The organism is Roseomonas sp. 18066, from assembly GCF_902706185.1.
In the GTDB taxonomy this organism is placed as follows: domain Bacteria; phylum Pseudomonadota; class Alphaproteobacteria; order Acetobacterales; family Acetobacteraceae; genus Pseudoroseomonas.
Genome location: NZ_CACSJM010000011.1, coordinates 1 through 54,832 on the forward strand (window position 1 = coordinate 1; position 54,832 = coordinate 54,832).

The following is a 54,832-nucleotide window of genomic DNA, read 5'->3' on the forward strand; positions in this document are numbered from 1 at the left end:
CGCCCGCCCCGCGCCAGGCTGGCCAGCGCCGCCGCCAGCGCCGCCCGGTCCTCCGCCTGGAACAGCCCGGCCACCGGCCGGTCGCGCAGCGCCGATGGCGCCAGGCCGAGCTCAGCCTGCCAGGCCGGGTTGGCGGCCTGCACCAGGCCGGCGGCATCGAAGACCAGGTAGAAATCGGGCGTCTGCTGCCAGATGCGGTCGCGCTCGCGGGTGCGGGCATCGACCCGCGTCTCCAGCGCCTGGTTCAGCCGGCGCAGCTCATCCTCGATGCGCTTGGCCTCGGTGATGTCGTAGAGCACGCCGCTGAAGCGCAGCGCGCTGGTCTCGGCATCGCGCAGATACTCGCCGCGCCGCGCCAGCCAGCGCACCGCCCCGTCATCGGCGCGGGTCACCCGCAGCTCGGCGAAGCCGCTGGCCCCGGCGGTGCCGGCGGCCAGGTCGATGATCGGCGGGTCGCCGGGCAGCACCAGGGCGTTGATGCCGCGCACCGCCAGGTCGCGCGCCGGATGCAGCCCGAGCAGCCGGCAGAACTGCGCCGAGACGCTGGCCGTGCCGAAATCCAGCCAATGCTCGAAGGTGCCGACGCCGCCCGCGGTCTGGGCGATGCGCAGCTGCTCCTCGACCCGCTTCTGCTCGGTGATGTCGACCAGCACGCCGGTGAAGCGCAGCGGCCGCTCGGCGTCATCCAGGTGGCAGCGGCCGCGCGCATGCACCCAGCGCAGCGCCTCCGTCCCCGCCGCGGCGCCGCCGGGCGGCAGGATGCGGAATTCCTTGGAGAAGACCTCGGCGCCCAGCAGCACGGCGCCGATGCTCAGGCGGATGCGGGCGCGGTCGGCCGGGTGGATGATGCGGAAGAAGCGGCCGCTGGGGATGCCGGCCGCCGCCTCGGCGGCGCCGATGCCGTGCAGCGCGGCGAAGCGGGCATCGCCGCGCAGCAGGCCGCCCTGGATGGCGCCATCGCCGATCTCCCAGTCCCAGGCGGCGGCGCCGGAGGTGGCCAGCACCTCGGCCAGCCGCGCCTCGACCGCGGCCGCCGCGGCGCCGGGCATGTCCTGCTCAGCCGGCATCGGCGGCCTCGCCATCGGGGCCCATCACCCGGGCGATGAACTCGCCGACCAGCAGCTTCAGCGCCGCCAGCGACGGCAGGTCCATCAGCATGGCGATATAGCCGTGGATGTCGCGGTCCAGCACGGCGAAGTTGATGTAGAGGAACAGCACCAGCCCGTCGCCATCCTCGTCGCGCACCAGCTCGAACAGCATGCCGCCATCGCCGCGCACCACCTCGGGCAGCGACATGGTCAGCGATTCGCGCAGCATGTTGGCCATGGTCGCCAGGCAGCCATTGAGGATGACATTGCCGGTCTCGGCCAGCGCCTCGTCCTCCAGCCCGCGCATCTCCGCCTCGCCCAGCGCCTCGCCGACCACGGCGCGCACCAGCTCCAGGCCGCGGCCCTCGGGGAAGATCAGCAGCGCGCGGCCGGAGAAGGCGCCGGCGAAATCCTGCCGCACGGCCACCAGCGGCTCGGATTCGCGCTGGCCGATCAGCCGCGCGGCGGTGCGGCGGCTGATCACCTCGGCCGAGGGGACCGAGAGCAGCACCTGGCGGCCGACCATCTTGCGCAGCGCCGCGGCGGCGCGGCTGACGCCGATATTGACCAGCTCGGTCAGCGCGTCGCGCTCGAGCTCGTCGAGGTCGAGGCCGGCGGGGGGCGATGCGGCAGGCAGGGTCGCGGCCATCAGCCGCGCCTGCGCAGCCGCAGGGCGGCCCCCGACAGGAAGCCGCGCAGCGCCTCCTCGGTCACCGGCTTCGGCACGAAGCTGGCATTGATGGCCCGCGCCCGGGCGATGATCTCGTCCTGCACATTGGCGGTGATGATGGCGATCGGCAGCTCCGGCTGCAGCGCGCGGATCTCGCCGGCCAGCTGCAGCCCGTCGCGGCCGGGCATGTTGAAGTCGAGCAGCGCCAGGTCGATGCCGCCCTCGGCCAGCCGGGCCAGCGCCTCGTCGGCATTGCCGGCCTCGACCCGCGTCCAGTCCGGCTGCAGCGCGGCCACCGCCTTGCCGGCGACGATGCGGGCCAGCTTGCTGTCGTCGACGATCAGGATGGTGGTCGCCATGGTCGGGATGCTCCGGCGGGATGTCAGGCGTGGGCGGAATGCCAGGCGAGGGAATAACCAGGCGCGGGCGCTGGGCGGGCTTGCGCATCACCGCGGGGAATACGCAAGCCCCGCCAGGGTTGCAGCGCAAGGGGCGGCGGCGGGCGCATCGTCAGCGGCCGAGCAGCGGCAGCAGCAGCCGCGCCAGGGCCGCGTCGCGCGGGGCCGCGGCCAGCGGCGGGCGGAAGGCCAGCAGCACCTGCAGCAACGCGGTGTGCAGCGTCCCCACCGCCGCGAGGTCGACCGCGATACCGGGATGCTGCTGCAGCGCCGACAGGAAGGTCTCGGCCTCCTCGACGCCGCAATCGCCGGCCAGAAACAGCCGGCCGTCCTCGACCCCGACCGTCATGCCGGCGCGCCCTGGGGCAGGGCGGCATCGGCCGTGCCGGCGCCGGCGAGCTCGTCGAGGTCGAGCACCACCAGCACCGCACCATCGCCCAGCAGCGCCGTGCCCAGCGCGCCGGGCAGCCCGGCCAGCAGCCCGCCCATCGGCCGCAGCATGACGTCGACCCGCTCGGCGAAGCCATCGACCTCGATGCCGCAGGCGGCGGCGCCGCTGGCGCTGGCGGTGACCAGCACCCGCCGCTCGGCGCCGCGCGGCGCGGCGGGCAGGCCGAGCAGATCCGACAGCCGCAGCAGCGGCAGGGCGCGGCCGCGCAGCACGAAGGCCTCGCCCTCGGCGAGCGGGGTGATCGCGGCCTCGGGCAGGCGCAGCGTCTCGGCCACCGCCTCGATCGGCACGCCGAAGCGCGCCTCGCCCAGCCGCAGCAGGATGACGCGGGTGATCACCGTGGCGCGCGGCAGGGTCAGGCGGAAGCTGCTGCCCTGGCCCGGGCGGCTGGCCACGGCGACGCGGCCGCCCAGCGCCTCGATGGCAGCGCGCACCGCATCCATGCCGACGCCGCGGCCGGAAATGCCGGTGACCGCGGCGGCAGTGGAAAAGCCCGGGCGGAAGATCAGCGCCATGGCCGCCGCCTCGTCCAGCGCCGCCAGCTCGGCCGCCGGCAGTAGGCCGCGCTCGCCCGCGATGCGGCGCAGCTTCGCCGGGTCCAGCCCGGCGCCGTCATCGGCCAGCGTCACCTGGATCTGGTCGCCCAGCCGCCGCGCCGCCAGGGTGATGCGGCCGGTCGCCGGCTTGCCCGCCGCCTGGCGCGCCGCCGGCGGCTCGATGCCATGGTCGATGGCGTTGCGCAGCAGGTGCAGCAGCGGCTCGGCCAGGGCGTCGACCACGGATTTGTCGGCCTCGATCTCCTCGCCGGCCATCTCCAGCGCGACCGGCTTGCCGAGCTGCGCCGCCAGCTCCCGCGCCAGCCGCGGCAGCCGGCGGAAGCCCTGGGCCAGCGGCACCAGGCGCAGCCCCAGCACGGCGCGGTGCAGCCCGGCGACCAGCCGGTCGAGCTCCGCCTGCCGCGCCGCCAGCGCCCGGCCGAGCGGGGTCGCGGCACCGCCGGCCTCGCGCGCCAGCCCGGCCAGGCCGGTCTTCGCCACCACCAGCTCGGCCACCATGTCCATCATGCCGTCGATCCGCCCCGCCTCGACCCGCAGCAGCCGCTGGCCGGGGTCGCGGGTGGCGGCGACGGTGGGGGTGGCGCCGGCCTCGGCGGCGGCGGCGGAGACGACCGGGGCCCATTCCACCTGGTCGGCGACGAAGCGCAGGTGCTGGCGCAGCGCCTCCGGCGAGGCGGTGCTCAGCGCCGCGAAATCCAGGTTGCAGGCGAAGGGGTCGAAGTTGCCGAGGTTCCAGGCGGCGCGCGGCGTGACCCGCAGCGCGACCAGCCCGGGCAGCCGGCGCAGCAGGCCGAAGGGATCGTCGCCCAGGAAGAAGCAATCGGCGGCCGGCCGATACTGCAGCGCGGTGACCGGCAGGCTGGCGGCGCGGGCCTCGGCCAGCGGGTCGGCGGCCTCGGCCAGCAAGGCGGGCAGCCAGGCGAGGCCGGCCGGCGGCTCGGCCGGCAGCGGCGCCGCGGGGCCGTCCAGCAGGGCGCGCAGCGCGGCCTCGTGGCGGGCGCCCTCGGTGGTGGCCCCGGCGGGCAGGCCGATGCCGGCGCCCTCGCCCGCCAGCCCCATGATCCAGCCCTCCACCGCCCCGGCCGCGGCCAGCAGCGCGTCGAGCGCGGCGCCATCGGGGGCGCGGTCGCCGGCGCGGAGCGACCCCAGCAGGTCCTCCGCCGCATGCAGCAGCCCGGCCAGCGGCGGCAGGTCGAACAGCTGCACCGAGCCCTTCAGCGTGTGCGCATGGCGGAAGGCGGCATCCAGCGCCGGGCCGGGGCCGGGGGCGCGCTCCAGCGCCAGCAGCGCCTCGGCCAGCTGCTGCGCCAGCTCCGGCGCCTCGATCAGGAACTGCGCCAGCAGCTCGTCCATCGCCGCCTCCGCCATCAGTCGAGCGGCCGCTGGTAGATCACGGCCTCGGCGAAGCGGCGCATGGCGAAGCGGTCGGAGATGCGCGCCATGCTCTCGCTGTGGCCCAGGCACAGGAAGCCGCCGGGGTTCAGCGCGTCCCACAGCCGCCCGGCGGCCTGGCGGCGCGAGGCCTCGTCGAAATAGATCAGCACGTTGCGGCAGAAGATCACGTCGAAGCGGCCCTGCATCGCCATGCTCTCGGCCTCGATGAGATTGGCCTGGGTGAAGCTGACGGATTCGCGCAGGTCGCGGATCAGCCGGCGGGTGCCGCCGCGGGCCGGCTCGAAATAATCGGTCAGCACCGAGGGCGGCAGCCGGGCCAGCGCGCGCTCGCCGTAATCGGCGCGCAGCGCATCGGCCAGCGCCCGGCTGTCGATGTCGGAGCCGATGATCTCGACGTGGTAGGCATCGACCAGCGGCCAGTTCTCCAGCAGCCAGAGCGCGATCGAATAGGCCTCCTCGCCGGTCGAGCAGGGCATCGACCAGATCCGCACCAGGTCGCCCGCGCCGCGGCGGCGGACGATCTCCGGCAGCAGGTCATGCACCAGGCAGCCCAGCTGGTGCTCCTCGCGGTAGAAATAGGTCTCGTTGACCGTCAGGCTGTTGATCAGCTGCTCGACCTCGGCGGCGCTGGTGCGCAGCAGCGCCATGTAGCCGGCGAAGCCGCCCTGGCCGGTGGCCGTCATGCGCTCGGCCAGGCGGCGCTCGACATAGGCGCGCTTCGGCTCGCCATAGGCGATGCCGGTGCGGCGATAGATCAGGTCGCAGAGCCGCTGCAGCTCCTCGGCCGAGAGCAGGCCGGACGAGGCCGCCTCCCCGGCGCTCATGCCAGCCATTCCAGCAGGCGCGGCGCGATGCGCGGCAGCGCGACGACGGCCGAGGCGCCGCCCGACTGCGCCAGCGCGCCGGGCATGCCCCAGACCACGGCGCTGCTCTCCGCCTCGGCGATGGTGCGACCGCCCGCGGCATGCAGCCGGCCCATGGCGGCGGCGCCGTCATAGCCCATGCCGGTCATCAGCACGCCGATCAGCGCCGGCGGCGGCAGCACGCCCAGCGCGCTGTCGACCAGCCGGTCGACGCTGGGATGCCAGCGATGCGCCGGATCGCTCGGCGCCGCCAGCGCCACCAGCCCGCCGGCGCGGCGGCCCACCAGCAGGTCGGCATCGCCGCGGCCGATATAGGCATGGCCGGGGCGCAGCGGCTGCGGCCCGGTCACCTCGGTCACCCGCAGCGCGCATTGCCGGTCCAGCCGCCGCGCCAGCGGGCCGGTGAAGCTGGCCGGCATGTGCTGGGCGATCACCACCGGCCAGGGGAAATCCGCCGGCAGCCCGGCCAGCAGCACGTCGAGCGCCGCGGGCCCCCCGGTCGAGGTGCCGACCAGCACCAGCCCCTCGGCCGGCAGGGCGGCCGCGGCCAGCGCCGCCCCGGCGGTCACATCTGCGGCCAAAGCGGCCGCGTGCAGCACCGGCAGCGGCATCGGCGGCGCCGCGTCGGGCGGCAGCAGGGCGGCGCGGCTGCGCAGCCGCTCGGCCAGGCGGGCGCTGGCGCGCAGCCGGGCGGTCGCGGCGCGCCGCACCGTCTCCACCACCAGCGGACCGAACTCGGCCAGCGCCAGGGACAGCGCCCCGGCCGGCTTGGCGACGAAGTCGACGGCGCCCAGCGCCATGGCTTCCAAGGTTTCCTCCGCCCCCGCGGCGGTCAGGGAGGAGAGCATCACCACCCGGCTCGGCCGCTCGACCATGATGCGGTCCAGGCAGGCGAGCCCGTCCATCCGCGGCATGGTCAGGTCGAGGGTGACCACATCCGGCTTGAAGGCATGCAGCTGCTCCAGCGCCTCGATCCCATCACGGGCGAAGGCCAGCTCGAAATCCGCCTCCACCGCGAAGACCTGGCGCATCAGCCGGCGCAGCAGCGCCGAATCATCGACCACCAGCAGGCGGATCATGTGGCGCCCCCCGTGGCGGCCCCAGTGGCAGCCCCTGCGGCGGCCCCCGTGGCAGCCCCCGTGGCGGCCGCCTGGCGCGGCAGGGCGGCCAGCAGGTCGCGCTCGGCCTCGGCCAGCAGGGTGGCGGGGTCGAGCAGCAGCAGCGGCGCGTCGCCGGCCAGCCCATCCAGGGCCAGCGCGATACCGTCGAAGAGCGCGGGCAGGCCGGGCGGCGCCGGGCGCAGCGCGGCGGCGGGCCAGGCGCCGATCCGCTCCACCGCCTCCACGGCGAGGGCGAAGGTGACGCCGTTCACCGCCAGCACCAGCAGCCGCTGGCCCTCGGGCCCGGGCGGCAGGCCGAAGCGGCGGCGCTGGTCGACCACCGCCAGGGCGGCGCCGCGCCAGCTCAGCAGGCCGGCGATGAAATCCGGCGCGCGCGGCAGCGGCGCCAGCTGCGCGGGACGGCGCAGCACGCCGCGCACCACCGCGGCCGGCAGGGCATAGCGCTCGGCGCCGAGGCGGAAGGGCAGCAGCACCGCGCCGCCGGCCAAGGCGGCGCAGCCCGCCGCGGCGGGCTGCGCCGGCAGCGCGGCCAGCGTCGCCGCATCCAGCAGCCGCGCCGGGTCGAGCAGCGAGGCCAGCCGCCCGTCGGGCAGCCGCAGCAGCCCGGCGACCCGCGCCTCGGCCACCGCGCGCGCCAGCACCGGCGGCACCGCGTCCAGCGCCGCCGCCGGCAGCCGCAGCACGCCGCGCAGCGCATCGACCGGCATGGCGAGCTCGGCCCCGGCCACCGCCAGCAGGATCACCCGCTCGCCCGCCGCCGGGTCGCCGGCCAGCCCCAGCAGCCGCCGCAGCGACACCAGCGGCCGCAGCCGGCTGCCCGCCGCCGCATCCTCGAGCGCGATGATGCCCAGCATCGCCGCATCGGCGCCGGGCAGCGGCACCAGCCCGGCCGGGCGCCGGGCGACGCCGCGCACCGCCTGCAGCGGCAGGCAGAATTCCTGGCCGGCCAGCGCGAAGCGCAGCAGCTGCAGCATCGGCGCGGCGGGCGCCGCCGGCACGGGATCGGGGGCGGCCGCCTCCGCCGCCTCGCGCCGGTGCATCGCGAGGAAGTCGCGGGCGAGCAGCGCTGGCAGGTCGAGCGGCGGCGCCGCATCGGCCGCGGCCAGCCCCTCCACCGCCTCGACCAGCAGCGCGCAGGGCGTGTCGCCCTGCAGCACCAGCAGCCGCGCCGCGGCGCCCGAGGGCGGCGGCGCGCCCGGGCGCAGCAGCGCCGGCAGCGAGACCACCGGCAGCACCGCGCCGCGCCGGTGCATCAGCCCCAGCAGGCTGTCCGGCGCGCGCGGCACCCGGGTCAGCGCGCCGGGCCGGGCGAGCTCCGCCACCAGCCCGGCCGGCAGCCCGTGCCGCGCGCCGCCCGCCCGGAACACCAGCGTCCTGTCTTCCGGCGCCCTGGCTTCCGGGGCCCGCTCCTCCACCTGCAGGCCGCTGCCCGCCATCGGCTCAGCCTTCCGCGATCTGCAATTCGTCGGCGAGGCTGGCGATATCCTCGATGGCGGCGGCCAGGTCCTCGGCGCCGCGCGCCTGCTGCCGGGCGGCCGCGGCCGATTCCACCGCGGCGCTGCTGGCCTGCCCGGCGGCGGTGGCGATCTGCTGCGTGCCGGTCACCACCTCGCGCACCGCGCCCAGCGCCAGGCCGGTGCCGTCGAGGATTTCCGCCGTGGCCGCGGCCAGCGCCGCCACCTCGCCCTCGACCGCGGCCAGCCTGCCGGCGATCTGCTGGTTGCGGCCGATCTCGGCGGTGGCGGCCAGCCCGACCTGCTCCAGGTCGCGCCGCACCAGGCCGATCTGCTCGCGAATCTCCTCCACCGCATCCTGCATCCGCTCGGCATTGCCGGCGGCATCGCGGGCCAGCGCGCGGATATCGGCCGAGACGGTGGCGAAGCCGCCGCCCGCCTCGCCGGCGCGCGCCGCCTCCACCGCGCCGCTGACCGCCAGCATGTTGGTCTGCGCCGCGACCAGCGCGATGCCGTCCACCACCTTGCCGATGCGCCGCGCCATCTGCTGCAGCGAGCCGATCAGCGCGGCCACCGCCGCCGCCTCGGCCGAGACCTGCGCCAGGCTGCCGGACAGCCGCTGCACCGCGCCGCGCCCCTCGGCCAGCTGCGGCCGCATGCCCTGCAGCCGCCCGGCGCTGGCGGCGGCGCCGTCGCGGGTGCGCAGCGCCGCGCGCTCGATGCCGGCCATGGCGGCGGCCGATTGCCGGGTCGCCGCCGCCTGCGCCTCGGCGCCGCGGCTGATCTGGCCGATCGAGGCCATGATCTGCCCGGCCGCCGCCGACAGCTCCTGCACGCTGGCCGACAGCTGCTCGGCCGCCGCGGCCACCTGGTCGGCCTTGCCCTGGCCGCCGCCGGACAGCAGCTCCTCGGCGATCACCGCCAGCGTTTGGGCGGTGGTGTGGCTCTGCTCCAGCGCCTGGCCCTGCTGCTCGACGGCGCGCTGCGATTCCTCGGCCGCCGCGGCCTGCTGCTCGGCCGCCGCGGCGATCAGCGCGGCGCCGCGCTGCGCCTCCTGCATGCCGAGCTCGGCCTCCTGCGCCGCACCCAGGATCAGCTCGGCCTGCTCGACCATGGCCACCATCTCGCCGCGCATCGCCTCCAGCCGGCCGACCACGCCGCGGCCATTGGTGGCCTCGGATTCGGCCAGGCCGGCAGCGGCGCGGATCCGCCCGGCCACCGTCCGCACCTCGCCGCCGACGCTCTCGGCCAGCCGGGCGACCTCGGCGGCGGAGGCCTCGCTGGCCTCGGCGAAGGCGCGCACCTCCTCGGCCACCACGGCGAAGCCGCGGCCGGCCTCGCCGGCGCGGCTGGCCTCGATCGCGGCGTTCAGCGCCAGCAGGTTGGTCTGGTCGGCGATATCGGCGATCAGCACGGTGATCTCGCCGATCTCGGCGGCCTGGCGCTCCAGCCCCTCGACCACGGCGACCGAGCGGCGCTGGCGCGCGGCATTCTCGGCGACGGCGGCGGCGGCGGCGTCGATCTGGCCGCCGGTCTCCAGCAGCAGGATCTGCAGCGCGTCGGCGCGGCGGCGCAGCAGCTCGGCGCGGTCGCGCGCCTGCAGGAAGACGGCGCTGACATTCTCGACCGAGCCCTGGCTTTCCTGCGCGGCGCCGGCGGCCTCGCTGGCGGCGCCGGCGATCTGGTGCAGCGCGCGGCGCAGCTGCTGCGACGCGGCGGCGGCCTGGGCGACGCCGGCCGCCAGCTCCTCGGTGGCGGCGCCGATGCGCTCGGCCGCCTTCTGCCGGCGCAGCCGGGCGCGGTCCTGGGCGCGGCGGCTGGCCACCGGGGCGGCGAGCGGGGCGCGCAGGCGGGTCACCGGCGGCTCGGCCTCGACAGGGCCCTGGCCGGGCTTGCGCGGCAGGTCGGAGGTCTTCACCAGGGCCATGCAAAGCTCCGCGCGGCAGGCATGAGGGGGTGGCCAATCGGCCCGAATGAAGTCGCTTCCTGCGCCGGATGCAAGGGCGGCGCCAGACTGGAACCGGTTCGCCCCGAGGCTGCAGCGCGGCAGGCTTGCCAGGGTCGCCGCCAGGGCTGAAGAAAGCCCGATGGATGCCACCGCCGAGGCTGCCTCGATGACCCCGGCCGCGCGGCTGGCGGCGCTGCGTGCCGGCCGGCTGGCGGGGCTGCGGGCGCTGCGGCTGCCCGGGCTGGGCCTGGCCACCCTGCCGCCGGAGATCCTGGCGCTGGCGCCGACGCTGGAGGTGCTCGACCTCAGCGACAATCGGCTTGCGGATCTGCCGGCGGAATTCGCCCGGCTGACGCGGCTGACGGCGGTGTTCCTCTCGGGCAACCCGCTGCGGCGGCTGCCGCCGGTGCTGGGGGATTGCGCCGCGCTCAGCCAGGTCGGCGCCCGTGGCTGCGGCATGGAGGCGCTGCCGGCCGAGGCGCTGCCGCCCTGCCTGCGCTGGCTCACCCTGACCGACAATTTTCTGTCGGTTCTGCCCGCTTCTCTCGGCGAGCGGCCGGACCTGAAAAAGCTGCTGCTGGCGGGGAACCGGCTGCGCGCGCTGCCCGACAGTCTGGCAGCCGCGCCGGCGCTGGAGCTGCTGCGGCTGGCGGCGAACGACCTGCAGGCGCTGCCGGGCTGGCTGGCGCGGCTGCCCGCCCTCGCCTGGCTCGCTTACGCTGGCAACCCCTTCGAGGGGGCTTCCCCGGTGCCGGCGGCGCCGGCGATCCGCTGGGCGGAGCTGGAGCCCGGCGCGCTGCTGGGCGAGGGCGCCTCCGGCCGGGTGGTGGCGGCGCGCTGGCAGCAGCCCGGGGCGGGGGCGCGCAGCGTGGCGCTGAAGCTGTTCAAGGGCGCCATGACCAGCGACGGCCTGCCGGAGCGCGAGATGGCCGCCTGCCTGGCCGCGGGGGCACATCCGCACCTGCCCGGGGCGCTGGGCCGCATCGAGGCGCATCCCGACGGGCTGGCCGGGCTGGTGATGCCGCGGCTGCCATCCGGCTGGCAGGCGCTGGCCGGGCCGCCGAGCCTGGCCTCCTGCTCGCGCGACATCTGGCCGGAGGGCCGCCGCCTCGGCGCCGAAGCCGGGCTGCGCCTGGCCCGCGCCGCCGCCGCGGCGGCGGCGCATCTGCACGGCCGCGGCCTGCTGCATGGCGACCTCTATGCGCACAACCTGCTGTGGGACGGGACACGCGGCGAGGCGGTGCTCAGCGATTTCGGCGCCGCCAGCCTGCTGGGCCGCGACGGGGCGGCGCTGGCGAAGCTGGAAAGCCGGGCGCTGGGCATCCTGCTGCAGGAGCTGGTGGCCGCCTGCCCGGCGCTCGACGGCAGCCTCGGCCCGCTGGCGGCGGCCTGCGTCCAGCCCGAGGTGGCGCGGCGCCCTGGCCTGGCCGAGGCCCTGGCGCTGATGCCGGAGCCGTGAAGCCGGCCGCGCTTGATCCAGATCAATTCAGGTTAACTTTCCTTCATGTATCGATGGCCACGGGGTGTGGGATGCGTCCCGCCTCCCCGCCCGACCGACCTGAAAGGACAAAAAATGCTGGTGAGGGATGTGATGACGCGGGATGCCATGACGGTGGCGCCGGAGACCCCGGCCGCCGCCCTGGCCGCGCTCTTCGCCGAGCGCGGCATTTCCGGCGTGCCGGTGGTGGATGCGGCGGGAAAGCTGCTCGGGATGGTGACCGAGGGCGACCTGATCCGGCAGCTGGCGGCCGAGGGCGAGGCGCCGCGCGGCTGGTTCCGCCGGCTGATCGATTCGGCCCCGGCCCAGGCCGAGCATTACGCCCGCAGCCATGGCCGCACCGCCCGCGACCTGATGTCGACCGGGATCGTCAGCACCACCGAGGATGCCACGGTCTCGGCCGCGGCGGCGCAGCTTGAATCGGCCAAGGTGCGGCGGCTGCCGGTGCTGCGCGACGGCCAGCTGGTCGGCATCCTGTCGCGCGCCGACCTGATGCGCGCGGTGCTGGCCCCGCCCGAGGCGGCGGCGACCGCCCCGACCGACCGCGAGATCCACCAGCGGCTGCGCGACGCCATGGCGGCGCAGCCCTGGGCCGATTCCTACCTGATCTTCGTCGAGGTGCGCGGCGGCATCGTCACCTTCCACGGCTTCAGCCGCGGCGAGGAGATCGGCCGTGGCCTGCGGGTGCTGGCGGAAGGCATTCCGGGGGTCAAGGCGGTGAAGCTGGACCTGGTGCCGCGGCCGGCTTTCGTTCTCGACTGAGGGGGCGGTAGCGGGGGGCGTCGCAATAGTTGAACGCGATTAAAATTTACACCGGATTTACATACGGCGCGGCCCCTTATACACCGGGTTTCCCCCACCGAAAGATGGTGTCCGAGAAATGCCCGACGACGCGACGAAGACGGATTTGCTGACCCTGACCGCCCAGATCGTTGCCGCCCATGTCGGGCATAACGCGGTGCAGGCGGGCGACGTGCCGGTGCTGATCGAGCAGGTCTATCGCAGCCTGGCCGGGCTCGGCACCACCCCGGTGCAGGCCGCCCCCGAGGTCGCCGAGCGGCCGCAGCCGGCGGTGCCGATCAAGAAGTCGGTGATGCCGGAATATCTGGTCTGCCTGGAAGACGGCAAGAAGCTGAAGATGCTGAAGCGGCATCTGCAGACCGCCTATGGCATGACGCCTGCGCAGTATCGCGAGCGCTGGAACCTGCCGGCCGACTACCCCATGGTCGCGCCCGACTATGCCGCCAAGCGGTCCTCGCTGGCCAAGCAGATCGGCCTGGGCAAGGGCACCGGCGGCCGCGGTCGTTCTTCCTGATTTTCGACCCGTCGCCGGGCGCCGATGGCGCCCGGCGGCACTTCTCAGAAGCTGCCCCGCGGCGGAGCCGCGTCAGAAGCTAAACGTGGCTGACACGACGTAGGTCCGCGCCTCGTTCTGGTTCAGCAGGGAAAAACCCGGGTAGAGCGTCCAGTAGCGCGTGTCGAAGACATTGCGCACCGCCGCCCGCAGCACGATCGGCCTGGCCTCGGCCCGCTCGATCACATAGCGCGCCCCCAGATCCACCGTCGTCGAGGCCCCCAGGCTCTGCTTGTTGGCGGCATCGGCATAGTTGTTGCCGGTGTAGATCGCCCGCGCGCTCAGCGTCAGGTTCGGCACGAAGGCCGGGTCCCATTCGCCGGTCAGGTTGAGGTTGGTCCGCGCCACGCCCAGCACCCGCCGGCCATCATAGAGCCCCCCTTGGGTCTTGCTCTGCTCGGCGTCCAGGAACATGGCGCCGGCGACCAGGCGGAAGCCGGGCAGCGGCTCGCCGGCGATGGTCAGCTCGGTGCCGCGGAAGCGCTGCTCGCCCTCGGCGCGGAAGCTGTTGGTGGCGGCGTCGGCGATGCCGGATTCCTGGGTGATCTGGAAGGCGCTGATGGTGGCCAGCGCCACGCCCAGGTCGAATTTCGCCCCGGCCTCGTATTGCTTGGAGACGTACGGCGCCAGCGTCTCGCCGCCATTGCGGTAGGTCTGCGCCACCACCGTGCCCTGCTGCAGCGCCTCGATATAGGAGGCGTAGAGGGAAACGTTGCGCCAGGGCTTCACCACCAGCCCGACGACGGGCGTGACCACATCCTGCTCATAGCCCGAGGTCTTGGCGCCGGTCGCGGTCGCGTAGTTGCTGACCGAAATATCCTGGCGCCGGGCGCCGACCGTCAGCTGGATGCGCTCGTCCAGGACCGACATGGTGTCGGCCAAAGCGAGGCTCTGGAAGACGGTGTCGCTCTGCCTGGTCGGCGTCCGCCGCGGCAGGAAGGGCGCCGGGTTGAAGACCGGGTTGTACAGGTTGGAGCGGATCGAGCTCAGCGCCAGCCCACCGGCGCTGTCGCGGATCGCCCAATAGGCGCTGTAGCCCAGGCTGACGCTGTGCTGCACCGGCCCGGTGCGGAAGCGGCCGCGCAGGCCGAGCTCGCCGGTGCGGCGGTCGATGGTGATCTGGTTGTAGTTGGCGGTGCTGAGGAAATTGCCATTCGGCAGCACCGCCGTGCCCTGGTCCAGCACCTGGTTCCAGTCGGTATGGCTGGTGCCGGCGGCGGCGAAGGCGGTCAGGTCGGGCAGGATGTCGTATTCGGCGCGGACGGCGCCGTAGCTGTCCTGGAGCTGGGTGAAGTTCCAGGGCGAGACATAGCTGCGGCGCGGATCCGGCGGCGCCGCCACCCCCTGCCCCGCGGCCGGGGTGATGGTGATATTGGCGCGGTCGGTCTGCAGGCTCTGGTAGCCGAGATCGGCCGACAGGCGCAGCCGCTCGCCGCGATAGTCGAGGCCGAGGGTGGCGGCGCCGAGCTCCTGGCTCTGGCCGTTCACCGAGGTGCGGCCATCGCGATACTGGCCGTTCAGCCGGACACCCCATTCCTGCTGCGCGCCGAAGCGGCGGCCGTAATCGATGCGGGTGCCGAGGCGGGAATCCGACAGATAGTCGAGTGTCAGCTCGGCCAGCGGCTCGGCCTCGGCGCGCTTGGGCACCAGGTTGATGACGCCGCCGACGCCCGACGGCGACATGCCGGACAGGAAGGCGGCCGGGCCGCGCAGCACCTCGACCCGCTCGATGCCGATCAGCGTGGTCTGGGAATTCGGCGCCAGCCCGTACATGCCGTCGAAGCCGATCGAGCCATTGCCCAGGAAGATGCCGCGCATGCTGAAGGAATTGGCGTTGCCGTTGTTGGTCGGGTCGCCCAGCCGCACCGCCGGGTCGCTGGAGACCACATCGGCCACCGACTGCGCCTGGCTGTCGGCGATGAAGCGCTGGGTGAAGGCCTGGCTGCTGAAGGGCGTGTCCATCACCTCCCGCCGCCCCAGCAGCCCCATCTGCTGCCCGGACGCCACCTGCCCGCCCGGCAGCGCCGGCAGCGGCGCGCCCATGGTGGAGGTGGCGCGCGCCCCCTGCACCGAGACCTCCGGCAGTTCGAGGGCGCCTTCGCGGGCCGGCGGCGGGGTCAGGGTGACGACGCCCGGGGCGGTGAAGCGGAAGCCCAGGCCGGTGCCGACCAGCAGCCGGCGCAGCGCCTCCTCCGGCGTCGCGCGGCCCGACAGGCCGGGGGACTGCCGCCCCTCGGCGATGGCCGCGTCATAGAGCAGCTGCACGCCGGATTGCCGGTAGAAGGCGACCAGCGCGGTGGGCAGCGGCTGCGCCGGGATGGCGAAGTCGATCGCCGATTGCGCGGCGGCCGGGGCGGAAAGCAACGGGGCGGGAAGCAGCAGCGCCGCCAGCAGGGGGACACGAAAGGAAGGGGGCATGCGGGTCAGATCCGATTCGCGAGCGACACGCAGTCGCGGTTCGGACAGGTGACCCCGGCGGCGGCGCCCCCCATTACAGAGGCGTCGCCGTTTTTTTCAGAGCATGGCCGGGCGGGTCAGGCTGCTGCGATGGCCGGTGGTGGCGGCGAGGCGCTCGGCCAGCACGCGGCGCGCCTCGGCGCCGCCCTGGCGCAGCGCCGTCAGCTCCTCCGCCTTGAGCAGCACCACGGGCACCATGCGCACCGGCGACAGCGGCATGTCCTCGATCATCGGCGGGAAGTCGGGGTCGGGGCCGCCGAGCAGCAGGCCCAGCGCGTCATCCTCGGTGACGAAGCCGGGCGGCAGCTGGTCGGGCAGGCTGCGCGCCTGGCTGAAGCCGGGCAGCTCCATCGACAGCACGCCATGCCGGTCCAGCTGGGCGACGATGCCGCCGGCGCTGGCGACGGTGCCGGCGACATGGCTCAGCAGCTCGAAGGCCCAGGCGCGGCCTAGGCCGGAGACATCGCCGGGCAGCCCCGCGAATTCGGCGGCGATGTCGGCGGTCTCGACGAACAGCTCCATGCCATAGCCGTTGCCGCCGCCCTGGACATGGTCGAAGGGGTCGGACAGCCCGTCGGTCGCCAGCAGCAGGCTGTGGCCGCGCCGCACCACGCGATAGGCCTGGCGCGTCGAGGGCCAGGCCGGGCCGCCGGTGAAGGCGGGGCTGATCAGATGCGTCAGCACATCGTCCTCGACCTGCCCCACCGCCGCCCAATAGGCGTGGCGGCGGTCGAAGCCGGCCTGGAAGGCGGCGCTGTCATCGGGCGGCGCCTGCACCGACGCCGGCACTGGCGCGGCCGCCGGCAGGACGGGCGGCGGTTCGGCGGCGATGACGGGCGCGGGCGGCGGCGGGGCGGCCACCGGCTTGTCCTTCAGACCGAGCAGTCCACGCAGCCATGTCCACAGAGCCACCGGAAGCTTCCTCCGTTACCGCTGGCCGCTGTGATGCCCGATCGCGCGGCCGGCGCCCAGTCAAAGCCTGTTGTGGGGGCGTGACACTTTCGTCGCCAGCTTGTGCCGGCGGGGTCCCAACGATATAGCCGATTGGGAACAACGTGCGGAGCCTGCCCCGATGCGCCGTCGCCCCCTTCTCGCCGCCGCCGCGGCGCTTCTGCTCTCCGCCGCCCAGCCCGCCATGGCGCAAGGCGCGGCCGAGGGCCCGGTGGTCTTCGCCGCCGCCAGCCTGACCGACGCCATGCGCGCGCTGGGGGAGACCTGGCGCGCCCGCGGCAACCCCGCGCCGCGCTTCTCCTTCGCCGCCTCCTCGGCCCTGGCCCGGCAGATGGAGCAGGGGGCGCCCGCCGATATCTTCGCCTCCGCCGACGAGCCCTGGATGGATTACGTCCAGCAGCGCCAGCTGATCGTGGAAGCCACCCGCAGCAGCCCGCTGGCCAATGCGCTGGTGCTGATCGCCCCGGCCGACCGCCCGGCGCCGGCCATCACCCTCGACCGCAACACCGACTTCCTGGCCGTTCTCGGCGCCGACGGGCGCATCGCGACCGGCGATCCGTCGAACGTGCCGGTCGGCAAGTACGCCCAGGCCGCCCTGTCCTGGATGGGGCAGTGGGAAAAGGTGTCGCCACGGCTGGCGCGGGCCGACAATGTCCGCTCGGCCCTGCTGCTGGTCGAACGCGGCGAGGCGCCGCTCGGCATCGTCTATGCCACCGACGCCGCCGCGTCGAAGGGCGTGCGCGTGGTCGCCACCTTCCCGCCCGAGAGCCATCCGCCGGTGACCTATCCCTTCGCCCTGGCCCGCCGCGCCGCCGACGACCAGGCCGCCAAGGGGTTCCTCGCCTTCATCACCGGGCCGGAGGCGACGGCGACCTATCAGCGCTTCGGCTTCGGCCTGCGCACGCCCTGATCGCCGGTGCTCGAGGCCGCGACCGGCTGGCTGACGGCCGAGGAATGGCAGGCGGTCCGGCTCAGCCTGGCCGTCGCGCTGCGTTCCGTGATCTTCGGGCTGCCGCCGGCGGTGCTGGCGGCCTGGCTGCTGGCGCGCGGCCGCTTCCCCGGACGGTCGCTGCTGGACGCGCTGGTGCATCTGCCGCTGGTCATGCCGCCCGTCGTGGTCGGCTGGCTGCTGCTGGTCACCTTCGGCGTGCGCGGCCCGGTCGGCAGCCTGCTCAACGAATGGTTCGGGCTGCGGCTGGTCTTCACCACCGGGGGCGCGGCGCTGGCCACCGCGGTGATGTCCTTCCCGCTGATCGTCCGCGCCGTGCGCCTCAGCCTGGAGGCGGTGGACCAGGGGCTGGAGGATGCCGCCCGCACCCTGGGCGCCGGGCCCTTCGACCGCTTCTTCACCATCACCCTGCCGCTGATCTCGCCGGGCATTCTCTCGGGCGCGATCACCGCCTTCGCCGCGGGCCTCGGTGAATTCGGCGCGGTGATCACCTTCGCCTCGAACATTCCCGGCCAGACCCAGACCCTGCCGCTGGCCATCTATGCCGCGACGCAGACCCCGGGTGGCGAGGCCACCGCGGCCAAGCTGGCCTTCGTCTCCTTCGTGCTGGCGGTGGGCGGGCTGCTGCTGGCCGAGATGGTCTCCCGCCGCATGCAGCGCCTGCTCGGGCGGGAACGCCGCTGATGCTGGAGATTTCGCTGCGTCACCGCTTCCCGGGTTTTTCCCTGGACGCGGAATTCACCGCGCCGACGCCGGGTGTCACGGTGATCTTCGGCCCCTCCGGCTGCGGCAAGTCCACCGTGCTGGCCGCCGTCGCCGGGCTGCTGCGGCCGGATGAAGGCCAGATTTCCCTGGATGGCGTCGCGCTGTTCGATGGTGCCGCGAAGAAATTTGTCGCCCCGGAAAAACGGCGCTGCGGCGTGGTCTTCCAGGAATCGCGGCTGTTCCCGCATCTCTCGGTGGCCAGCAACCTGCGCTACGGGCTGAAGCGCGCGCCGCGTGACGCCGAAGGCCCCGGCTTCGACGAGGTCGTTTCCCTGCTTGGCATCGAGGCGCTGCTGGCCCGCCGCCCGGCCGCGCTGTCGGGCGGCGAGAAGCAGCGCGTCGCCCTCGGCCGCGCCCTGCTGTCGCGCCCGGCCCTGCTGCTGATGGACGAGCCGCTGGCCGCGCTGGATGCCGCGCGCAAGGCCGAGGTGCTGCCCTATCTCGCCCGGCTGCGGCACCGGCTGCGCATCCCGCTGCTCTATGTCACCCATGCGCTCGACGAGGTCGACCGCCTGGCCGACACGCTGGTGCTGATGCAGGCCGGCCGCGTGCTCGCCGCCGGCCCGCTGGAAGAGCTCGCGGCGCGGACCGACCTGCCCATGCTGGCCGGGCGGCAGGATGCCGGCGTGCTGCTGTCCTGCCGCGTCGCCGCCCAGGAGGAAGCCCGCGGCCTGACCCGGCTGGACTTCCCCGGCGGCCAGCTGGTGGTGCCGCAGGTGGCGCTGCCGCTCGGCGAGGCGGTGCGGCTGCGCATCCAGGCGCGCGACGTCTCCATCGCGACGGCGCGGCCGGAGGGGCTGTCGGTGCAGAACCTGCTGCCCGCCACGCTGGCGGCGATCGAGCCCGGCGGCGCCCACGACGTCCTGCTCAAGCTCGCGGTCGGCGACAGCCTGCTGCTCAGCAGGGTGACGCAGGATGCGGTGGCGCGGCTGGGCCTGACGCCCGGCATGCCGGTCTGGGCGCTGATCAAGGCGGTCGCCTTCTTCGCCGAGAGCCGCGACGCCGCCAGCTGATGGGCCCGGTTGACGCCGGGCCGATGTTCTGGTTTTGATCCCGCTCATCCGCGAGTGGGAAAGCGATGGTGGAAGCCGAGCCGGCGGTCCGCAAGATCATCCATATCGACATGGATGCCTTCTACGCCTCGGTCGAGCAGCGCGACGACCCGTCGCTCCGCGGCCGGCCGCTGGCGGTGGGCGGGTCGAAGGCGCGCGGCGTGGTGGCGGCGGCCAGCTACGAGGCGCGGCGCTTCGGCGTGCGCTCGGCCATGCCCTCGGTCACGGCGCAGCGGCTGTGCCCGGAGCTGCTCTTCGTGCCCCCGCGCTTCGAGGTCTATCGCGCCGTCTCGCGCCAGATCCGCGACATCTACGAGGAATACACGCCGCTGGTGGAGCCGCTGTCGCTGGACGAGGCCTATCTCGACGTCACCACCAACCTGAAGGAAGTCCCCTGGGCGACGCGCATCGCGACGGCGATCCGCGCGACCATCCTGGAGCGCACGGGGCTGACCGCCTCGGCCGGGATTTCCTACAACAAGTTCCTGGCGAAGATGGCCTCCGACCATCGCAAGCCGAACGGGCAATTCGTCATCACCCCTGACCAGGGCGAAGGATTTGTGGCGCAGCTGGAGATCGCCCGCTTCCACGGCATCGGCCCGGCGACGGCGAAGAAGTTCCACGGCCTGGGCATCCGCACCGGCGCGGAGCTGCGCGAATGCCCCCTGCCCTTCCTGCAGCAGCATTTCGGCAAAGCCGGCGCGGCCTTCCACGCCATCGCCCGCGGCATCGACCATCGCCAGGTGCGGCCCGACCGGCCGCGAAAGTCCTCCGGCAGCGAGACCACCTATGCCGTGGACCTGACCGCCCCCGCCGCGGTGGAGGAGGGCGTGACGAAGCTGGCCGGCCAGGTCTGGGACTGGTGCGCCCGCCACGGCTGGTTCGGCCGCACGGTGACGGTGAAGCTGCGCTACGCCGATTTCCGCACCCTGACCCGCAGCCGGACGCTGGCCAGCCCAATCGCCGGCGAGGCGCTGCTGGCGGCCACCGCCCGCGACCTGGTCCAGGGGTTCTTCCCCCTGGAAAAGTCGGTGCGGCTGCTCGGGGTGACGGTCTCGGGCGCCGATGGCGAGGGAAGCGACGAGGAAGCCGCCCAGCCCAGCCTGGATTTCGGCGGGGCCTGACCGGGGAACGAATCACCTCATAAAGATATCTTTATGATGATTGACAAACCCACCCCGCTTGGCTGAGATGGCGGGGTCGAGGTTCCCCGGCGCGCGCCCGTCGCGTGCCGCGGGCTAAGAGGGAATCCGGTGCAGGCGCGATCCCGCGTCGAAACCGGAGCTGCCCCCGCAACTGTGAGCGGTGAGCCACCATCCGAAGCACCACTGGCGCGACCTCGCGCTGGGAAGGGGGATGGCGGCGTCGACCCGCGAGCCAGGAGACCTGCCTCGACCGCATAACGTCCTCCGGCGGGGTGTCCGGCCAGGTCGCGTCGATCCTGCTCGCCCTCAGGCCGCGTGCGGGCGCGCGCCCGGCTGGCTCCGCGCCTCAAATGACAGGTGAGGTCATGACTGTCTCCGTCGCCACGCTCGGCTTTCCCCGCATCGGCCCGCGTCGCGAGCTCAAGGCTGCGCTCGAGCGCCATTGGTCCGGCAAGGCGTCCCGCGCCGAGCTGCTCGACGTGGCGGCGATGCTGCGCGGAAAAGCCTGGGCGCTGCAGAAGGCGCTCGGCGCCGACATCGTCCCCAGCAACGATTTTTCGCTCTACGACCATGTGCTCGACACCAGCGCGATGGTCGGCGCCATCCCCGCCGCCTATGGCTGGCAGGGCGGCGCGGTGGAGCTCGACACCTATTTCGCCATGGCGCGCGGCGCCCAGGGTGACGCCCACCACGACTGCGGCGCCGGCTGCACGCACAAGGCGATCGACGTGCCGGCGGCCGAGATGACCAAGTGGTTCGACACCAACTACCACTACCTGGTGCCGGAGTTTTCTGTCGGGCAGCGCTTCGCCTTGTCCTCCACCAAGGTGATCGACGAATTTCTGGAGGCCAAGGCGCTGGGCATCGCCACGCGCCCGGTGCTGCTGGGGCCCGTCACCTTCCTGAAGCTCGGCAAGGTCGATGCGGCGCAACGTTCTTTCCTGTTGCCCGGCTTGCTCGCGATCTATGTCGAGGTCCTGTCGCGCCTGGCCGCTGCCGGCGCAGAATGGGTGCAGATCGACGAGCCCTGCCTGGTGCTGGATCTCGACGAGGCCGACCGCGCCTTGCTGGCCGAGGCCTATGCGGCCTTCTCGGAAAAAGTGCCGGCGGTGAAGCTGATGCTCACCCCCTATTTCGGCGGGCTCGGCGAGAACCTGGCGACGGCGCTGGCCCTGCCGGTGGCGGGGCTGCATCTCGACCTGGTCCGCGCCCCGGGGCAGCTCGACCTGGTGCTGTCGCGCGCGCCGAAGGACCTGCTGCTGTCGCTCGGCGTCATCGACGGGCGCAATGTCTGGCGCGCCGACCTGGCGAATCTCGCGCGGCGCCTGGCGCCGGTGGCGGCGCAGCGCGACATCGTCATCGCCCCTTCCTGCTCGCTGCTGCATTGCCCGGTCGACCTGGCGCAGGAGAGCGGCATCGACCCCGAGATCGCCCGCTGGCTGGCCTTCGCCGTGCAGAAGATCGAGGAGCTTGCTGTCCTGGCCCGCGCGCTGAACGAAGGCCGCGACGCGGTGGCGGATCAGCTCGCCGCCTCGACCGACGCCGCCGAGGCGCGCCGCACCTCGCCGCGCATCCATGACCCGAAGGTCGCCGCCCGCCTGGCCGCGGTGACGCCGGCCATGGCGCAGCGCCGCTCGGAATTCGCCGCACGCCGCGGGCTGCAGGCGACGGCGCTGGGGCTGCCGGCCTTCCCGACCACCACCATCGGCTCCTTCCCGCAGACCGAGGCCGTCCGCAAGGCGCGTGCCGCGCACGGCAAGGGTGTTCTTTCAGACACCGACTACGACGACTTCCTGCGCGCCGAGACCGCGCGGACCGTGTCCTGGCAGGAGCAGATCGGCCTCGACGTGCTGGTGCATGGCGAGTTCGAGCGCAACGACATGGTGCAGTATTTCGGCGAGCAGCTGTCCGGCTTCGTCTTCACCAAGCATGGCTGGGTGCAGTCCTATGGCTCGCGCTGCGTGCGGCCGCCGATCCTGTTCGGCGATGTGTCGCGCCCGCAGCCGATGACCGTCGCCTGGTGGCGCTATGCCCAGGGCCTGACGCCGCGGCCGATGAAGGGAATGCTGACCGGGCCGGTGACCATCCTGAACTGGTCCTTCGTCCGCGACGATGTTTCCCGCGAATTGGCCTGCCGGCAGATCGCCCTGGCGATCCGCGACGAGGTGGTCGATCTCGAAGCAGCCGGCGCCCGCATCATCCAGATCGACGAGGCCGCGCTGCGCGAAGGCCTGCCGCTGCGTCGCAGCGACTGGCAGGGCTACCTTGGCTGGGCGGTGGAAAGCTTCCGGCTGACGGCGTCCAGCGTGGCGGACGCCACCCAGATCCACACCCATATGTGCTATTCCGAGTTCAACGACATCATCGCCGCCATCGGCGCCATGGATGCCGACGTCATCTCGATCGAGACGGCGCGCTCGAAGATGGAGCTGCTCGGCGCCTTCGCCGACTACCGCTACCCGGCCGAGATCGGGCCCGGCGTCTACGACATCCACTCGCCGCGCGTGCCGGCGGTGGAGGAGATGGTGGCGCTGCTCGACGCCGCGCGCGCCCGCCTGTCGCCCGACCAGCTCTGGGTCAATCCGGATTGCGGGTTGAAGACCCGCAAATGGCCGGAGACCGAGGCCGCCCTGATCAACATGGTCGCCGCCGCCCAGGCCGCGCGCGCCGCCCTCTAGACGGACCGAAAGCATGTCGAACATGACCCGGGTGACGCCGGTGCTGCAGCGCTGGCTGGCGGGCGAGCGCTTCGCCCCGCTACCGGCGCGCGACGTGGCGCAGCCGGCGCCGCTGCTCTCCTTCGAATTCTTCCCGCCGCGCAGCGAGGCTTTGGACCAGCAGCTCTGGTCCTGCATCGAGCGGCTGGCGCCGCTGCGGCCGCGCTTCGTCTCGGTGACCTATGGCGCCGGCGGCACGACGCAGGGCCGCACCCATGCGACGGTCGCCCGCCTGGCGCGCGACACGGACCTGATCCCCGCCGCGCACCTGACCTGCGTCGGCGCGACACGGGACGAGATCGACGAGGTCGCCCGCGGCTATTGGGCGGCCGGCGTGCGCCACATCGTCGCGCTGCGCGGCGACGCGCCGCCGGGTGCCGATTATGCGCCGCATCCCGGCGGCTATGCCTATGCCAGCGACCTGGTCGCCGGGCTCAGGCGGATCGGCGATTTCGAGATCTCGGTCGCCGCCTATCCGGAAGTGCATCCGACGGCGGCGAGCCCCGAGGCCGATCTCGACAACCTGAAGCGCAAGCTGGATGCCGGCGCGACGCGGGCCATCACCCAGTATTTCTTCGACACCGGCACCTATCTACGCTTCCTCGACCGGTGCCTGGCGGCCGGCATCACCGCGCCGATCGTGCCGGGGATCATGCCGGTCTCCAACTTCGCCCAGGCAGCGAAATTCTCGGCCCTGTGCGGCACCAGCGTGCCGCGCTGGCTGGCCGAGATGTTCGAAGGCACCGAGGATGCGCCGGAAATCCGCCGCATCGTCGCCAGCATCGTCGCCGCCGAGCAGGTGCGCACCCTGCAGGCCAATAGCATCGACGAGTTCCATTTTTATACGTTGAACCGGCCGGAGCTGACCTTGGCCATCGCGCACATTCTGGGCGTGCGCGCGCCTAGCGGGCCTCCGCCCGGGTGATGATTTCCGAGAACCGCTGACGCACGCGGGGCGGAAGGCTTTCGGGGACGGCGGCGGCCGAGGGCCTTTCCGTCCCCACCTGCACCAGCATCACCATGCCCATGGCGTAATGCGGGATGCATTGGATGCCGTAGAAGCCGGGCGTGGTGAAGGTGACCTCGATCTCCTCGTTGATGCGGCCACGCACCGTCGCCGCCCCCTCCGGCCAGAAGGACGCGATGGTCGCGGCGTTGTGCGAGACATGCGTCGCGATGAACTTCACCCGGTCGCCCGGCTTGATCTGCAGGTAGTCGGGCTCGTAGACCATGCCGCCGGTGTCATTGCGGTTCAGCATGCGGACCTCATGCACCTCGGCCATCGCCGGGCGGGCCAGCAGCATCGCCACGCCCAGCGCTATCATCAGTCGCATCCGTTCAAGCCTCTAAGCCAAGGGTTGAAAACGCAGGATCCGACTGCCATCGGCCGGATCGGTGAGGAAGCTGGCGCGCACGCCGAAGACGTCGCGCAGCAGATCGGGCGTCAGGATCGCTTCCGGCGCGCCCAGCGCCACCAGCCTGCCGCGATGCATGACGCCCAGCCGGTCGCAGCCCATCGCCTGGTTCAGGTCGTGCAGCGCGATCACCGTGGTGACGCCGAGCCCCGCCACCAGCCCGAGGATCCCCAGCTGGTGGTGGATATCCAGGTGGTTGGTCGGCTCGTCCAGCAGCAGGATGCGCGGCTGCTGCGCCAGCGCGCGGGCGATATGCACCCGCTGCCGCTCGCCGCCCGACAGCGTGATCCAGTCGCGCGCTGACCGGTCGGCCATCTCGACGACGTCGAGGGCGCGGCGGACGATGGCGTCGTCCTCGGCACCCCAGGGCCGCAGCACCGACAGGAACGGCGTGCGGCCGAGCTCCACCGCATCGCGCACGGTGATGCGGTCGGCGGTTTCCGCCTGCTGCTCGACCAGCGCCAGCACCTGCGCCACCTCGCGCCGGCGGATTTCCGCCAGGGGCCGACCATCGAGCAGGACACGGCCGGCGCTCGGCGCCAGCACCCCGGCCAGCATGCGCAGCAGCGTCGATTTGCCGGAACCGTTCGGGCCGATCAAGCCGAGCCGCTCGCCGGGCTCGACGCGCAGCACGACATCGCGGACAATCTCCAGGCCGCGGGTCGACCAGGACAGGCCCTCTGCCTCGAGCCTCATCGGGCCGGCCTCCGCCGCACCAGGATCAGCGCGAAGACCGGGGCGCCGACCAAAGCGGTGACCACGCCGATCGGCAGCACCTGCCCCGGCACGGCGATGCGCGAGACGACATCGGCGCCGATCAGGAACAGCGCGCCGATCAGCGCCGAGGCCGGCACCAGCCGCACATGCCGCACGCCGACCAGGAAGCGCGCCGCATGCGGCACCACCAGGCCGACGAAGCCGACGGAGCCGACGATGCTGACCATCACCGCCGTTGCCAGGGCGGCGGCCAGGATCAGCAAGGCCTGCACCCGCTTCACCGGCACGCCCAGCGACAAGGCGGAGTCCGACCCGAAGGTGAAGGCGTCCAAAGCCCGCGCCTGCCACAGGCAGACCAGCGTCACGGCCAGCGCCACCGGCACCGCCGCGCCGACATTGTCCCAGCGCGCGCCGCTGAGGTTGCCGAGCAGCCAGAACATGATGCCGCGCGCCTGCTCGGCGCTGGCCGAGCGGGTGATGATGAAGGCGGTCAGCGCGTTGAACAGCTGCGAGCCGGCGATGCCCGCCAGCACGATCTGTCCCGCCGCCCGCGGCCCGGCGCCGCCCCCCGAGGCCCGCGCCAGCAGCGCCACCAGCAGGAAGGCCGACAAGGCCCCGCCGAGCGCCCCGGCGGACAAGGAGACCGCCCCCGCCCCGATCCCGGCGACCGTGACCAGCACCGCCCCGGTCGAAGCACCCGCAGAAATCCCCAGCAGATAGGGTTCCGCCAAAGCGTTGCGCAGCAGCGACTGCAGGATGACGCCGGACACCGCCAGCGACGCCCCGCAGCAGGCCGCGATGATCGCCCGCGTCAGCCGGTAGTTCCAGATGATGCCCTGGTCGATCCGATCCAGCGGATAACCCGCGCCAAAAATCTTGTTGGCCAGCGTCTGCCAGACGCTGGCCACCGGGATGGCGGTCTCGCCGATGCAGATGCCGGCCAGGATGGCGCCGGCCAGCACCAGCGCGATCCAGCCGGCATGCAGGACGAAGCGGGCCGCCAGCCTCGTCAGCGGTCCCGCGACTGAGTTCACTGCCGCAGCTTGGCCATGGCCTCGGTCAGCGCCTCCAGCCCGCCGACCAGGCGGATGGTGGCCTGCATGGCATGGGCGTCGATGATGACGATGCGGCCTTCGCGCACCGCGGTCATCTCGCGCGTCACCGGGTCGGCGCGCAGGAAGGCCAGCTTCTTCTCGACATCGTCGGCGGGGAAGCGGCGGCGGTCCATGCGGGCGATGACGAGGACCGAAGGATTGGCGCGGGCGATGCTTTCCCAGCCGACCGTCGGCCATTCCTCGTCCGACTGCACGACGTTGCGCAGGCCGAGCGTGCGCATCATGTAGCCCGGGATGCCCTTCTGGCCGGCCATATAGGGGTCGAGGTCGAGATCGGCGCTGGAGAACCAGAAGGCGGCGGAAGCATCCGTCAGCTTCAGCGCCTCGGCCCGCGCCACCGCCGCGGCCTCGCGGGCGCGGAGATCGGCGACCAGCTTCGCACCCGCCGCCTGGCGGTCGAAGACGGCGGCCAGCTGCTCGATGCCCTTGTAGATGGTCGCCGTGGTGAAGGGCGCGGTGCGGGTGCCGTCGGCGCCGACCAGGTTGTTCTTGCCCTCGCAGTCGGAGGGCATGATGTAGGTCGGAACCCCGAGCTCATGGAATTGCGGCCGGGTGCCGACGACGCCCTGGGCGCCGATCATCCATTCGAACTGGGTGGCGACCAGGCCCGGCCGCTTGTTGATCACCGATTCGAAGCTGGGCGCGTTGTTGTCCAGCCGCGGCACGCGGTCGTTCTGCGCGGCGAATTCGGGCAGCACCGCGTTGAACCACAGCGAGGTGCCGGCCATGTTCTCGCCGACGCCCAGCGCATAGAGCGTCTCGGTCGCCGCCTGGCCGATGGTCACCACGTTGCGCGGCGCCGCTGGGAAGGTCAGCGTCTGGCCGCAATTTTCCACGGTCAGCGGATAGGCGGTGGATTGCGCGGCGGCCGGCAGCGCGGCCAGCAGGCCAGCGCCCAGCAATGCGGAAAGGAAAGCGCCGCGACGCGCGCGGCCCTGCGGATAACGCATCAAAAAATCCTCCCCGGACACCCCGCCGGATGGGTCGTTGCACGATGCCGGCAGGTCTCCTGACTGGCGGGTCATCGCCCTTCCCCGACCTTCCCGGGATCACTCCCAGTGGCGTCTTCGGAGAAAGGCTCGCCGCCTACAGTTGCGGGGGCAGTTCCGGTTCAGGCGCGTCGCCGTGCCTGACGGATTCCCTTTTGATTCCTTTCGGAAACCGGCGCTGGCTGTCTAGCCGACCGCGCGGCGGGCCGGCAAGCGCGGCCTGGGCATCTCCGGCAGGATGGCGTCGCGCAGCGCCTGCAGCACCGGCGGCAGCGGGCCGGGGCCGAAGGGGCTCTCTACTTCGACGGGGCGGCGGTCCTGCATGACATAGGACCGGTCGGCGAAGCCCCGCAGCAGCCGCAGGTCATGGGTGACGAACAGGAAGGCCATGCCGTGCTGGGCGCGCAGGCGCTTCAGCAGGGCCATGATCTTGGCCTGGGTCTCCAGGTCCAGGCTGTTCACCGCCTCGTCCAGCACCACCAGCCGCGGCCTTGTCGCCAGCGCGCGGGCGATGCAGAGGCGCTGCAGCTGGCCGCCGCTCATCCGATGGGCGGGGCGGTCGAGCAGTTCCGCGGGTAGGTCGACCTCGGCCAGAAGGGCCGCGACGCGGTCGCGGCTGGCCTCGCCTTGGACGGTGAGCGGCTCGGCCACGACCTCATAGCCGGTGAAGCGCGGGCTGGTGGCGGCCTGGGGGTCCTGGAAGACGGCCTGGATGGCGCGGCGGGTCTCCGGCGCCATGCGGCCGCGGGGGTCGGTCAGGGGGGCGCCGTCGAAGGTGATGGCGCCGGCATCGGGCCGTTCCAGCCCCAGCACCAGCCGGCCCAGCGTGCTCTTGCCCGAGCCGGTGGGGCCGAGCAGCGCCACGCATTCGCCGGCGCCGATGGACAGCGTCGCCCCCTGCAGCACCGGATGCCGGCGGCTGCGCGAAAAAATCCCGCCCTGGCGATAGGCGTGATGGACGCCTTCCAGCTGCATCATGCGTAGAGCGCCCGATGCGCGGCGACCAGCGCCTGGGCACGGGGATGCGCCGGGTCCTCGAACAGGTTTCGGGCGGATTGCAGCTCGACGATGCGACCCTGGTCCATCACCGCCACCGTGTCGGCCAGGCGGGCGATGACGGACAGGTCGTGGGTGACCAGCAGCAGCCCGATGCCGCGGCGCTGCACCAGCGTCTCCAGCAGGTCGAGCAGCCGCGCCTGCACCACCAGGTCGAGATCGGTCGTCGGCTCGTCGGCCAGCAGAAAGAAAGGATCGCGCGCCAAGGCGAGGGCCAGCATCACCCGCTGCAGCATGCCGCCGCTGAGCTGGGAGGGGTAGAGCGGCGCGATCTCCCCCGGCCGCTCGAAGCCGACCTCGGCCAGCAGCGCCTGCATTTTTTCCCGCGCCGGGGCGCCGCGCAGCCCGTCGCAGGCGAAGGTCTCGAAAAAATGCCGGCCGATGGTCACCAGCGGGTTGAAGCCGCCGCGCGGCGCCTGCTGCACCAGCCCGACCATGCGGCCGCGCAGCGTCGCGGGCTCGACCGGCTCGCTGTCCAGCGCCACCAGCCCGGCGACGCGCCTGACCCCCGGCGGCAGCAGGTCGAGGATGGCCAGCGTCGTCAGGCTCTTGCCGCCGCCGCTGGTGCCGACCAGGCCGAGCACCTTCCCCCGCCGCAAGGTCAGGCTGACATCGCGCACCAGGGCATGCTCGCCGTCATGCAGGTGCAGGGCGAGCAGCGAGAGGGAGCGCGGGCTCAATGGAGGTGGTCCGGCATGCCGGGGTCCAGCCGGTCGCGCAAAGCGTCGCCCAGCAGGTTGCAGCCTAGCACGGTCAGCAGGATGGCGGCGCCGGGCAGCAGCACCAGCAGCGGAGCGCTGCGGAAGAACGGCCGGGCGTCGTTGATCATGATGCCCCATTCGGCCGCCGGCGGCGCCAGGCCGAGGCCCAGGAAGGAAAGCCCCGCCACATGCAGCAGCCAATGCCCGAGATCGAGGCTGGCCAGCACCGCCAGCGGCCCGGCCAGCGCCGGCAGCAGATGCCGCCGCGCGATGGCCAGGCGCGACAGGCCGGCGATGCGGGCGGCGGCGATATGGTCGCGCTGCCGCAGCGAGAGCGTCACGCCGCGCACCAGCCGCGCATACCAGGCCCAGTGCGACAGCGCGATGGCGACGACCACGTTGGTGATGCCGGTGCCCAGCGCGCCGATCATGAACAGCGCCAGCACCAGGGTCGGCACGGTCATGAAGGCGTCGCAGATGCGCATAAGCACGGCATCCACCACGCCGCCCGCCAGCCCCGCCACCATCCCCACCGAGCAGCCGAAGGTCAGCACCAGCACCAGGATCATCGCGACGGCGCCGAAGGAGGCCCGCGCCCCCCAGATGATTCGAGAAAGCATGTCGCGGCCGAGATGGTCGGTGCCCAGCCAATGCCCGGCCGAGGGCGGCTGCAGCCGGCTGGCGAGCTCGGTGAGCGTCGGGTCGTAGGGCGCGATCCAGGGGGCGAAAGCCGCGGCCAGCAGCAGCAGGGCGACCAGCCCCGCCGCGGCCGGGATGACGTATTTCTTCACGCCGCGCCCTCCAGCCGGATGCGCGGGTCCAGCCAGGCATAGGCGATGTCGACCACCAGGTTGCACAGCACGAAGATCGTCGTCATCGCCAGCACAAAACCCTGCAGCACCGGATAGTCGCGGTTGGCGATGGCCAGCAGCGCATAGCGGCCGAGGCCGGGCCAGCCGAAGACGCTTTCCACCACCATGGCGCCGCCCATCAGCTCGCCCAGATGCAGGCCGATGGCGGTCAGCGGCGGCAGCAGCGCGTTCAGCATGACATGCCGCCCGATCAGCGTCCGCCGCGGCAGGCCGCGGGCGCGGGCGAAGCGCAGATGCGGCTCGCCCAGCACGCCGAGCACCGAGGCGCGCACCAGCCGCAGCATGACGCAGGCCGACATGGTGGCGGTGGCCAGTGCCGGCAGGATGATGCTCGCAAATCCGTCGCGGCCGATCGCCGGCAGCCAGCCCAGCGTCACCGCGAAGACCAGCACGAACAAGAACCCCAGCCAGAAGTTCGGCAGCGAGACGCCGAGGAAGGCGATGGCCCGCGTCAGGTGGTCCGGCCAGCGGTCGCGGTGCAGCGCCGCCCAGAGGCCGAGCGGCACGCCGAAAGCGATGGTCACCAGCATCGCCGTCCCCGCCAGCTGCAGGGTCGCCGGCAGGTAATGCGTGATTTCCTCCAGCACCGGACGGCGGGTGAACCAGGATTCTCCCAGATTGCCGCGCAGCGCCTCGGCCAGCCAGGCGAGATACTGCGCCGGGATGGCGCGATCCAACCCAAGCTCGGCCCGCGCCAGGGCCAGCGCCGCATCGGTCGGCGGGATCTGCGCCAGCCGCAGATAGTCCAGCGCCGGATCGCCGCGCCCGAGGCGCAGCATGGCGAAGAAGCCGAAGGAGACAAGCAGCAGCAGCGGCAGCAGGCTGGCCAGCCGCCGCAGGGCGAAACGCAGCATCGGGTCAGCCCTGGCCGATCAGCGCGAAGGGGATTTCTGTCTGAGTCGCGCCGAAGGGCACCTTTCCCAGCTCCCGCCGGTGCACGACCTTGTTGGTCAGGAAGGAGACTGGGAAATACACCGCCTGCTCGTGCAGCGTGGTCAGCAGCCAGCGATATTCCGCAGCCCGCACCGCCTCCTCGGTGCTGGCCAGCACGCCGGTGATGCGACGGTCGATCTCTTCCTTCATCGGCAACCCGCGCTGCGCCTGGTAGTCGGCATGGGCCGGCGCCCGCATCGAGCCCATGAAGGCATGCGGGTCATAGGGCGCGCCCCAGCTGTCGCCGAAGATCATGCCGAACTCGCCGGACCGCTGGCGGCCGTCATAGGTGCCGGCATCCTCGCCGATCAACTTTCCGTCGATGCCGATGCGGGCGAGGTCGCCCTGGATCGCCTCGGCCAGCGCCTTCTGCAGCGCGTCGCTGCCGGTGAAGCACAGGTCGAGGGCAAGCGCCTTGCCGTCACGCTGCCGGATGCGGCCGCCAGCGGGCAGGCGCCAGCCCGCCGCCTCCAGCCGGGCGATGGCCGCCGGCCGGTCGAAGCCGGGGGCGCGCAGGCCGAGGCCCGTATACGGAAAATTCTCGGCGAAGAGGGTTTCCGCCGCCGGCTCGGTGTCGAGCAGGACGTGCTTGACCAGCGCCGCGCGGTCGATGCCCTGGGCGATGGCCTGGCGCACCGCCAGCTCCTCGGTCGGAAACCGGGAAGCATTCACCGCCAGCAGCCGCGTGCCGATCGGCGGCGAGATCGCGGTGGTGAAGCGCCGGTCCGCCGCGAACCGGCGGAAGGTGTCGCCGTCGAGCTGGTCGGTGCCATAGGTCAGGTCGATCTCGCCGGCCTCCAGCGCCAGCGCCCGGGCATTGCTGTCACCGACGACGCGCACCAGCACTTCTTCCAGCGCCGGCTTCGGCCCCCAGTGATGCGGGTTGCGGCGGAACAGGTCGTGCTGGCCGCGGATGGTCTCGGCCAGCATCCAGGGGCCGGTGCCGATCGGCGCCGCCAGGCTGCCATCCGGGCGCAGCGCCGCCGGCGAGGCGAAGCGCAATGGCCGCGGCAAGGCGAGCTCCAGCAGCGTCGGGTAGTAGCCGCCCTTCAGCCGCAGCCGGACGGTGGAAGGGTCGAGCGCCTCGACGCCCTCGATCCGCTCGACCAGGGCCAGCCAGGCATGGCGCGGGCGGTTGCGCAGCACCGCCTCGATGTTGGCCACCACCGCGGCGGCATCGAAGGCGGTGCCGTCGGCGAAGCGCACCCCCGGCCGCAGCGCGAAGCGCCAGCTCCGGCCATCCGGTTCCAGCGCCCAGGCGGTCGCCAAAGCGGGGGCGATGCCGCCCCCCTCGACATAGCGGACCAGAGGCTCGTAGAGCATGGACTGGGCGTACATCTGGTTGGGCGAATAGAGATGCGGATGCAGCGGCCCGGCATTGCTGGGCCAGGAGAAGGTCAGCCGCCGCCTGCCCGCCTGAGCCTGGGCCTGAGCCTGAGCCTGAGCCTGGGCTTGTACGCTTCCGGCGGTCGGCGCCGCCAAAGCGGGCAGGGCTTGCAGCAGGCGACGACGCAGCATCCGGCTTTTCCTCGGGATCGGCCCTGAAGCCCGGGCGGCCGGTATGCTAAATTGGAAGAAACATCATATCAACCGGTGGAATGCCGGCCGCGGAGATCCCGGATGCAGCGCATCACCATCACCCTGGACGAGGCGCTGCTGCAGGAAGTCGATGCGCTGGGCATCCAGGAAGGCCGGGGCGGCAACCGCTCGGAAACCATCCGCGACCTGATCCGCGCCGGGCTGCGCCAGGCAGCGCCCCCGCCCGAGGGGCCCTGCGCCGCCGCCATCGCCTATGTCTACGACCACCACCGGCGCGACCTGCCGGAGCGGCTGACCAATGCCTTCCACGACCATCACGACCTGTCGGTGGCGACGATGCATGTGCATCTCGACCACCACAACTGCCTGGAGGTCGCGGTGCTGAAAGGCGACGGCGCCGAGATCCGCCGCTTCGCCGAGGCCGTCACCGGCCAGCGCGGCGTCCGCCATGGCAGCCTGCTGGTGGTGGCGCCGCAGGCCGGCGACGCCCACCACCACCATCACGACGAGTAAGCGCCCGGCTCACACCGCCGCCAGCTTGCGCCGTTCTTCCATGTGGTCGACCACCAGCGCGGCGAAGGCGGCCAGCAGCCGCTCCTGCGCCGGGGTCAGCGGCGGGCGCGGCTGGCTGTCGATGATGCAGAGCGCGCCCAGGCGCTGGCCGCCCTCCGGGCTGATCAGCGGCGCGGCGGCGTAGAAGCGCAGATGCAGCGCGCCGGTGACCAGCGGATTGCCGGCGAAGCGCCAGTCGGCCGCGGCATTCGGCACGGTGAAGGTGGCGCCCTCGCCGGCGATGGTATGGGCGCAGAAGGAATCGGCGCGCGGCGTGCCGTCGCAGTCCAGCCCGACGCGGGAGACGAAGTCCTGCCGGTCCTGCCCGACCAGCGAGACCACCGCCGTCGGCGTGCCGAAGCAGCGCGCCGCCAGCGCGGTGATGCGGTCCAGGTCGACATCGGCCGGGCCGATGCCGGCGGCCTCGTAGCGGCGCAGCACGGCCAGCCGCGCCGCCTCGTCGGGCAGCGCCGGCGGCGGCGGCGGGGCGGGCGGCACGGTCTCGGTGGTCTCGACCCGGTTGCGGCCCTGGCGCTTGGCGACATAGAGCGCGCCATCGGCGGCGGCGACCAGCGCCTCCGGCCCCGGCACGCCCTCCGCTTCCGGCTGCGGCCAGGCGGTGGCGACGCCGATCGAGACGGTGACGACGCCGAAAGGCGGGCTCTTCTCATGCGGGATGGCCAGGGCCTGGATGGCGGCGCGCGCGCGCCCGGCCAGCAGCAGCGCTTCCGGCGCCTCGCTGCCGGCCAGCAGCAGCACCATCTCCTCGCCGCCATAGCGCGCGGTCAGGTCGCCGGGGCGGCGCGCCTGGGCGGCCAGCGCCTGGGCCACGGCGCGCAAGGTCGCATCGCCCTGCTGGTGGCCGTAATGGTCGTTGTAGAGCTTGAAGCGGTCGACATCGAGCAGCAGCAGCGACACCGGCAGCGCCTCGCGCGCGCAGCGGCGCCATTCGCGCGCCAGCGCCTCGTCGAAGCCGCGGCGGTTGGCGATGCCGGTCAGCCCGTCGGTGCGGGCCAGCGCCTCCAGCTGGCGCTCCTCCGCCTTGCGGGCGGTGACGTCGCGCATCACCACGATGGTGCCGCCGATGGCGCCGGTCGCGGCATCGCGGGTGGCGCGCAGCGCGGCCTCGATCCAGACCTCGCCGCCGCCATGGCGCAGCCGGTGGCTGACCCGCAGCTCCTCGACCAGGCCGAGCCGCAGCGGCTCGATGGCGGCGGTGACCATGGCGAGGTCCCCGGGATGCACCTGCTCCATCACCGCGCTCCCGGCCAGCGCCTCCGGCGCCGCGCCGAACAGCCGCTGCGAGGCGGGGGAGACATAGCGAAAGCAGCCATTGGCGCCGACGCGGGCCACCAGGTCGGAGGAATTCTCGGCCAGCAGGCGGAACTCGGCCTCGCGTTCCGACAGCCGCCGCTCGGCCTCCTGGCGCTGGCCGGCCTGGCCGACCAGCCGCAGCCCAAGCAGCGCCAGCAGGGTCGAGAGCAGCCCGGCGACGCCCAGCCGCCAGACCGCCTCGCGCTTCCACAGCTCCAGCGCCGCCTCCCGCCCGACCGAGACGGTCATCACCAGCGGCAGCCGCTCGCCGCGCTGGAAGGCGGTGATGCGGGCGACCTGGTCGATCGGCGAGAACTGCTCGAAGGCGCCGCTGTCGGCGCGGGGCAGGCGATGGCGGAACAGCTCGGCATGGGCGAAGCTGCTGCCGGTCAGCCGCGGGTCGAAGGGGTGGCGCGCCAGCAGGATGCCGTCGGCGCGCAGCAGGCCGATGGCGCTGCCGGCACCGAGCTCGAAGCGGGCGAAGTTGCGCGACAGCGACTCGGAGTCGATCGAGGCCAGGATGACGCCGGCGAAGCTGCCATCGGCATTCTGCAGCCGCCGGGTCAGGGTGACGATCCAGAGGTTGCGCCAGTGGCTGAGCACCGGCAGGCCGAGATAGCGGCCGCTACCGGGGATGTCGCGGTGGTGGCGGAAATAGTCGCGGTCGACGACGCTGATCTCGCGCGGCAGGTCGCTGAGCGAGCTGGCGACCCAATGCCCCTGCGCGTCATAGACGAAGAAATTGGCGCCCGAGGCCAGGCCCAGCGCATGGCCGGCCAGCAGCTGGTGCAGCCGCTCCCGCGCGATGGCGCCGGTGCCGTCATTGGCCAGCCGCTCGGCGAGGTCGAGCAGCACGATGTCGGTCAGCTCGAAGCTGTCCTCGGTGTGCTGCATCAGCGAGCGGGCCAGGTTGGTGGCGCTGACCTCGACGGCGCGCAGCTTGACGCGGCGGTCGGACCAGATGTGCCAGCCTTCCAGCCCGATCAGCGCGGCGCAGCCGAACAGCGCCAGCAGCGCCGCCCCCCCGGTCAGGCCGCGGCCCGGCCGTGGCGGGCCCTGCGCGCGGCGGGCGCGGCGGCGGCGCCAGGCAAGGAAGCGCAACCGCCACGGGCGCGCCAGGCCGCGCAGCGTCACCGCCCGGCCGCCCCGCCTGGCCGGCGCCCGCAGCATTCTGGCCTTGCCCGTCCCGTCCGGCATCCGCCCTGCATCGTCCCCCATCCGTGGCCCCCCAACGGGGCCCCGGCGGAGTGAAGCGCAGAAGGGTGTAGAGACGCTTAGCGGGGCGTGCCCCTCACCCCCGGAACGCCGCCTCCAGCACGGCGATCTCCACCTTCACCATCGGCATCAGCGCGGCGACCACGCGGTCGCGCTGGGCTGTGCTGCCCTCGGTCAGCCAGCGCGGCAGCGCCGCCGGCATCACCTGCCAGGACAGGCCGAAGCGGTCGACCAGCCAGCCGCAGCGGGTCGGGCTGCCGCCCTCGCCCAGCACCGCCCAGGCCTGGTCCAGCGCCGCCTGGTCTTCCGCGTAGAAGATCAGCGAGGCGGCGGGCGACAGGCTGTAGAAAGGCCCGCCGTTCAACGCCAGGAAGGGCTGCCCGTCGAGGGTGAAGCTCGCCGTCAGCACGCTGCCCTCGGCGCCCGCGGGCAGGCCCGGGCCGCAGAGCACGACCGGCCCGAGCGCCGCGGGCCGGCCGAGGCGGTGGAAGGCCTCGACATAGAAGCGCGCCGCCGCCTCGCCCTGGCCGTCGAACCAGAGGCAGGTGACCAGCCCTGCCGGCGCCTCAGCCATGGCCGCCGCCCATCGCCGCCTTGGCCGCCTCCAGGTCCATCCACATGATTTCCCAGATGTGGCCGTCGGGATCTTCGTAGCTGCGGCCGAACATGAAGCCGTAATCCTGCACCGGCGTCGGATCGGCGCTGCCGCCGGCGGCGACCGCCTTCGCGACCTGGTCGTCGACCTCGGCGCGGCTGTCGGCGGAGAGGCACAGCAGCACCTCGGCCGAGGTCTTGGCGTCGACGATCGTCTTCGCGGTGAACTGGCGGAACTTGTCGTGGGTCAGCAGCATGGCGTGGATGGTCTCGGAGAAGACCATGCAGGCCGCGGTGTCGTCGCTGAATTGCGGGTTCTTCACCGCGCCGATCGCTTCGTAGAAAGAAACCGACGTCGCCAGGTCGGTCACCGGCAGGTTCACGAAAATCAGCCTGGCCATGACGCGCGCTCCCTTTGCTGTGCCTGGACGCAGGCTGCCAAGAGTGGTTAGTCTTTGCAACCATGAAGTCAGAAAAACTTACTGACGCTTCCGCGAGGCCGCGCGGCCGCTGGTACCAGGATGCCTGCGCCACCGCCCATGCCATGGAGCTGCTGGGCGAGCGCTGGTCGCTGCTGGTGATGCGCGAGCTGTTCTTCGGCCCGAAGCGTTTTTCCGAATTGCGGGCCGGACTGCCCGGGCTGAGCGCCACCGTGCTGACCCAGCGGCTGGAGGGGCTGGAGGCGGCCGGGGTGGTCCGCCGTATCCGCATGCCGCCGCCGGTCTCGGCGCAGCTCTATGCCCTGACCGACTGGGGGCTGGAGAGCGCGCCGATCTTCCAGGCGCTGGGCCGCTGGGCGGCGCGCTCGCCCGCGCACGACCCGACGCTCGCCTTCAGCGCGTCCTCGCTGATGCTGTCGCTGGGCGCGATGTTCTCGCCCGCGCTGGCGGGGGAGCTCGCGGCGCGGATCGGCTTCCGCCTCGGCCATGAAGAATTTCTGGTCACCATTGGTGACGGGGCGATCGCTGCGCGGAAAACGCCGTTCGAGGATGCCGACCTCATCCTGGAAGGCCCCCCGCGCCTGCTGGCCGCGGCGATCTATGGCGGCCAGCCTTGGGCAGCGCTGGAGGCGACGGGCGAGGTGCGGCTGGCCGGCGACCGGGCGCTCGCCGACCGCCTCGCCAGGCTTTTCCCCCTGCCGGAAAAAGCGCCGCAAACTTTCCTTTAGGCCGCCGAGCGGCTAGTCAGCCGGCCGTCCGAACTACCTCGGCCTGCACAGGATCTTTGCGACATGCGTCCGTTCCACCTGGCCTTCCCCGTCTCCGACCTGGAGGCCACCCGCCACTTCTACGCCGAGGTCATGGGCTGCGCGATCGGCCGCGAGAGCCCGGGCAAGTGGATCGACTTCGACCTCTATGGCCACCAGATGTCGGCCCACCTGCTGCCCGACGCGCCGCGCGCCCCGGCCCGCGGCGGCGTCGACGGCGATGCCGTGCCGATCCCGCATTTCGGCGTGGTGCTGGACATGCCGGCCTGGCGCGCGTTGGCCGCCCGGCTCGAGGCCGAGCCCTCCACCGTTTGGTGCCTGAAGCCGAAGATCCGCTTCGAAGGCCAGCCGGGCGAGCAGGCGACGCTGTTCGTCTTCGACCCCGCCGGCAATGCGCTGGAATTCAAGGGCTTCAACGACGACAGCGCGATCTTCGCGGCGCAGCCGGCGCTGGCCGCCGTCTGAGCCCGACCGCCGGCGGCCCGCGAGATCAGGGCGCCGGCAGCCCGGCCGGCGGGGCCTCGAGCGCCGCCGGCTGGTCGTCCTTCAGCGCGACGCCGGTCAGCCGGCGGTGCCGCGCCTCGGTCATCAGCCAGGCCAGCTTGGACGACGCCGCCGCATAGGACAGCCCGCCCGAGAGGTGGATGTTGGAGATGCAGTTGCGCGCCGAATCGCGCAGCCCCGGCTTCGGCGCCCAGGTCAGGTAGACGCCCAAGGAGTCCGCCACCGACAGGCCCGGCCGCTCGCCGATCAGCATCACCGCCAGATCGGCGCCCAGCGCGCCGCCGATCTCGTCGCTGAGCGCCACCCGCGCGCCCGTCGCCACCACCACCGGCCCCAGCTTCCAGCCCGGCAACCGCGCCAGCGTGGCCTCCCAGAGCGGCACCGCATGGCGCTGCACGGCGGTGGCCGACAGCCCGTCGGCGATGATGAAGACCGCATCCCATCGCCCTGGCGTCAGCGAGGCGCGACTGTCCTCGGCCAGCAGCCGGCCCAGATCGGGGCGGCGCAGATAGAGGCTCCGCTCCACCGCCTGGCTCTGCACCAGGTGGTGCGGTGTGTCGCCCAGCCCGGCCAGGATGCCCGGAATATCGAGCGGCGTGTGCACCGCGTCCCGCGCCTTGGCATGCGCCAGCTGGAAGTCGAGCACCGCCTGCAGCGGCGGCGCGTCGCCGGCGCGGCCCAGGCCGATGCGGGCCGGCGTCGCCTGGCGCAGCCGCGACCAGGGGTCGGGGCGCGGGTCGTCCAGGGTTTCCGTCGGTGCCATCGCGCGCTCCACCAGCCCAGCCAGGCCGCCAGCTTGCCGCAGGCGTCTTGCCGAGGCCAGGGGTCAGGGCCAGGATCGCGCCCCGGACCAGCCAGAGGGCCTTGCCATGTTCGCCAGCATCCGCGGCACGAAGATCTATTTCGACATCGAGGGGCCGGGGCTGGTGCCCGATGGCCCGGTGATGCGCGAGCGGCCGGTGGCCTTCATCCTGCATGGCGGCCCGGGCGGCGACCATAGCGGCTTCAAGCCGTCCTTCTCGCCGCTGGCGCAGCGGATGCAGCTTGTCTATGTCGACCATCGCGGCCAGGGGCGCTCGCAGAAGGGCGACCCGGAAGGCTACACGCTGGACGAGAATGTCGAGGACCTGGAGGCGCTGCGCCAGTATCTCGGGGTGGAGAAGTTTGTTTCAATGGGCACCAGCTATGGCGGCATGGTGTCGATGGCGCATGCGGCGCGCTATCCGGACAGCGTCTCGCATCTGGTCGCCATCGTCACCGCGGCGCATGGCGGCTTCATGCAGGCGGCGCAGAAGATCATCGCCGAGCGCGGCACGCCCGAGCAGCAGCGGGTCTGCGGCATGCTGTGGGACGGCACGCTGGATACGGTCGAGAAGCTGAAGCACTACTACGCGGTGATGGGCCCGCTCTATTCGGTGAGCGCGCAGGACCCGGCCGCCGGCGCCGATGCCCGCGCCCGCACCCTGCACGAGCCCGCCGCCCTCAACCGCGCCTTCCGCCCCGACGGCTTTCTGCGCGACTACGACATCCGCGCGGAGCTGAAAGCCATCACGGCGAAGACGCTGATCCTGGCCGGGCGGCATGACTGGATCTGCCCGCCGGAATTCTCGGAGGAAATCCACCGGCTGATCCCGGGCAGCGAATTGCGCATCTTCGAGCGCAGCAGCCACTCGATCCGCGCCGACGAGCCCGAGGCCCTGCTCGACGCCATCAAGGGCTTCCTGGTGTATTAGACCCGCGGATAGCTGCTGGAAAAAATCTCGGCCACCGGCGGGTGGCCGAGGGTGCGCTGCGGATAGCGCGCCACCAGCCGGTCGAACTGGGCCTGGGCGCGGGCGGCATCGGCCAGCTCGTCGACACCGGGGATGACGCGGTCGCGCATCACCCATTGGCCGTCGATCATCACGTCGCGCACGTCGCGGCCTTGCCCCGCCACCATCAGCGTCTGCACCGGATCGATCACCTGGCCATGTTGCGGCCGGCCGAGCTCGACCACGATCAGGTCGGCCTTGGCCCCCGGCTGCAGCCGGCCGAGATCGCCGCGTCCCAGTGCGGTCGCGCCGCCCAGCGTGGCCGCGTCCAGCATGTCTTCCGACCGGCAGGCGGCGGGCGAGCCTTCGGCGATGCGCGCCAGCATCAGCCCGAGCTGCATGTTGAGAAAAAAGTCGGGCGGCGCGGTGTCGGTGCCGAGGCCGATCGTGATGCCCAGGCCGCGCAGCTTCGGAAACGACCGCAGCATGCTGCCGCCGCGCGCCATCACCAGCGGGCAATGCACGATGCTGGCGCCCGACTGCGCGATGATTGCCAGGTCGCGGCCGGGGCGGGCGATGCCGGGGCTGTCATTGGTCCAGACGCCATGCGGCAGCAGCACGCCGGGGCGCAGGAAGCCCAGGCTGTCCAGCCATTCCGGCGGCGTCATCCCGCGCAGCCGCAGCACGGTCTGGTATTCCAGCAGGCTCTGGCAGCAATGCAGCCGCACCGGCACGCCGAGCTCGCGCCCCGCATCGGCGGTGCGGCGCAGCAGCGCGGGCGTGCAGGTCTCGATCCGGTCGGGGGACAGCATGGCCGAAACCAGCCCGCCGCTCCGCCCGGAATGGTCGCGGCAGAAGCGGAGGGCGTTTTCCAGTTCGGCCAAGCCGCGGGCCTCGTCGAAATATTCGCCGATGGCGCCGGCCTCGTCGACCAGCAGATGGCCGGTCCGGTAGGCGGGGCCCAGCCAGACGCGCAGCCCGAGCGACATCGCCGCATCGGCCGCCGCCTCTAACTCTTCGACCGTCTCGCCCCATTCGCGATAAAACAGGGAAGAAATCGGCAGGGCCGAGGTGACGCCGTTGCGGATCAATTGCGCGAAGGCATGCTTCTTCTGAAAGGCCAGATCACCGGAAGAAAGCATCTCGACCGGGCCGGCATCCTGGTAGCTGCGCGGCCAGACCCGGCCCTTGCGCCAGCCCGGCTGGTTGTCCAGCGCCAGGATGGTGGTGTCGAGGTCGGCCAGGGCGTCCAGGTCGATGAAGCCCGGCGCGATCAGCGCATCGCCGGCATCGAAGCGGGCCTGCACCTCGCCGGGGAAATGGCGGCCGGCGAAGATGACGCGGTCGCCTTCCACCACCAGCTCGCCGTCGCGCAGCAGCTGGTGGCGGCCCTCGGCATGGCCCAGCACCCAGCGGGCGGTCAGCAGGGTGCGCGGGCCGGCGCTCATGGGGCGTCGACCAGGGCCCGGCCGGCGCGGGCGACGATGCGGCCGCGCTTGACCACCAGCCGGCGCTCGGGGCGGTTGACCACGGCTTCCGCCAGGGTCTCGGCATCGACCAGCAGAAGATCGGCCTGGCAGCCCTCGGCGACGCCGTAATCGGCCAACCGCATGGTGGCGGCGCCGCCGGTGGTGCAGACGGCCAGCGCCAGCTCCACCTCGGGGTCGGTGCGGAAATTGTTGCGCAGGCCGAGCAGCATGGCGCGCTCCAGCATGTCGCCATTGCCATAGGGGCCCCAGCTGTCGCGGATGCCGTCATTGCCGGCGCAGAGGCGGATGCCGCGCGCCGTCAGCTTGGCCACCGGCGGCACCGGCCGGCTGGCCGAGCCGGTCGACATGATGGCGATGTCCAGCGCCGCGATTTCTTCCAAAAGCCCGTCGACCATGGCGGTGTCGGGGTCGCCCAGGCAGAAGGCGTGGCTGATCACCACCTGGCCCTGCATGCCCAGCGCGCGGGTCCGCTCGAAGATCAGCTCCATGCTGAAGGCGCCGAGCAGCGCTGCCTCGTGCAGATGGATGTCGACCGGCTTGCCGAAGCGCTGGGCCAGGTCGAAGACGGCATCCAGATGCCCCTTCGGGTCGCGGTCGATGCCGCAGGGGTCGAGGCCGCCGACCACGTCGCTGCCCAGCTTCATGGCTTCTTCCATGAGCTCGAGCGTGCCGGGGCGCACCAGCAGGCCGGATTGCGGGAAGGCGACGATCTCGACATCCATGGCGTCGCGGTAGCGCTCGCGGGTGGCCAGCAGCCCCTCGATCCCGGCCAGGCCCACGCTGGTGTCGACATCGACATGGGTGCGGATATGCGTCGAGCCCTTGGCCAGCGACTGCACCAGCTGGCGGGCCGATTGCCGCGCCGGGTCGATGCCCATCTCCTGGCGGATGCGGCGCTCATTGTCGATCTTGTCGATCAGCCGCGGCCCGGCGCTGTTCGGCACCCAGCGCATGCCCCAGAGCGTCTTGTCCAGATGGGTATGCGCCTCGACCAGGCCGGGCAGCAGCAGCGCGTCCCAGCCATCCTCGACGTGGACGCCCTCGGGGGGCGCCTGGTCGGGGGCGATGCGGGCGATGCGGCCGCCGCGGATCAGCACGTCGGTGCTGGCCCCGCCCATCGGGCGGACGGTCTTCAGCAGCAGATCCTGGGGGGATGCAGGGGACATCGCCGGCTCCATCGCGAAAAATGTTCAACAATCTGGCGCAGTATTGTATGCAATCGCTGGTGCCGGCAATGGCTGATCTTGCCTGCACCCCCCGCCTGCCGCCATGGTCCGCGCCCTTCATGACCGAACCCGACCCCAAGTCTCCCCCGCGCGCCGCCGCGATCCACCAGGCCCTGCGCCAGGCGATCCTGGAGCAGGCGCTGGCCCCCGGCGCCAAGCTGCCGGAAGACCTGATCGCCAGCCAGTTCGGCGTCAGCCGGACCCTGGTGCGCGAGGCGCTGGGCCGGCTGGCCGCCGAGGGCCTGGTCGAGCTGCGCCACAACCGCGGCGCCAGCGTCGCCGCCCCCAGCCTCGCCGAGGCGCGCGACGTCTTCGCCATCCGCCGCGCCATGGAGCTGCTGGCGGTCGACGCGCTCTGCGGCCGGCTGGAGCCGGCGCAGGCGGCGCGGCTGGAAGCGCATGTCGAGGCCGAGGCGGCGGCCCAGGCCACCAGCGGCCCGACCTCGATCCGGCTGGCCGGCGAATTCCACCTGCTGCTGGCGGAGCTGACCGGCAATGCCCTGCTGCAGCGCTATGTCGCGGAGCTCGCCTCGCGCTGCTCGCTGATCCTCTCCCTCTATGGCCGGCCTCATTCGGCCGACTGCGCCGTCGAGGAGCATCGCGCGCTGATCGCCGCACTCCGCGCGGGCGACGCCCCCGCCTGCCGCGCCCTGATGGACCACCACCTGGCGGCGGTGATGGGCCGCGCGCTGCTGCCGCCGAAGCCCGGCGACATGCGCGCGGTCCTGGCCCGCTATGCCGGCACCCCCGCCCCTTCCCCGCCGCGCCGCGCAAAGGCCCGATCCGCATGACCGATGTTGCCAGCTTCGACTTCGCCCAGCTCACCCCGCGCGAGCGCTACAAGATCCTGATCGGCACGGTGGTGCCGCGGCCGATCGCGCTGGTCACCACCGCCAGCCCCGAGGGCCGCGCCAATGCCGCGCCCTTCAGCTTCTTCAACTGCCTGTCGGCCGATCCGGCGATCGTGGCGCTGGGCGTCGAGGTCAAGGCCGATGGCGCGCCGAAGGACACCGGCCGCAACATCCGCGCCACCGGCTGCTTCACCGTCAACATCGTCTCCGACGCGCTGGTCGAGGCCATGAACATCTGCGCCGTGCCCTTCGGCCCCGAGGTGGACGAGCTGGAGCGCGCGGGCCTGGCCATCGTCGCCGGCACCGCGATCAGCGCCCCGCGCATCGCCCTGGCCCCGGCGGCGCTGGAATGCCGGCTGCATTCCTTCCTCGACATCGGCAGCTCGCGCGAGATCATCCTGGGCCAGGTGGTGCATGCGCATATCCGGGCGGATGCGGTGAATGCCCAGCTGCATATCGACCCGAAGCTGATCGACGCGGTCGGCCGCATGGGCGGGCATGGCTATGCCTCGACGCGCGACTATTTCGACCTGCCGACCATGAGCCTCGCTGGCTTCGACAGCGACGAGCCACAAGCGCGGCTCCGCTGAGGCGGATCTTCTAGGCCGGGGCCTTCGCCCTGTCCCAGAAGGCCTCGGCCGCCGCGGATTGCCGGCGGCGCGGGCGGAACAGGCGGATTTCCACCGGTATGGCGAAGCCCGCCCCGGCCTCGACCAGCCGGCCGGCGGCCAGGTCCTCGGCGACCATGCTGCGCGGCAGCCAGGCCAGGCCCTGGCCCTGCCGCGCCAGGGTCTGCAGCGCGGCGGCCAGCGGCGCCGTCACCACCGTCTCCATGGCGATGCCCCGGCCGGCGAGCGCCGCCTCGAGGATGCGGCCGAGGCCGGAGGCGGCGCTATAGGCCAGCGCCCGCGCCGGCGCCGCGGCGCTGCCCGGCAGCGACCAGCGCGGCCTGCCCGCGGCATCGGGCGCCACCACCGGCAGCAGCAGGTCCTGCCCCACCACGATGCTGGCGAAGTCGCCGGGCGGCAGCCGGGCCGAGCCCTCGCCCTGCGCATGGGCCAGCAGGAAATCGGCATCGCCGGCCGCGAAAAGCCGCTCGCAGGCGGCCATGCTGTCGGAGACCAGGTTCAGCGGCCCGAGCATCGGCAGGCCGGGCGCCGGCAGCGGGAACAGGCCGCGCATCCAGCCGGGGAAGAAGGTGAAGGACAGCGCATGGGTGGCGGCGATGGACAGCGCCGCGCCCTCCCGCCCCGCCGCCTTCAGCGCGGCGCGGCGGGCGGCATGGATGTCGCGCACCAGGGCGACGGCCTGGTCGCGCAGCGCCTGGCCGGCGGCGTTCAGCTGCAGGCCCTGCGGCGCGCGCAGCACCAGCGGCGTGCCGATCCAGGCTTCCAGCGCCTGGATGCGGCGGCTGAAGGCCGGCTGGGTGACATGGCGCGCCGCGGCGGCCCGGGAGAAGTTCCGGTGCTCGGCCAGGGCCAGGAAATCCTCGAGCCAGGTCAGTTCCATCGGGCGTGATGCCGGATCGGCATGGAGTCCTCGTCAAACGGCATTGGATGCAGGGCTGGAAGCCAGGCTAATCGGGCCTCTGTCCGAAAACCAGCCCAGAAAGAAAATGCCGGATGCGCATCGTCGATGTCCGCGAGATCACCCAGCCGATCGCCTCGCCGATCCGCAACGCCTATATCGACTTCTCCAAGATGACGACCAGCCTGGTCGCCGTGGTCACCGATGTCATCCGCGACGGCCGCCCGGTGGTGGGCTACGGCTTCAACTCGAATGGCCGCTATGGCCAGGGCGGGCTGATCCGCGAGCGGTTCCGCGACCGCATCCTGGAGGCCGACCCCGCCAGCCTGCGCGACGAGGCCCGCGACAACATCGACCCGGCGAAGGTCTGGGCGGCGATGATGACCAACGAGAAGCCGGGCGGGCATGGCGAGCGCTCGGTCGCCGTCGGCACCGTCGACATGGCGGTCTGGGACGCGGTCGCCAAGATCGAGGGCAAGCCGCTGTTCCGCCTGCTGGCGGAGCGGCATGGCCGGCAGGCCGATCCGCGCGTCTTCGTCTATGCCGCCGGCGGCTACTACTATCCCGGCAAGGACAATGGCGCGCTGCGTGGCGAGATGCGCAGCTATCTCGACCGTGGCTACAACGTGGTCAAGATGAAGATCGGCGGCGCCTCGCTGTCCGAGGATTGCGCCCGCATCGAGGCGGTGCTGGCCGAGCTCGACGGGCGCGCGCAGCTGGCCGTCGACGCCAATGGCCGCTTCGACCTGGAGACCGCCATCGCCTATGCCAAGGCGCTGCGGCAATTCCCGCTGTTCTGGTACGAGGAGGCGGGCGACCCGCTGGACTATGCGCTGCAGGCGGCGCTGGCCGAATTCTACCCCGGCGCCATGGCCACCGGCGAGAACCTGTTCTCGCACCAGGATGCGCGCAACCTGCTGCGCTATGGCGGCATGCGCCCCGATCGCGACTGGCTGCAATTCGACTGCGCGCTGTCCTATGGCCTGGTCGAATATCTGCGCACCCTGGCGGTGCTGCAGCAGCAGGGCTGGTCGCCGCGCCGCTGCATCCCGCATGGCGGGCACCAGATGTCGCTGATGATCGCGGCCGGCCTCGGCCTCGGCGGCAATGAAAGCTACCCCGACCTGTTCCAGCCCTATGGCGGCTTCCCCGACGGCGTCCGCGTCGAGGAAGGCCATGTCACCATGCCGGAGCTGCCCGGCATCGGCTTCGAGGGCAAGTCGGACCTGATCGGGGTGATGCGCGAGCTCGCTTCCTAAGGCGTCAGCGCCTGGCGATGGCTGGCCTGCGCTTCGATCGCGGGCCAGTCATAGAGCATCGGCACCATCGCGCAGCCCGACCAGGCCTCGTTCTGGTTGTCGTAGAAGGGGCTGCCCGGCTGGCCGGAGGCGCCGTGGAACACCGCCCAGCGGCAATTCTCCCAGGCCCCGACATCGAAGACATAGCGGGCCAGCGCCCCATAGGCGGCGCGCGGCCCGGCGCTGCAGAGCAGCCCATTGGCCTGCACCGTGTCGTTGTCGCCGCCGACCGGGCGTGACGGCGGATCGAGCAGCCTCGCCGCCGCCGGGAATTTTTCCGACAGGGGATGGACGAAGCGCGGCTGGTGCACCTCGCCCCAGGGTGTCCGGGCGACCACCTCGGGGGCTGCGGCGGCTTCCACCAGCGCCTCCTGCAGCAGGGAATTCCAATCGCTGCCGCCAGTGAAAGAAACATCGTCGCGGCGCAGCAGGTCGGGCAGCGTCCACCACAGCTGGTTCTGCGGCACCACCCCCGGCGCCACCGCGGTCCAGGGATGCCGCGCGACATCGAGCAGCCCGCTGCGCTCGGCCAGTTTCCGGGTCGCCGCGCGGCGCAGCGCGACATAGGCGGTGGGCAGCGGGCTGCCGGCGCGCATGTCGCCGTCCCACTCGGCCAGCGCCTTGCGCAGCGCCGCGGCGGCGGGGTCGGCGGGTTCCGCCAGCGCGCGCAGCCGGTCGCTCAGCAGCAGCGCATTGGGCGACAGCGTGTCGGCATGGAGCGCCGCCGCATCCTCCGGGCGGAAGCCGGGCATGGCGCGCAGCCGCTCCAGGATACGCGACGCGCGATAGGGCGGGTGGCAGTCGGTGCAGAGATAGTCGGGATGGTCGTCGGCGACGACCCGGTTGTTGGCGGTGACGATCAGCCCCTCGGGCGGGTCGATGACCTGGGGCATTTCCTCATGCGCGATCCAGCCCTGCCAGTCATTGGCCGGATCCCAGCCGGGCAGCGGCAGCCAGCCATGCGCCGCGGTCCGCCGCGGCACCCGGGCGCGCACCAGATGGCCGATCTGGCCCTGGGTGTCGGCGGCGACCAGGTTGTGGTCGATCAGCCCCCAGCCGCGCGTCGCCTCGTAGAGCTCGGCCACCGTCCTGGCCCGGGTCATCCGCGGCAGGCAATCGAAGGAAAGATCGGCCTCGGCGAATTGCACCGAGCGCAGCGCCAGCGCGGTGCCGCTGGCAGGGTCGCCGGCGATCACCGGGCCATGGATGGTCTCGACGATCTCGAAGTCGCGCTCGGCAGAGTCGCGCACCTTGATGCTGTCGCGACGCCGGGTGACGGGGGCGTGTCCCGCGCCATGCTGCGTGGCGGTGCCGTCCTCGGAGAACTTCTCCAGGAACAGGTCGTGGATGTCCATGAAGGCATGGGTGACGCAATAGGCGACGCTGCCGTTATGGGCGAAATGCGGGAAGCCCGGCACGCCCGGCACGGTCAGCCCCACCATGTCGAATTCGTCGCAGGCGACATGGTGCTGCGCATACATGTTGGGGATTTCGAAGACGCGGTGCGGGTCGCCGGCCAGCACCGGCCGCCCGGTGCCGCTGCGGCCCGGCCCCACCGCCCAGTTGTTGCTGCCGCCGGCGGTCTCGTCGCCCGGGCCCTCGCGGCCGAGCGACTCGAGCAGGGTGCGGATCGCCGGCGCCAGCGCCTCCAGGTCGGCCTGCTGCCGCGCGGCATCCGTCCCCGGCGGGATGGTCAGCAGATCGCGGCCGCCATCGTCGTAGCGCAGTTTCCCCACATTCTCCGCCCCGACCACCGGCAGGGCGGCGGCGCGCCACAGCTTGAACCAGACCGAGCCCATCAGCAGCCCGAGCCGCCGCATCACCGCGATGCTGTGCCAGGCCTCCCAGGTTTCTGCCTGTTCGCCGAGCAGCCGGTATTCCACGGGCAAGGGCGCGCCGGAGGCCAGGAAACCGTTCACCCCCGCCGCATAGGCCTCCAGCATCGCCCGCGCCGCATCCCCCAGCGCGGCGAAATCGCGGCGGCAGGCGGCCTCCATGCCCAGACGCCGCGCCAGCATGTCGGAGGCCACCGCCGCCTCCCCCAGCCATTCCGCCGCCCGCCCCAGCGCCCGGCGCCGGGTCAGCTCCATCTGGAACAGCCGGTCCTGGGCATGGGCGAAGCCCAGCGCCCTCCAGGCATCCTGCGCGCCCGCGGCCTTCAGATGCGGGATGCCCCAGCCGTCGCGCAGCAGCGTCACCGGCGCGGCCAGGCCCGGCAGGGCGACCTGCCCGTCCAGCGGCGCCAGGCTGGCAGCCAACTGCTGCGACGACAGGCTTTCAGCGGAAATCTTGGGCAGCATCCCGGTCCCTCCTGGCTGCGTGTCGGTGGCCACTGGGTTTCTCCACGAAATTTTTATACGTCATTGATTTTCCGTGGAGCCATGCCCGGAATCGCTCCCAGGACACCGCCCAATGCCACCGATATCTGCCGGGAAGAGAAGTCGATCGATCGGGAATGGGCAACCCCTCCGATGGGCGACCGCGTTTCCAGGGCGCTCCCGGGGATCGACAACGGGCGTCGCGGCTCACGCCACCCGTCGCGACCTCACACCAGGATGGCCTCCACCATCCAGCCTGAGAGCGACAATCTCCCCTGCCCCATCCCGTTCGATGAACAGGCTGCCGATCGCGCCGGCGACCCTTCGGCGGCCAGCGGCACCGCCTCCGCGAGATGAGGCGCCGGCCCGTGGCGCAGCGCGGGCTGGCCGGGGATGGCGGCTTTGGCGCCGCGCTTCCCGCCTCACTTCCTGGCCGCGGCCCGCTTCCCGACGAAAGCCCGCAGCCCCTGCTGCGCCTCGTCCGTCGTCGCGACGTTGCAGAAATCCTCCACCGCATTGGCGATGCTGCGGCGGTAGTCCAGGTCGTTGGCGCGCATGAAGGCGGCCCGTCCGAGCCGCATCGCCAGCGGCGGCTTGGCCGCGAAATCGGCGGCCAGGCGGCGAGCCTCGTCGAGCAGCGACGGCTTCGGCACCACGCGGCTCACCAGGCCGAGCCGCGCCGCCTCCTCGGCCGCGAAGCTGCGGCCGCTGAACAGCAGCTCGAAGGCGCGGTGACGCCCGATGATCCGCGGCAGATGGGCGAAATGGATGGCGGGCAGCAGGCCGAGCTCGATCTCCGGATAGCCGAAGGTCGCCGTGTCGGCGGCGAGCAGCACGTCGCAGGAGATGGCCAGCGTCATCCCCCCGCCCCGCGCCGCGCCATTGACCGCGGCGATGGTGGGCTTGCCCATGGCGTGCTGCACCTCGGCCAGGCCGACATAGAGGCGCTCCAGGAAGCGGCGGACCTCCATGCCGGACTTGCCGATCAGGATGTCGAGGTCCAGCCCGGCGGAGAAGCGCTGGTCGAGCGCGCTGCGCAGGATGACGGCCCGCACCGCGTCGTCGGCCGCCGCCCGGCGGAAGGCGGCCAGGATGGCCTCGAGGAACTCGACGCTGAGCGCATTGACCGCGCCGCGTTCCAGGATGATCTCGGCGATGCTGCCGCTGACCTCGTAACGGAGCTCGGTGCTCATGCGGCGCGCTCCGCGGCGGTCGGGACCAGAACGGCTGCTTCGGCAGCCAGCCCGGCAATGGCGTCGTCGGTGAAGCCGAGCTCGCGCAGGATCTCGGCCGTGTGCTGCCCGTGCAGCGGCGGCGGGCGCTCGCCTTCCCGCGCCGCACCGTCGAAGGCGACGGGGAAGCCGATCTGCGGCATGGCGCCCAGCACCGGATGGTCGGTGGTCAGCACCAGCCCGCGGCTGGCCAGCTGCGGATGCGCCAGCGCCTGGTCCAGCGTCTGGATCGCGCTGCAAGGCACCCCGGCGGCCGACAGCGCCTGCAGCCAGTGTCGCAGCGGCCGCTCGCCGATCTTCGCCTGCACCAGGCCGACGATCGCCGCCCGGTTCTCGACGCGGGCGGCATTGGTCAGGAAGCGTGGATCCGCGGCGAGCGGCGCCAGCCCGAGCAGCGCGCAGAGGCGGCGGAACTGCGCGTCGTTCCCGGCGCCGATCATCAGGCTGCCATCGGCCGCATCGAAGGCCTGGTAGGGCGCCAGCGACGGATGCCCGGTGCCCATCGGTTGCGGCACCTGCCCCGTCAGCCAGTAGTTCTGGGCCAGGTAGGTCATCTGCGCCATCGCCGTGTCCAGCAGCGACAGGTCGACATGGCAGCCCTGGCCGGTCCTGCCGCGTTCCAGCAGGGCGGCCAGGATGCCGCTGAGGGCGAAGCTGCCGGTGCCGAGATCGACCGGCGAGAAGCTGGCGCGGGCGACGGCGCCCCCCGCTTGGCCCATGGTGCTGATCATGCCGCTGAAGGCCTGCAGCATGACGTCGTAGCCCGGCTGCTCGCCCAGCGGTCCGGCGCGGCCGAAGCCCGAGATCTCGCAGTAGATCAGCCGCGGATTGAGCCCGCGCAGCGTCGCGCTGTCGACGCCGAGGCGGGCGGCGGCACCGCCGCCGAAGCCCTGGATGACCACATCGGCCTGCCGCGCCAGGGCATGGACGATGGCGCGCCCGGCCGCGCTCTTCAGGTCGAGGGCGATGCTGCGCTTGTTGCGGTTCAGCGCCATGAAGGTGGCCGACTGCCCCTGCTTCATCGGCGCCCAGGCGCGGGTGTCGTCGCCGCCCTGCACCGGCTCGACCTTGATGACCTCGGCGCCCAGGTCGCCGAGATACTGGCCGCAGAGCGGGCCGGCGAAGACCTTGCTGAGGTCGAGGACCTTGATGTCGCGAAGCGGCTTCATGCGCGGGCTCCGGAAGGAAGGGAAGACATGCTCACGCGGCCGCCGGCCGGCGCCGCAGCAGGTAGCGGTGCCGCCCGTCGAGCACCATCACGCCCGCGCCGTTGTGGACGGTGCTGCGCAGCCCGACGACGCCGGTGGTCCGGTTCGGCGCCAGCTCGTCCACCTCCAGCGCGGGGTAGAGCGTGTCGCCGGCGAAGACCGGATGCAGGAAGCGGCTCGACTGCTCCAGGAAGGCCTTCAGCGAATCCTCGACCAGATGCGGGAAGATCCCCGCCCCGGCGGCGGTCTGGATGGCGACCTGGTAGCCATGCGCCAGCATGTCCGGCATGCCCCGCGCCCGGCAGTATTCCCGGTTGTAATGGACCGGGTGGTTGTCGCCGCTGGCCGCCTGGAAGGCGAGGAAGATGGCGTCGGTCATCGTCCGGCTGGGCAGGCAGAAGCGCTCGCCGAGCTGGAAATCCTCGAACCAGCGCTGCCCCGCCACCATGCGATGCGCGCGGGGATCGAAGCCCTTGTCATTTTCCATGCATGTTCCTCCCTGGGCGGGCCTCATTCGCGGCGGATCCCGGCCTCCTGCGCCAGCTTCACCCACCGCTCCTTCTCGCGGGAGAGAAAAGCGTCGAGCTCGCCATCGGGCGTGACGAAGGGCTCCGCGCCGCGCGCCCGCAGCCGCGCCGCGTAATCGGGGGCGCTCGCCGCCGCGGTGACCGCGGCGCGCAGCTTGGCCAGCACCACGGCCGGGGTCTTGCGGGAGGCGAAGGCGGCGAACCAGCCGGAGAACTCGAAGCCCGCCAGCCCCGCCTCCTGCAGCGTCGGAACATCGGGCAGGCCGCTGGTGCGGAAGCCCGAGGTGACGCCCAGCGCCCGCACCGCCCCGGCCTGGATCTGCGGCGTCGAGGTGGTGACGCTGTCGAACAGGAAATCGACATCCCCCGCCAGCACCGCGTTCAGCGCCGGCGCGCTGCCGCCATAGGGCACGTTCACCGCCTCGAAGCCGCCGAGCTGCTGCAGCAGGGTCGCCGTCACATGCGGCGAGCTGCCGAGGCCGAAGGTCGCGTAGGTCAGCGTGCCGGGCGCCTGGCGCCCCTGCGCGATCAGCTGCTGCACCGAGCTGACATCGCGCTTCTTCGGATTGACGATCAGGACATTGGGCAGCGCCGCGACGGTGGCCAACCCGGCGCAGTCGCGCGCGATGTCGACCTGGCCGGTGCCGTAGAGCGTCGGGTTCAGCGTGTACATCGTGCCGGTGGAGAACAGCACGGTATGGCCGTCGCCATCGGCCGCCGCGGCGGCGGCGCCGATATTGCCATTGGCGCCGGGCCGGTTCTCGACCACCGCGGTGCCGCCGATCTCCTGGCCGAGCCGCTCGGCGACCAGGCGGCCGATCAGGTCGGTCGGCCCGCCCGGCGCGAAGGGGACGATGACCCTGACGGGCTTGGTCGGCCAGGCGGGCTGGGCGTGGAGGGCAGGCGCGGCCAGGACGGCGGGGCCGAGCATCAGGGCGAGGCGGCGGGTGAGCATGACGTTTCCCTCTGCGGCGCCGGGCGGCCCTTGCCCCCCGGCGCACGGCCCCGTTCGGGGCTTCTGCAGGCAATCTCCGCCAAGCCTTCCCAGATTACAAAGACCTGGTTTATCTACGATCCAGATCATTCTGTTATAGGTCGCCGCATGGATCTCCGCGCCCTGCGCAGCTTCGTGGCCGTCGTCGAGGAAGGCTCCTTCTCCGCCGCCGCCGTGCGCCTGCGCATCGCCCAGCCCGCCTTGAGCCAGCAGGCGCGCAAGCTGGAGGCGGAGCTCGGCTGCCAGCTGCTGGAGCGGCTGCCGCGCGGCGTGGTGCCGACGCCCGCGGGCGGGAAGCTGCTGGCCCATGCCCGCGACCTGCTGGCGCGCGCCGAGGCCGTGCGCGACGACCTGCGCGGCGAGGCCGCCCTGCCCACCGGCGAGGTGACGCTCGGCCTGCCGCAATCGGTCGCCGCCATGCTGACCCTGCCGCTGCTGGCCCGCGTGCTGGCCGAGCTGCCGCAGGTGAAGCTCCGCATCATCGAGAGCATGACCGGCTATATCCCCGACTGGCTGCGCGAAGGCCGGCTGGACCTGGCGATGGTGTTCCGCGCCGATGTCGGCGGCGGGCTGGTGCTGCGGCAGCTGTTGGAGGAGCAGCTGTTCCTGGCCGGGCCGCGCCAGGCGGCCGATGGCCCGCGGCCCGCTGCCGGCGGGCAGATCGGCACGGTCGCCTTCAGCGCGCTCGCCGGCCTGCCGCTGATCCTGCCCGGGGCGCCGCATGGGCTGCGCCTGCTGATCGACCAGCGCGCGCGGCAGTCCGGCGTCCGGCTGCGCGTGGTGGCCGAGGTCGATGCCCTGGCCCAGCTGACCGCCGCCGCCAGCGCCGGGCTGGGCTGGTCGATCCTGTCCTACACCACCCTGCGCGAGGCGCTGGAGGCGAAGCGCATCAGCGTCTGGCGGATCCAGGATCCGGCGATCACCCGGTCGATCTACCTGTGCCGCCCCGCCGACCGGCCGGCCACGCGCGCCGTCCAGGCGGTCGAGGAGCGAGTGCAGCAGGTGCTGCGGCGGCTGGTGGAGGAGGGCGGCTGGCCCGCCAGGCTGACCCCGCCGGCCGGGTGAGGGCGGCCAGGCGCCGGGTGGCGCCTCAGCGTCCCGCCGGGCCCGCGGCGCCCAGCGCCTGGGCGATGCCCAGGCCGCCCAGCCGCGCGGTGCCCAGCAGCCGGTCGCGGCCATGGCCGGCGCGGGCCATGCCCGACATGCCCACCAGCAGGGCGGTGGTGAAATCGGTCAGCGCCGCGGCCGCCTCCGGATGGGTGGCGGCGATGAAGCGGTGCAGGGTTTCCGTGGCGGCGGCGGTCAGCGCGCGGGCGGCCTCCCGCGCCTCGGGGTCGTTGCAGCGGGCGCCCTCGATGGTCAGGCAGCCCGCGGCGGCGGCACCCGGACCGTCGGGGTCGGCGGCATAGCGCCCGGCGGCATCCTCCAGCACGGCGGCCAGGGCCTCGGCGACGGGGCGCCCGGGCCGCAGGATGGCATCCAGCGGAATGCCCGCGGTGCCGGTGTAGCGGCAGAGGGTGCGGGCATAGAGCGCCGCCTTGCTGCCGAAGGCGGCGTAGAAGCTGGGCGGGTTGATGCCGAGGGCCTCGGTGATCTCGGCGATGCTGACCGCGTCGTAGCCGCGCGCATGGAACAGCCGCTGCGCAGTGGCGACGGCCTGCTCCGGGTCGAAGCTGCGGGGGCGGCCCCTGGGTCGGCCAGTGGGTCGTCCACTGGGTCGGGAGATATTTGTAGTCATTCTTACACTATGCCTTGACCAGGCTGCCTTCTGAATTATGTAGGGCTTCATACATTAATCCTCAAGGAGGTTAGCATGGCTGGTTTTCAGGGTCAGTCCGTCCTCGTCCTCGGCGGCAGCCGCGGCATCGGCGCCGCCATCGTGCGCCGCTTCGCCGGTGACGGCGCGAAGGTCATCTTCACCTATGCCGGGTCGCGCGACGCGGCGGAGAAGCTGGCGGCCGAGACCGGCAGCCAGGCGGTGCTGACCGACAGCGCCGACCGCGACGCGGTGATCGCCCGGGTGCGCGACAGCGGGCCGCTCGACGTGCTGGTGGTCAATGCCGGGGTCGGCGCCTTCGGCGACCCGCTGGAGCAGGACCCGGATGCGGTGGACCGGCTGCTGCGGATCAACGTCAACGCGCCCTACCACGCGGCGGTCGAGGCGGCGCGGCGGATGCCGGAAGGCGGGCGGATCATCGTGATCGGCTCGGTCAATGGCGACCGCATCCCCTTCCCCGGCCTGACCGCCTACGCCATGAGCAAGTCGGCGCTGCAGGGCATGGCGCGCGGGCTGGCGCGGGATTTCGGGCCGCGCGGCATCACCGTCAATGTCGTGCAGCCCGGGCCGATCGACACCGACCTGAACCCGGCCGACGGGCCGATGAAGGACATCCAGCACGCCGTCATGGCGCTGAAGCGCCACGGGCGGCCGGAAGACGTGGCCGGGATGGTGGCCTGGCTGGCCGGGCCCGAGGCGAGCTTCGTGACCGGCGCGATGCACACCATCGATGGCGGCTTCGGCGCCTGATCCGACGGCATCGACGGGCTGGCCCTGCGCCATCCCGACCCGGCTGCTCCTCCGGGAGCCGCATTTCGGCAAGGTGGGTGACGGCGACACCCTTGCTGGAGCAGCCGGTCACCGCGCTGGCACGGTTCTCCTGGCTCGAGGCAACGGGCCTCGCGACCTCGGCGATCATGTCGACGAGGGTCGGCGTCCTCCTGCGGCCCCCCCAACTGGATAGGGACATCGATCGGGAGGCGCCCGGGACCACCGCGACAGCCGCCACAAAGGCGGCCGGCGACATCGGTCGCCGGGCACCCTGCGCCGTCCCGGCCCTTGAGAACGACCCCTGGC

At 72.6% G+C, this 54,832-nt stretch carries 51 protein-coding genes and 2 riboswitches; of the genes, 18 read left to right on the plus strand and 33 right to left on the minus strand.

Annotation, left to right across the window (positions count from 1 at the left end):
• The 9 genes from GVN67_RS03815 to GVN67_RS03855 all read right to left on the minus strand — a co-directional run.
• The coding region (locus tag GVN67_RS03815) for a PAS domain-containing protein (RefSeq protein ID WP_159992968.1) at positions 1-1,067 on the minus strand (1,067 nt) is incomplete at its 3' end.
• Positions 1,057-1,737 carry a chemotaxis protein CheX gene (locus GVN67_RS03820; RefSeq protein WP_159992970.1) on the minus strand — a complete coding sequence of 227 codons (681 nt, stop codon included), beginning with the start codon at positions 1,735-1,737 and terminating at the stop codon, positions 1,057-1,059. The genes GVN67_RS03820 and GVN67_RS03815, both read right to left, overlap by 11 nt.
• On the minus strand, positions 1,737-2,117 hold the full coding sequence (locus GVN67_RS03825; RefSeq protein WP_159992972.1) for a response regulator: 381 nt from the start codon (positions 2,115-2,117) through the stop codon (positions 1,737-1,739). The genes GVN67_RS03820 and GVN67_RS03825 overlap by 1 nt, the downstream gene beginning before the upstream one ends.
• A gap of 151 nt (positions 2,118-2,268) precedes the next feature.
• On the minus strand, positions 2,269-2,505 hold the full coding sequence (locus GVN67_RS03830) for a hypothetical protein (protein ID WP_159992974.1): 237 nt from the start codon (positions 2,503-2,505) through the stop codon (positions 2,269-2,271).
• A complete protein-coding gene (locus GVN67_RS03835; protein ID WP_159992976.1) occupies positions 2,502-4,517 on the minus strand; it encodes a chemotaxis protein CheA in 2,016 nt (671 codons plus the stop codon). Before GVN67_RS03835 ends, GVN67_RS03830 begins: the two co-directional genes overlap by 4 nt.
• Positions 4,518-4,531: 14 nt before the next feature.
• The gene (locus GVN67_RS03840; RefSeq protein WP_159992978.1) at positions 4,532-5,383 is read right to left on the minus strand and encodes a protein-glutamate O-methyltransferase CheR; all 852 of its coding nucleotides are present in this window, start codon (positions 5,381-5,383) and stop codon (positions 4,532-4,534) included.
• Complete coding sequence (cheB, locus tag GVN67_RS03845; RefSeq protein WP_159992980.1) at positions 5,380-6,501, minus strand: chemotaxis-specific protein-glutamate methyltransferase CheB; 1,122 nt, start codon at positions 6,499-6,501, stop codon at positions 5,380-5,382. The genes GVN67_RS03840 and cheB overlap by 4 nt, the downstream gene beginning before the upstream one ends.
• Positions 6,498-7,979, minus strand: coding sequence for a chemotaxis protein CheW (locus tag GVN67_RS03850; RefSeq protein WP_159992982.1), 1,482 nt, complete (start codon positions 7,977-7,979; stop codon positions 6,498-6,500). The genes cheB and GVN67_RS03850 overlap by 4 nt, the downstream gene beginning before the upstream one ends.
• 4 nt (positions 7,980-7,983) lie before the next feature.
• Entirely contained in the window at positions 7,984-9,924 is a 1,941-nt protein-coding gene (locus tag GVN67_RS03855; protein WP_159992984.1) for a methyl-accepting chemotaxis protein, read from the minus strand.
• 160 nt (positions 9,925-10,084) lie between these two features.
• On the opposite strand from GVN67_RS03855, the gene GVN67_RS03860 reads away from it, so the two are divergent.
• From GVN67_RS03860 to GVN67_RS03870, 3 genes are all read left to right on the plus strand, one after another.
• On the plus strand, positions 10,085-11,404 hold the full coding sequence (locus tag GVN67_RS03860) for a leucine-rich repeat domain-containing protein (protein ID WP_200845114.1): 1,320 nt from the start codon (positions 10,085-10,087) through the stop codon (positions 11,402-11,404).
• 114 nt (positions 11,405-11,518) lie between these two features.
• Complete coding sequence (locus tag GVN67_RS03865) at positions 11,519-12,205, plus strand: CBS domain-containing protein (RefSeq protein WP_159992986.1); 687 nt, start codon at positions 11,519-11,521, stop codon at positions 12,203-12,205.
• A gap of 118 nt (positions 12,206-12,323) precedes the next feature.
• Positions 12,324-12,758, plus strand: coding sequence for a MucR family transcriptional regulator (locus GVN67_RS03870; protein ID WP_159992988.1), 435 nt, complete (start codon positions 12,324-12,326; stop codon positions 12,756-12,758).
• Positions 12,759-12,830: 72 nt separating this feature from the next.
• On the opposite strand, the gene GVN67_RS03875 is transcribed toward GVN67_RS03870, so the two are convergent.
• Complete coding sequence (locus GVN67_RS03875; protein ID WP_159992990.1) at positions 12,831-15,215, minus strand: TonB-dependent receptor; 2,385 nt, start codon at positions 15,213-15,215, stop codon at positions 12,831-12,833.
• Between the two features lie 96 nt (positions 15,216-15,311).
• The gene (locus tag GVN67_RS03880) at positions 15,312-16,166 is read right to left on the minus strand and encodes a Suppressor of fused protein (SUFU) (RefSeq protein WP_200845115.1); all 855 of its coding nucleotides are present in this window, start codon (positions 16,164-16,166) and stop codon (positions 15,312-15,314) included.
• A 160-nt stretch (positions 16,167-16,326) separates the two neighbouring features.
• Here GVN67_RS03880 and modA point away from each other — a divergent pair, with 160 nt between their 5' ends.
• The 6 genes from modA (at position 16,327) to metF (ending at position 23,758) form a co-directional block, all read left to right on the plus strand.
• Entirely contained in the window at positions 16,327-17,115 is a 789-nt protein-coding gene (gene modA, locus GVN67_RS03885; protein WP_159992992.1) for a molybdate ABC transporter substrate-binding protein, read from the plus strand.
• 6 nt (positions 17,116-17,121) lie between these two features.
• Positions 17,122-17,838, plus strand: coding sequence for a molybdate ABC transporter permease subunit (modB, locus tag GVN67_RS03890; RefSeq protein WP_200845116.1), 717 nt, complete (start codon positions 17,122-17,124; stop codon positions 17,836-17,838).
• Positions 17,838-18,932 carry a molybdenum ABC transporter ATP-binding protein gene (gene modC / locus GVN67_RS03895; RefSeq protein WP_159992994.1) on the plus strand — a complete coding sequence of 365 codons (1,095 nt, stop codon included), beginning with the start codon at positions 17,838-17,840 and terminating at the stop codon, positions 18,930-18,932. Before modB ends, modC begins: the two co-directional genes overlap by 1 nt.
• A 65-nt stretch (positions 18,933-18,997) precedes the next feature.
• The gene (dinB, locus tag GVN67_RS03900; RefSeq protein ID WP_159992996.1) at positions 18,998-20,095 is read left to right on the plus strand and encodes a DNA polymerase IV; all 1,098 of its coding nucleotides are present in this window, start codon (positions 18,998-19,000) and stop codon (positions 20,093-20,095) included.
• Between the two features lie 62 nt (positions 20,096-20,157).
• Positions 20,158-20,380: riboswitch (cobalamin riboswitch) on the plus strand.
• Positions 20,381-20,481: 101 nt separating this feature from the next.
• Positions 20,482-22,794, plus strand: coding sequence for a 5-methyltetrahydropteroyltriglutamate--homocysteine S-methyltransferase (metE, locus tag GVN67_RS03905; RefSeq protein ID WP_159992998.1), 2,313 nt, complete (start codon positions 20,482-20,484; stop codon positions 22,792-22,794).
• A 22-nt stretch (positions 22,795-22,816) separates the two neighbouring features.
• Positions 22,817-23,758: a methylenetetrahydrofolate reductase [NAD(P)H] gene (gene metF, locus GVN67_RS03910; RefSeq protein ID WP_159993079.1), complete on the plus strand. Its 942-nt coding sequence runs from the start codon at positions 22,817-22,819 to the stop codon at positions 23,756-23,758.
• On the opposite strand, the gene GVN67_RS03915 is transcribed toward metF, so the two are convergent.
• The 9 genes from GVN67_RS03915 to nikA form a co-directional block, all read right to left on the minus strand.
• Positions 23,736-24,167 (minus strand): pseudoazurin, encoded by a 432-nt coding sequence (locus GVN67_RS03915; RefSeq protein ID WP_159993000.1) that lies wholly within the window; start codon positions 24,165-24,167, stop codon positions 23,736-23,738. The two genes, metF and GVN67_RS03915, sit on opposite strands and share 23 nt — an antisense overlap.
• Before the next feature lie 12 nt (positions 24,168-24,179).
• On the minus strand, positions 24,180-24,944 hold the full coding sequence (locus tag GVN67_RS03920; RefSeq protein ID WP_159993002.1) for an ABC transporter ATP-binding protein: 765 nt from the start codon (positions 24,942-24,944) through the stop codon (positions 24,180-24,182).
• Entirely contained in the window at positions 24,941-25,999 is a 1,059-nt protein-coding gene (locus tag GVN67_RS03925) for an iron ABC transporter permease (RefSeq protein ID WP_235034939.1), read from the minus strand. The genes GVN67_RS03920 and GVN67_RS03925 overlap by 4 nt, the downstream gene beginning before the upstream one ends.
• Positions 25,996-27,030: an ABC transporter substrate-binding protein gene (locus tag GVN67_RS03930; protein WP_159993004.1), complete on the minus strand. Its 1,035-nt coding sequence runs from the start codon at positions 27,028-27,030 to the stop codon at positions 25,996-25,998. Before GVN67_RS03930 ends, GVN67_RS03925 begins: the two co-directional genes overlap by 4 nt.
• Positions 27,031-27,061: 31 nt before the next feature.
• Positions 27,062-27,261, minus strand: a riboswitch (cobalamin riboswitch).
• Positions 27,256-28,047 carry an ABC transporter ATP-binding protein gene (locus GVN67_RS03935; RefSeq protein ID WP_159993006.1) on the minus strand — a complete coding sequence of 264 codons (792 nt, stop codon included), beginning with the start codon at positions 28,045-28,047 and terminating at the stop codon, positions 27,256-27,258. (Overlaps the previous riboswitch by 6 nt.)
• Positions 28,044-28,805: an ATP-binding cassette domain-containing protein gene (locus tag GVN67_RS03940; protein WP_159993009.1), complete on the minus strand. Its 762-nt coding sequence runs from the start codon at positions 28,803-28,805 to the stop codon at positions 28,044-28,046. Before GVN67_RS03940 ends, GVN67_RS03935 begins: the two co-directional genes overlap by 4 nt.
• Positions 28,802-29,617 carry a nickel ABC transporter permease subunit NikC gene (gene nikC / locus GVN67_RS03945; protein WP_159993011.1) on the minus strand — a complete coding sequence of 272 codons (816 nt, stop codon included), beginning with the start codon at positions 29,615-29,617 and terminating at the stop codon, positions 28,802-28,804. Before nikC ends, GVN67_RS03940 begins: the two co-directional genes overlap by 4 nt.
• Positions 29,614-30,552 carry a nickel ABC transporter permease subunit NikB gene (gene nikB, locus GVN67_RS03950; protein WP_159993013.1) on the minus strand — a complete coding sequence of 313 codons (939 nt, stop codon included), beginning with the start codon at positions 30,550-30,552 and terminating at the stop codon, positions 29,614-29,616. The genes nikC and nikB overlap by 4 nt, the downstream gene beginning before the upstream one ends.
• Before the next feature lie 4 nt (positions 30,553-30,556).
• Complete coding sequence (gene nikA, locus GVN67_RS03955) at positions 30,557-32,149, minus strand: nickel ABC transporter substrate-binding protein (protein WP_159993015.1); 1,593 nt, start codon at positions 32,147-32,149, stop codon at positions 30,557-30,559.
• 102 nt (positions 32,150-32,251) lie between these two features.
• Between nikA and nikR the strand changes: the two genes are divergently transcribed.
• Positions 32,252-32,683 carry a nickel-responsive transcriptional regulator NikR gene (gene nikR / locus GVN67_RS03960; RefSeq protein WP_159993017.1) on the plus strand — a complete coding sequence of 144 codons (432 nt, stop codon included), beginning with the start codon at positions 32,252-32,254 and terminating at the stop codon, positions 32,681-32,683.
• Positions 32,684-32,692: 9 nt separating this feature from the next.
• Here nikR and GVN67_RS03965 read toward each other — a convergent pair whose 3' ends face one another.
• The 3 genes from GVN67_RS03965 to GVN67_RS03975 all read right to left on the minus strand — a co-directional run bounded on the left by GVN67_RS03965 (position 32,693) and on the right by GVN67_RS03975 (position 36,246).
• Entirely contained in the window at positions 32,693-35,206 is a 2,514-nt protein-coding gene (locus GVN67_RS03965) for a diguanylate cyclase (RefSeq protein WP_159993019.1), read from the minus strand.
• A gap of 121 nt (positions 35,207-35,327) precedes the next feature.
• A complete protein-coding gene (locus GVN67_RS03970) occupies positions 35,328-35,825 on the minus strand; it encodes a VOC family protein (protein WP_159993021.1) in 498 nt (165 codons plus the stop codon).
• Positions 35,818-36,246: a VOC family protein gene (locus GVN67_RS03975; protein WP_159993023.1), complete on the minus strand. Its 429-nt coding sequence runs from the start codon at positions 36,244-36,246 to the stop codon at positions 35,818-35,820. The genes GVN67_RS03970 and GVN67_RS03975 overlap by 8 nt, the downstream gene beginning before the upstream one ends.
• Before the next feature lie 62 nt (positions 36,247-36,308).
• Between GVN67_RS03975 and GVN67_RS03980 the strand changes: the two genes are divergently transcribed.
• Positions 36,309-37,013 carry a helix-turn-helix domain-containing protein gene (locus GVN67_RS03980; protein WP_159993025.1) on the plus strand — a complete coding sequence of 235 codons (705 nt, stop codon included), beginning with the start codon at positions 36,309-36,311 and terminating at the stop codon, positions 37,011-37,013.
• A gap of 63 nt (positions 37,014-37,076) precedes the next feature.
• Positions 37,077-37,517 (plus strand): VOC family protein, encoded by a 441-nt coding sequence (locus tag GVN67_RS03985; protein ID WP_159993027.1) that lies wholly within the window; start codon positions 37,077-37,079, stop codon positions 37,515-37,517.
• A gap of 25 nt (positions 37,518-37,542) precedes the next feature.
• Here the strand turns inward: GVN67_RS03985 and eutC are convergent, their stop codons facing one another.
• Complete coding sequence (gene eutC, locus GVN67_RS03990) at positions 37,543-38,319, minus strand: ethanolamine ammonia-lyase subunit EutC (RefSeq protein ID WP_159993029.1); 777 nt, start codon at positions 38,317-38,319, stop codon at positions 37,543-37,545.
• A gap of 106 nt (positions 38,320-38,425) precedes the next feature.
• On the opposite strand from eutC, the gene GVN67_RS03995 reads away from it, so the two are divergent.
• The gene (locus GVN67_RS03995) at positions 38,426-39,289 is read left to right on the plus strand and encodes an alpha/beta fold hydrolase (RefSeq protein ID WP_159993031.1); all 864 of its coding nucleotides are present in this window, start codon (positions 38,426-38,428) and stop codon (positions 39,287-39,289) included.
• On the opposite strand, the gene GVN67_RS04000 is transcribed toward GVN67_RS03995, so the two are convergent.
• Positions 39,286-40,755: a chlorohydrolase family protein gene (locus GVN67_RS04000; RefSeq protein ID WP_159993033.1), complete on the minus strand. Its 1,470-nt coding sequence runs from the start codon at positions 40,753-40,755 to the stop codon at positions 39,286-39,288. The two genes, GVN67_RS03995 and GVN67_RS04000, sit on opposite strands and share 4 nt — an antisense overlap.
• Positions 40,752-41,963 carry an amidohydrolase family protein gene (locus tag GVN67_RS04005; RefSeq protein ID WP_159993035.1) on the minus strand — a complete coding sequence of 404 codons (1,212 nt, stop codon included), beginning with the start codon at positions 41,961-41,963 and terminating at the stop codon, positions 40,752-40,754. Before GVN67_RS04005 ends, GVN67_RS04000 begins: the two co-directional genes overlap by 4 nt.
• Before the next feature lie 119 nt (positions 41,964-42,082).
• Here GVN67_RS04005 and GVN67_RS04010 point away from each other — a divergent pair, with 119 nt between their 5' ends.
• Positions 42,083-42,814: a GntR family transcriptional regulator gene (locus GVN67_RS04010; RefSeq protein ID WP_159993037.1), complete on the plus strand. Its 732-nt coding sequence runs from the start codon at positions 42,083-42,085 to the stop codon at positions 42,812-42,814.
• Positions 42,811-43,464 (plus strand): flavin reductase family protein, encoded by a 654-nt coding sequence (locus tag GVN67_RS04015; RefSeq protein WP_159993039.1) that lies wholly within the window; start codon positions 42,811-42,813, stop codon positions 43,462-43,464. Before GVN67_RS04010 ends, GVN67_RS04015 begins: the two co-directional genes overlap by 4 nt.
• 10 nt (positions 43,465-43,474) lie before the next feature.
• Here the strand turns inward: GVN67_RS04015 and GVN67_RS04020 are convergent, their stop codons facing one another.
• The gene (locus GVN67_RS04020; RefSeq protein ID WP_159993041.1) at positions 43,475-44,383 is read right to left on the minus strand and encodes a LysR family transcriptional regulator; all 909 of its coding nucleotides are present in this window, start codon (positions 44,381-44,383) and stop codon (positions 43,475-43,477) included.
• A gap of 113 nt (positions 44,384-44,496) precedes the next feature.
• Here GVN67_RS04020 and GVN67_RS04025 point away from each other — a divergent pair, with 113 nt between their 5' ends.
• The gene (locus tag GVN67_RS04025) at positions 44,497-45,660 is read left to right on the plus strand and encodes a mandelate racemase/muconate lactonizing enzyme family protein (protein ID WP_159993043.1); all 1,164 of its coding nucleotides are present in this window, start codon (positions 44,497-44,499) and stop codon (positions 45,658-45,660) included.
• Here GVN67_RS04025 and GVN67_RS04030 read toward each other — a convergent pair.
• From GVN67_RS04030 to GVN67_RS04050, 5 genes are all read right to left on the minus strand, one after another.
• A complete protein-coding gene (locus GVN67_RS04030) occupies positions 45,657-47,999 on the minus strand; it encodes a penicillin acylase family protein (protein ID WP_159993045.1) in 2,343 nt (780 codons plus the stop codon). The two genes, GVN67_RS04025 and GVN67_RS04030, sit on opposite strands and share 4 nt — an antisense overlap.
• 440 nt (positions 48,000-48,439) lie before the next feature.
• Entirely contained in the window at positions 48,440-49,210 is a 771-nt protein-coding gene (locus GVN67_RS04035; protein ID WP_159993047.1) for an enoyl-CoA hydratase/isomerase family protein, read from the minus strand.
• Positions 49,207-50,418 (minus strand): CaiB/BaiF CoA-transferase family protein, encoded by a 1,212-nt coding sequence (locus GVN67_RS04040; protein WP_159993049.1) that lies wholly within the window; start codon positions 50,416-50,418, stop codon positions 49,207-49,209. Before GVN67_RS04040 ends, GVN67_RS04035 begins: the two co-directional genes overlap by 4 nt.
• A gap of 31 nt (positions 50,419-50,449) precedes the next feature.
• Positions 50,450-50,944: a MaoC family dehydratase gene (locus tag GVN67_RS04045; RefSeq protein ID WP_159993051.1), complete on the minus strand. Its 495-nt coding sequence runs from the start codon at positions 50,942-50,944 to the stop codon at positions 50,450-50,452.
• A 23-nt stretch (positions 50,945-50,967) separates the two neighbouring features.
• The gene (locus tag GVN67_RS04050; RefSeq protein WP_159993053.1) at positions 50,968-51,939 is read right to left on the minus strand and encodes a tripartite tricarboxylate transporter substrate binding protein; all 972 of its coding nucleotides are present in this window, start codon (positions 51,937-51,939) and stop codon (positions 50,968-50,970) included.
• Positions 51,940-52,086: 147 nt separating this feature from the next.
• Here GVN67_RS04050 and GVN67_RS04055 point away from each other — a divergent pair, with 147 nt between their 5' ends.
• The gene (locus GVN67_RS04055) at positions 52,087-53,043 is read left to right on the plus strand and encodes a LysR substrate-binding domain-containing protein (RefSeq protein WP_159993055.1); all 957 of its coding nucleotides are present in this window, start codon (positions 52,087-52,089) and stop codon (positions 53,041-53,043) included.
• A gap of 25 nt (positions 53,044-53,068) precedes the next feature.
• Here GVN67_RS04055 and GVN67_RS04060 read toward each other — a convergent pair whose 3' ends face one another.
• Complete coding sequence (locus GVN67_RS04060) at positions 53,069-53,716, minus strand: TetR/AcrR family transcriptional regulator (RefSeq protein ID WP_159993057.1); 648 nt, start codon at positions 53,714-53,716, stop codon at positions 53,069-53,071.
• 75 nt (positions 53,717-53,791) lie between these two features.
• Here GVN67_RS04060 and bdcA point away from each other — a divergent pair, with 75 nt between their 5' ends.
• Positions 53,792-54,505, plus strand: coding sequence for an SDR family oxidoreductase (gene bdcA / locus GVN67_RS04065; protein WP_159993059.1), 714 nt, complete (start codon positions 53,792-53,794; stop codon positions 54,503-54,505).
• Positions 54,506-54,832 lie beyond the last annotated feature (327 nt).

What these genes read in the sequence shown, in the direction of transcription:
- GVN67_RS03875 (WP_159992990.1), bottom strand. Translation starts at nt 15,215, where the DNA reads ATGCCCCCTTCCTTTCGTGTCCCCCTGCTGGCGGCGCTGCTGCTTCCC.
- GVN67_RS03975 (WP_159993023.1), bottom strand. Translation starts at nt 36,246, where the DNA reads ATGGCCAGGCTGATTTTCGTGAACCTGCCGGTGACCGACCTGGCGACG.
- modA (WP_159992992.1), top strand. Translation starts at nt 16,327, where the DNA reads ATGCGCCGTCGCCCCCTTCTCGCCGCCGCCGCGGCGCTTCTGCTCTCC.
- GVN67_RS03920 (WP_159993002.1), bottom strand. Translation starts at nt 24,944, where the DNA reads ATGAGGCTCGAGGCAGAGGGCCTGTCCTGGTCGACCCGCGGCCTGGAG.
- GVN67_RS03835 (WP_159992976.1), bottom strand. Translation starts at nt 4,517, where the DNA reads ATGGACGAGCTGCTGGCGCAGTTCCTGATCGAGGCGCCGGAGCTGGCG.
- GVN67_RS04030 (WP_159993045.1), bottom strand. Translation starts at nt 47,999, where the DNA reads ATGCTGCCCAAGATTTCCGCTGAAAGCCTGTCGTCGCAGCAGTTGGCT.
- GVN67_RS03865 (WP_159992986.1), top strand. Translation starts at nt 11,519, where the DNA reads ATGCTGGTGAGGGATGTGATGACGCGGGATGCCATGACGGTGGCGCCG.
- GVN67_RS04015 (WP_159993039.1), top strand. Translation starts at nt 42,811, where the DNA reads ATGACCGATGTTGCCAGCTTCGACTTCGCCCAGCTCACCCCGCGCGAG.
- GVN67_RS04055 (WP_159993055.1), top strand. Translation starts at nt 52,087, where the DNA reads ATGGATCTCCGCGCCCTGCGCAGCTTCGTGGCCGTCGTCGAGGAAGGC.
- GVN67_RS03935 (WP_159993006.1), bottom strand. Translation starts at nt 28,047, where the DNA reads ATGATGCAGCTGGAAGGCGTCCATCACGCCTATCGCCAGGGCGGGATT.
- GVN67_RS04040 (WP_159993049.1), bottom strand. Translation starts at nt 50,418, where the DNA reads ATGAAGCCGCTTCGCGACATCAAGGTCCTCGACCTCAGCAAGGTCTTC.
- GVN67_RS03870 (WP_159992988.1), top strand. Translation starts at nt 12,324, where the DNA reads ATGCCCGACGACGCGACGAAGACGGATTTGCTGACCCTGACCGCCCAG.
- GVN67_RS04000 (WP_159993033.1), bottom strand. Translation starts at nt 40,755, where the DNA reads ATGAGCGCCGGCCCGCGCACCCTGCTGACCGCCCGCTGGGTGCTGGGC.
- nikA (WP_159993015.1), bottom strand. Translation starts at nt 32,149, where the DNA reads ATGCTGCGTCGTCGCCTGCTGCAAGCCCTGCCCGCTTTGGCGGCGCCG.
- GVN67_RS04045 (WP_159993051.1), bottom strand. Translation starts at nt 50,944, where the DNA reads ATGGAAAATGACAAGGGCTTCGATCCCCGCGCGCATCGCATGGTGGCG.
- GVN67_RS03995 (WP_159993031.1), top strand. Translation starts at nt 38,426, where the DNA reads ATGTTCGCCAGCATCCGCGGCACGAAGATCTATTTCGACATCGAGGGG.
- GVN67_RS03930 (WP_159993004.1), bottom strand. Translation starts at nt 27,030, where the DNA reads ATGCGTTATCCGCAGGGCCGCGCGCGTCGCGGCGCTTTCCTTTCCGCA.
- nikB (WP_159993013.1), bottom strand. Translation starts at nt 30,552, where the DNA reads ATGCTGCGTTTCGCCCTGCGGCGGCTGGCCAGCCTGCTGCCGCTGCTG.
- GVN67_RS04010 (WP_159993037.1), top strand. Translation starts at nt 42,083, where the DNA reads ATGACCGAACCCGACCCCAAGTCTCCCCCGCGCGCCGCCGCGATCCAC.
- GVN67_RS04020 (WP_159993041.1), bottom strand. Translation starts at nt 44,383, where the DNA reads ATGGAACTGACCTGGCTCGAGGATTTCCTGGCCCTGGCCGAGCACCGG.
- GVN67_RS03850 (WP_159992982.1), bottom strand. Translation starts at nt 7,979, where the DNA reads ATGGCGGGCAGCGGCCTGCAGGTGGAGGAGCGGGCCCCGGAAGCCAGG.
- GVN67_RS04035 (WP_159993047.1), bottom strand. Translation starts at nt 49,210, where the DNA reads ATGAGCACCGAGCTCCGTTACGAGGTCAGCGGCAGCATCGCCGAGATC.
- nikR (WP_159993017.1), top strand. Translation starts at nt 32,252, where the DNA reads ATGCAGCGCATCACCATCACCCTGGACGAGGCGCTGCTGCAGGAAGTC.
- GVN67_RS03980 (WP_159993025.1), top strand. Translation starts at nt 36,309, where the DNA reads ATGAAGTCAGAAAAACTTACTGACGCTTCCGCGAGGCCGCGCGGCCGC.
- GVN67_RS03985 (WP_159993027.1), top strand. Translation starts at nt 37,077, where the DNA reads ATGCGTCCGTTCCACCTGGCCTTCCCCGTCTCCGACCTGGAGGCCACC.
- GVN67_RS03855 (WP_159992984.1), bottom strand. Translation starts at nt 9,924, where the DNA reads ATGGCCCTGGTGAAGACCTCCGACCTGCCGCGCAAGCCCGGCCAGGGC.
- GVN67_RS03825 (WP_159992972.1), bottom strand. Translation starts at nt 2,117, where the DNA reads ATGGCGACCACCATCCTGATCGTCGACGACAGCAAGCTGGCCCGCATC.
- eutC (WP_159993029.1), bottom strand. Translation starts at nt 38,319, where the DNA reads ATGGCACCGACGGAAACCCTGGACGACCCGCGCCCCGACCCCTGGTCG.
- cheB (WP_159992980.1), bottom strand. Translation starts at nt 6,501, where the DNA reads ATGATCCGCCTGCTGGTGGTCGATGATTCGGCGCTGCTGCGCCGGCTG.
- GVN67_RS04025 (WP_159993043.1), top strand. Translation starts at nt 44,497, where the DNA reads ATGCGCATCGTCGATGTCCGCGAGATCACCCAGCCGATCGCCTCGCCG.
- GVN67_RS03860 (WP_200845114.1), top strand. Translation starts at nt 10,085, where the DNA reads ATGGATGCCACCGCCGAGGCTGCCTCGATGACCCCGGCCGCGCGGCTG.
- dinB (WP_159992996.1), top strand. Translation starts at nt 18,998, where the DNA reads ATGGTGGAAGCCGAGCCGGCGGTCCGCAAGATCATCCATATCGACATG.
- GVN67_RS03820 (WP_159992970.1), bottom strand. Translation starts at nt 1,737, where the DNA reads ATGGCCGCGACCCTGCCTGCCGCATCGCCCCCCGCCGGCCTCGACCTC.
- metE (WP_159992998.1), top strand. Translation starts at nt 20,482, where the DNA reads ATGACTGTCTCCGTCGCCACGCTCGGCTTTCCCCGCATCGGCCCGCGT.
- GVN67_RS03830 (WP_159992974.1), bottom strand. Translation starts at nt 2,505, where the DNA reads ATGACGGTCGGGGTCGAGGACGGCCGGCTGTTTCTGGCCGGCGATTGC.
- GVN67_RS04050 (WP_159993053.1), bottom strand. Translation starts at nt 51,939, where the DNA reads ATGCTCACCCGCCGCCTCGCCCTGATGCTCGGCCCCGCCGTCCTGGCC.
- modC (WP_159992994.1), top strand. Translation starts at nt 17,838, where the DNA reads ATGCTGGAGATTTCGCTGCGTCACCGCTTCCCGGGTTTTTCCCTGGAC.
- GVN67_RS04060 (WP_159993057.1), bottom strand. Translation starts at nt 53,716, where the DNA reads ATGACTACAAATATCTCCCGACCCAGTGGACGACCCACTGGCCGACCC.
- GVN67_RS04005 (WP_159993035.1), bottom strand. Translation starts at nt 41,963, where the DNA reads ATGTCCCCTGCATCCCCCCAGGATCTGCTGCTGAAGACCGTCCGCCCG.
- GVN67_RS03840 (WP_159992978.1), bottom strand. Translation starts at nt 5,383, where the DNA reads ATGAGCGCCGGGGAGGCGGCCTCGTCCGGCCTGCTCTCGGCCGAGGAG.
- bdcA (WP_159993059.1), top strand. Translation starts at nt 53,792, where the DNA reads ATGGCTGGTTTTCAGGGTCAGTCCGTCCTCGTCCTCGGCGGCAGCCGC.
- metF (WP_159993079.1), top strand. Translation starts at nt 22,817, where the DNA reads ATGACCCGGGTGACGCCGGTGCTGCAGCGCTGGCTGGCGGGCGAGCGC.
- GVN67_RS03915 (WP_159993000.1), bottom strand. Translation starts at nt 24,167, where the DNA reads ATGCGACTGATGATAGCGCTGGGCGTGGCGATGCTGCTGGCCCGCCCG.
- GVN67_RS03970 (WP_159993021.1), bottom strand. Translation starts at nt 35,825, where the DNA reads ATGGCTGAGGCGCCGGCAGGGCTGGTCACCTGCCTCTGGTTCGACGGC.
- GVN67_RS03965 (WP_159993019.1), bottom strand. Translation starts at nt 35,206, where the DNA reads ATGCTGCGGGCGCCGGCCAGGCGGGGCGGCCGGGCGGTGACGCTGCGC.